This window comes from Cryomorpha ignava (assembly GCF_010686655.1).
GTDB classification, from domain to species: domain Bacteria; phylum Bacteroidota; class Bacteroidia; order Flavobacteriales_D; family Cryomorphaceae; genus Cryomorpha; species Cryomorpha ignava.
In genome coordinates this window covers 1-57,671 of record NZ_JAAGVY010000012.1, presented here as the reverse complement: position 1 = coordinate 57,671, position 57,671 = coordinate 1, and the positions used below count along the sequence as shown (strand labels likewise).

The 57,671-nt window shown below is 40.3% G+C and carries 47 protein-coding genes (1 of these 47 running past the window's edge); 37 read left to right on the top strand and 10 right to left on the bottom strand.

Features of this window, described 5'->3' with window-relative positions; all coding sequences use genetic code 11:
• The 3 genes in view from G3O08_RS08570 to G3O08_RS08560 are tightly spaced (at most 39 nt apart) and all read left to right on the top strand, a layout consistent with a single transcriptional unit that may run on beyond the window.
• Positions 1-674, top strand: the end of a protein-coding gene (locus tag G3O08_RS08570; protein ID WP_163284896.1) for a hypothetical protein. 862 nt of this gene lie to the left of the window's left edge; 674 of the gene's 1,536 nt are visible here — the last part of the coding sequence; its start codon lies beyond the left edge, outside the window; the stop codon is at positions 672-674.
• A gap of 22 nt (positions 675-696) precedes the next feature.
• On the top strand, positions 697-1,533 hold the full coding sequence (locus G3O08_RS08565) for a hypothetical protein (RefSeq protein WP_163284894.1): 837 nt from the start codon (positions 697-699) through the stop codon (positions 1,531-1,533).
• Positions 1,534-1,572: 39 nt separating this feature from the next.
• On the top strand, positions 1,573-4,533 hold the full coding sequence (locus G3O08_RS08560; RefSeq protein WP_163284892.1) for a tetratricopeptide repeat protein: 2,961 nt from the start codon (positions 1,573-1,575) through the stop codon (positions 4,531-4,533).
• Positions 4,534-4,575: 42 nt separating this feature from the next.
• Here G3O08_RS08560 and G3O08_RS08555 read toward each other — a convergent pair whose 3' ends face one another.
• The 3 genes from G3O08_RS08555 to tssD all read right to left on the bottom strand — a co-directional run bounded on the left by G3O08_RS08555 (position 4,576) and on the right by tssD (position 6,112).
• On the bottom strand, positions 4,576-5,292 hold the full coding sequence (locus G3O08_RS08555; RefSeq protein ID WP_163284890.1) for a hypothetical protein: 717 nt from the start codon (positions 5,290-5,292) through the stop codon (positions 4,576-4,578).
• Between the two features lie 45 nt (positions 5,293-5,337).
• Entirely contained in the window at positions 5,338-5,652 is a 315-nt protein-coding gene (locus G3O08_RS08550) for a hypothetical protein (RefSeq protein WP_163284888.1), read from the bottom strand.
• Between the two features lie 70 nt (positions 5,653-5,722).
• The gene (gene tssD / locus G3O08_RS08545; protein ID WP_163284886.1) at positions 5,723-6,112 is read right to left on the bottom strand and encodes a type VI secretion system tube protein TssD; all 390 of its coding nucleotides are present in this window, start codon (positions 6,110-6,112) and stop codon (positions 5,723-5,725) included.
• Between the two features lie 363 nt (positions 6,113-6,475).
• On the opposite strand from tssD, the gene G3O08_RS08540 reads away from it, so the two are divergent.
• Positions 6,476-6,637: a hypothetical protein gene (locus G3O08_RS08540; RefSeq protein WP_163284884.1), complete on the top strand. Its 162-nt coding sequence runs from the start codon at positions 6,476-6,478 to the stop codon at positions 6,635-6,637.
• 697 nt (positions 6,638-7,334) lie between these two features.
• Here G3O08_RS08540 and G3O08_RS08535 read toward each other — a convergent pair.
• Positions 7,335-8,879 carry a glycine--tRNA ligase gene (locus tag G3O08_RS08535; protein WP_163284980.1) on the bottom strand — a complete coding sequence of 515 codons (1,545 nt, stop codon included), beginning with the start codon at positions 8,877-8,879 and terminating at the stop codon, positions 7,335-7,337.
• A 148-nt stretch (positions 8,880-9,027) separates the two neighbouring features.
• Here G3O08_RS08535 and G3O08_RS08530 point away from each other — a divergent pair, with 148 nt between their 5' ends.
• The 22 genes from G3O08_RS08530 (at position 9,028) to G3O08_RS08430 (ending at position 32,418) form a co-directional block, all read left to right on the top strand.
• Positions 9,028-9,603, top strand: a complete 576-nt coding sequence (locus G3O08_RS08530; protein ID WP_163284978.1) for a DUF3109 family protein — start codon at positions 9,028-9,030, stop codon at positions 9,601-9,603.
• A 212-nt stretch (positions 9,604-9,815) separates the two neighbouring features.
• Entirely contained in the window at positions 9,816-10,526 is a 711-nt protein-coding gene (locus G3O08_RS08525; RefSeq protein WP_163284882.1) for a TIGR04282 family arsenosugar biosynthesis glycosyltransferase, read from the top strand.
• Positions 10,527-10,584: 58 nt separating this feature from the next.
• Positions 10,585-11,808 (top strand): ABC transporter substrate-binding protein, encoded by a 1,224-nt coding sequence (locus G3O08_RS08520; RefSeq protein WP_163284880.1) that lies wholly within the window; start codon positions 10,585-10,587, stop codon positions 11,806-11,808.
• Positions 11,798-12,652, top strand: coding sequence for an ABC transporter permease (locus G3O08_RS08515; RefSeq protein WP_163284878.1), 855 nt, complete (start codon positions 11,798-11,800; stop codon positions 12,650-12,652). The genes G3O08_RS08520 and G3O08_RS08515 overlap by 11 nt, the downstream gene beginning before the upstream one ends.
• A complete protein-coding gene (locus tag G3O08_RS08510) occupies positions 12,642-13,415 on the top strand; it encodes an ABC transporter permease (protein WP_163284876.1) in 774 nt (257 codons plus the stop codon). Before G3O08_RS08515 ends, G3O08_RS08510 begins: the two co-directional genes overlap by 11 nt.
• Positions 13,416-13,438: 23 nt before the next feature.
• Complete coding sequence (locus G3O08_RS08505) at positions 13,439-14,167, top strand: ABC transporter ATP-binding protein (protein ID WP_317164048.1); 729 nt, start codon at positions 13,439-13,441, stop codon at positions 14,165-14,167.
• Between the two features lie 145 nt (positions 14,168-14,312).
• A complete protein-coding gene (locus tag G3O08_RS08500) occupies positions 14,313-15,227 on the top strand; it encodes a nucleoside hydrolase (protein WP_163284872.1) in 915 nt (304 codons plus the stop codon).
• Positions 15,228-15,231: 4 nt separating this feature from the next.
• Entirely contained in the window at positions 15,232-16,227 is a 996-nt protein-coding gene (locus G3O08_RS08495) for a phosphotransferase (RefSeq protein WP_163284869.1), read from the top strand.
• A gap of 97 nt (positions 16,228-16,324) precedes the next feature.
• Positions 16,325-19,546, top strand: a complete 3,222-nt coding sequence (locus G3O08_RS08490) for a SusC/RagA family TonB-linked outer membrane protein (RefSeq protein ID WP_163284867.1) — start codon at positions 16,325-16,327, stop codon at positions 19,544-19,546.
• A 10-nt stretch (positions 19,547-19,556) separates the two neighbouring features.
• Positions 19,557-20,993, top strand: a complete 1,437-nt coding sequence (locus G3O08_RS08485; RefSeq protein ID WP_163284865.1) for a SusD/RagB family nutrient-binding outer membrane lipoprotein — start codon at positions 19,557-19,559, stop codon at positions 20,991-20,993.
• Between the two features lie 563 nt (positions 20,994-21,556).
• Positions 21,557-22,441 (top strand): ribonucleotide-diphosphate reductase subunit beta, encoded by an 885-nt coding sequence (locus G3O08_RS08480; protein ID WP_204336818.1) that lies wholly within the window; start codon positions 21,557-21,559, stop codon positions 22,439-22,441.
• A gap of 470 nt (positions 22,442-22,911) precedes the next feature.
• Complete coding sequence (locus G3O08_RS08475) at positions 22,912-23,283, top strand: hypothetical protein (RefSeq protein WP_163284863.1); 372 nt, start codon at positions 22,912-22,914, stop codon at positions 23,281-23,283.
• A 27-nt stretch (positions 23,284-23,310) separates the two neighbouring features.
• Entirely contained in the window at positions 23,311-23,733 is a 423-nt protein-coding gene (locus G3O08_RS08470; protein WP_163284861.1) for a hypothetical protein, read from the top strand.
• Between the two features lie 191 nt (positions 23,734-23,924).
• Complete coding sequence (locus G3O08_RS08465) at positions 23,925-24,377, top strand: hypothetical protein (protein ID WP_163284859.1); 453 nt, start codon at positions 23,925-23,927, stop codon at positions 24,375-24,377.
• 792 nt (positions 24,378-25,169) lie between these two features.
• Positions 25,170-26,417, top strand: coding sequence for a glutamyl-tRNA reductase (gene hemA / locus G3O08_RS08460; protein ID WP_163284857.1), 1,248 nt, complete (start codon positions 25,170-25,172; stop codon positions 26,415-26,417).
• Positions 26,414-27,322, top strand: a complete 909-nt coding sequence (gene hemC, locus G3O08_RS08455) for a hydroxymethylbilane synthase (RefSeq protein ID WP_163284855.1) — start codon at positions 26,414-26,416, stop codon at positions 27,320-27,322. Before hemA ends, hemC begins: the two co-directional genes overlap by 4 nt.
• Before the next feature lie 110 nt (positions 27,323-27,432).
• A complete protein-coding gene (locus tag G3O08_RS08450) occupies positions 27,433-27,978 on the top strand; it encodes a uroporphyrinogen-III synthase (RefSeq protein WP_163284853.1) in 546 nt (181 codons plus the stop codon).
• 127 nt (positions 27,979-28,105) lie between these two features.
• A complete protein-coding gene (locus G3O08_RS08445; protein WP_163284851.1) occupies positions 28,106-28,330 on the top strand; it encodes a hypothetical protein in 225 nt (74 codons plus the stop codon).
• Positions 28,315-28,614 (top strand): DUF6922 domain-containing protein, encoded by a 300-nt coding sequence (locus G3O08_RS21850; RefSeq protein WP_394352323.1) that lies wholly within the window; start codon positions 28,315-28,317, stop codon positions 28,612-28,614. The genes G3O08_RS08445 and G3O08_RS21850 overlap by 16 nt, the downstream gene beginning before the upstream one ends.
• Complete coding sequence (locus G3O08_RS08440) at positions 28,569-29,183, top strand: nucleotidyl transferase AbiEii/AbiGii toxin family protein (protein ID WP_163284849.1); 615 nt, start codon at positions 28,569-28,571, stop codon at positions 29,181-29,183. The genes G3O08_RS21850 and G3O08_RS08440 overlap by 46 nt, the downstream gene beginning before the upstream one ends.
• A 217-nt stretch (positions 29,184-29,400) precedes the next feature.
• The gene (locus tag G3O08_RS08435; protein ID WP_163284847.1) at positions 29,401-29,943 is read left to right on the top strand and encodes an RNA polymerase sigma factor; all 543 of its coding nucleotides are present in this window, start codon (positions 29,401-29,403) and stop codon (positions 29,941-29,943) included.
• A 3-nt stretch (positions 29,944-29,946) separates the two neighbouring features.
• The gene (locus tag G3O08_RS08430; protein WP_163284845.1) at positions 29,947-32,418 is read left to right on the top strand and encodes a TonB family protein; all 2,472 of its coding nucleotides are present in this window, start codon (positions 29,947-29,949) and stop codon (positions 32,416-32,418) included.
• Positions 32,419-32,519: 101 nt separating this feature from the next.
• Here the strand turns inward: G3O08_RS08430 and G3O08_RS08425 are convergent, their stop codons facing one another.
• The 3 genes from G3O08_RS08425 to G3O08_RS08415 form a co-directional block, all read right to left on the bottom strand.
• Positions 32,520-33,998: a S1C family serine protease gene (locus G3O08_RS08425; RefSeq protein ID WP_163284843.1), complete on the bottom strand. Its 1,479-nt coding sequence runs from the start codon at positions 33,996-33,998 to the stop codon at positions 32,520-32,522.
• 352 nt (positions 33,999-34,350) lie between these two features.
• Positions 34,351-35,118 (bottom strand): hypothetical protein, encoded by a 768-nt coding sequence (locus tag G3O08_RS08420; RefSeq protein ID WP_204336817.1) that lies wholly within the window; start codon positions 35,116-35,118, stop codon positions 34,351-34,353.
• 473 nt (positions 35,119-35,591) lie between these two features.
• A complete protein-coding gene (locus tag G3O08_RS08415; RefSeq protein WP_163284839.1) occupies positions 35,592-36,770 on the bottom strand; it encodes an acyl-CoA dehydrogenase family protein in 1,179 nt (392 codons plus the stop codon).
• Positions 36,771-37,024: 254 nt separating this feature from the next.
• Here G3O08_RS08415 and G3O08_RS08410 point away from each other — a divergent pair, with 254 nt between their 5' ends.
• The 5 genes from G3O08_RS08410 (at position 37,025) to G3O08_RS08390 (ending at position 42,329) form a co-directional block, all read left to right on the top strand.
• Positions 37,025-37,729 carry a DUF4271 domain-containing protein gene (locus G3O08_RS08410; protein WP_163284837.1) on the top strand — a complete coding sequence of 235 codons (705 nt, stop codon included), beginning with the start codon at positions 37,025-37,027 and terminating at the stop codon, positions 37,727-37,729.
• A 33-nt stretch (positions 37,730-37,762) separates the two neighbouring features.
• On the top strand, positions 37,763-38,509 hold the full coding sequence (locus G3O08_RS08405) for a uroporphyrinogen-III synthase (RefSeq protein ID WP_163284835.1): 747 nt from the start codon (positions 37,763-37,765) through the stop codon (positions 38,507-38,509).
• A 61-nt stretch (positions 38,510-38,570) separates the two neighbouring features.
• Positions 38,571-38,966, top strand: coding sequence for a ribonuclease P protein component (gene rnpA / locus G3O08_RS08400; RefSeq protein ID WP_163284833.1), 396 nt, complete (start codon positions 38,571-38,573; stop codon positions 38,964-38,966).
• 94 nt (positions 38,967-39,060) lie between these two features.
• Entirely contained in the window at positions 39,061-40,716 is a 1,656-nt protein-coding gene (locus tag G3O08_RS08395; protein WP_163284831.1) for a S41 family peptidase, read from the top strand.
• A gap of 23 nt (positions 40,717-40,739) precedes the next feature.
• Complete coding sequence (locus tag G3O08_RS08390; RefSeq protein WP_163284829.1) at positions 40,740-42,329, top strand: O-antigen ligase family protein; 1,590 nt, start codon at positions 40,740-40,742, stop codon at positions 42,327-42,329.
• On the opposite strand, the gene G3O08_RS08385 is transcribed toward G3O08_RS08390, so the two are convergent.
• The 3 genes from G3O08_RS08385 to G3O08_RS08375 form a co-directional block, all read right to left on the bottom strand.
• Positions 42,322-44,991, bottom strand: a complete 2,670-nt coding sequence (locus G3O08_RS08385) for a GEVED domain-containing protein (protein ID WP_163284827.1) — start codon at positions 44,989-44,991, stop codon at positions 42,322-42,324. The two genes, G3O08_RS08390 and G3O08_RS08385, sit on opposite strands and share 8 nt — an antisense overlap.
• Before the next feature lie 115 nt (positions 44,992-45,106).
• Positions 45,107-47,584: a bifunctional UDP-N-acetylmuramoyl-tripeptide:D-alanyl-D-alanine ligase/alanine racemase gene (locus tag G3O08_RS08380; RefSeq protein ID WP_163284825.1), complete on the bottom strand. Its 2,478-nt coding sequence runs from the start codon at positions 47,582-47,584 to the stop codon at positions 45,107-45,109.
• Positions 47,577-48,182 carry a thymidine kinase gene (locus G3O08_RS08375; protein ID WP_163284823.1) on the bottom strand — a complete coding sequence of 202 codons (606 nt, stop codon included), beginning with the start codon at positions 48,180-48,182 and terminating at the stop codon, positions 47,577-47,579. Before G3O08_RS08375 ends, G3O08_RS08380 begins: the two co-directional genes overlap by 8 nt.
• 135 nt (positions 48,183-48,317) lie before the next feature.
• On the opposite strand from G3O08_RS08375, the gene G3O08_RS08370 reads away from it, so the two are divergent.
• The 6 genes from G3O08_RS08370 to G3O08_RS21695 all read left to right on the top strand — a co-directional run.
• A complete protein-coding gene (locus G3O08_RS08370) occupies positions 48,318-49,070 on the top strand; it encodes a hypothetical protein (protein ID WP_163284821.1) in 753 nt (250 codons plus the stop codon).
• A gap of 41 nt (positions 49,071-49,111) precedes the next feature.
• The gene (locus tag G3O08_RS21700; RefSeq protein ID WP_163284819.1) at positions 49,112-50,359 is read left to right on the top strand and encodes a M28 family metallopeptidase; all 1,248 of its coding nucleotides are present in this window, start codon (positions 49,112-49,114) and stop codon (positions 50,357-50,359) included.
• 3 nt (positions 50,360-50,362) lie between these two features.
• A complete protein-coding gene (gene rsmI, locus G3O08_RS08360; RefSeq protein ID WP_163284817.1) occupies positions 50,363-51,034 on the top strand; it encodes a 16S rRNA (cytidine(1402)-2'-O)-methyltransferase in 672 nt (223 codons plus the stop codon).
• Between the two features lie 120 nt (positions 51,035-51,154).
• The gene (locus G3O08_RS08355) at positions 51,155-52,177 is read left to right on the top strand and encodes a quinone oxidoreductase family protein (RefSeq protein WP_163284815.1); all 1,023 of its coding nucleotides are present in this window, start codon (positions 51,155-51,157) and stop codon (positions 52,175-52,177) included.
• Between the two features lie 275 nt (positions 52,178-52,452).
• Positions 52,453-52,842, top strand: coding sequence for a type II toxin-antitoxin system HicB family antitoxin (locus G3O08_RS08350; RefSeq protein ID WP_317164047.1), 390 nt, complete (start codon positions 52,453-52,455; stop codon positions 52,840-52,842).
• Between the two features lie 386 nt (positions 52,843-53,228).
• The coding region (locus tag G3O08_RS21695; protein WP_163284813.1) for a T9SS type A sorting domain-containing protein at positions 53,229-57,671 on the top strand (4,443 nt) is incomplete at its 3' end.

Here is a 57,671-nt window from a genome sequence, read left to right as displayed (position 1 = left end):
GTGTTCAAGAAGCTATTGACGAGTCAGAGTCTGAAAGTGAACCTGAAATAAGTGTAGCCGTTCCGGTAATTGAAGAAACCACCAGCAACGAGGAAAATAACAGGAACCTGGGTGCCCGAAATGTGCCTAAACTCGATGACACGATCACTCCCGAAGAAAAAGAAGCCATTCAGCGTGAAGCTGAAGATAAGCTATACCGCTTGCAAGACTGCTTTGTAATGCTCGTGAACAGAAACTTTACGGCTCAGCAAAAACAAAGAGAAAGAGAGACAACCGTGCAAGATTTATTTATCAATGAGCGTGCAAATGTAGGTGTGTCATCTGTAAATTCTGATGTGATAGCAAACTATTTAATTGGTGACTATCTTCTACGGCTTGAACGCATGATTACCGGAGCATATCAGAAAGTTGAAATCGTGTTTTCTGAAATTCACAAGGTTTCTAATTTCAAACGCAACCCTGATGGAACGTGGTCTGCAACTGTAACATTTAGCCAGCAATTTAAAGGCTTTGGCGACCTAGATGGTAAGCAATTGAGCTACAGCGATATTACTCAAAAGAATGTAACAGTTATAATAAGAAGAGTAGAACTTTTTACCGGCGACTCAACTCCTGAGGTTTATTGGGAGGTTCTGCTTTCAGATATAGGTGTGAACCAAACACAACCCTTTTAACCAAAAAATGACGTTACACAAAATGAAAAAGATCATTATCTATATTGGTATTGTTTTGATCGCATCTGGATTTATCCCGAAAAATCTTTATGCCCAAGATAATTTTACTGAGGCAGTTCAAACTCATGTAAATCATATAGAGGAGTTTATTGATCGGTTTAATTTTGATGAAGAGTCACAATTCTATAAATATGTTCAAATTACTTATCCAAGAGAAAAGGTGGATAGGAAGAGAGTGCTAAATGCGCTGTTTAATAAACGCAAAACTACTTTATCTCTCGACTCGGTCAGGGAAAATTTTGTGGAAGACGTTTCAGATTCAGAAAGGCCAGTGCATATTGATATCTACGATGCCCTCTGGTATGCAACTGTTCCTGCACAAGTTACTGTTGATAGCATACCAATTGATATGACGATTACACTCGAAATTCAGATGAATAGCGATTACTCCATAGAATGGTCAATTGTGGGAATCAAATCAAAATCGCTTGAAAAGATGGAATCTCATGACAAATTTTACATTTCGGCGAGCAGCCACGCCACGTATTTCCCAGAGCTTTATTCAGCATTGTCATCTTCAACCCTTTTTCAGAGCGTAGTGTCCGATAGTCAAAAAGAATCTAATACAGACAAATACCTCAATTTAATTGCCGGGAAAACTGTTACGGATGTGATAATAAAGACAGGAATAACGTACCATTTCCTTCAAATTTCCGGGTGGATTATGAAAGTGGAATATGTTCCGCAAGATTATAGCTTAAACACAGGATGGTTAATCTCTGAAGTAAAAGCTGTGGATTCATTTCTTGAAAAAAGACTTTACCAAAAGCAAGTATTGGGGATCAATAATACGAATTAGGAAAAAAAGCTATAGAATAATCACATAAAACCTCAAGATATGAACCGTCTTTCAAATAAATTGTGGATATCACTGAGTACTGCCCTCTTTGCTTTTCAGCTTTGCTCATCTGAACTACTGGCTCAGCCAAATGCTAAAAAAGATACCATTGCTGACTACGAGATTCCGTATATTGTAGGTGAGGCACAGGAATTAACCGTAAGATTAATAGGCGATTTAAATAGCCTGCACGCCAATATACCTGAAGACGCGAAAAGCACTGTTTACAATTACATTTACGACGCTTTTGAAGAAAAAGAAAATGCACGTGTTATATCAGATATGGATTATTCGCGACCATTAAGCTATCTCCAAAATAGAAATCCGATATCTATTAGTAAGTATGCTTTAAACTACGAAGTCGATCCGTCTATTAATCAAATTCTGATTCCGGTCGAATCGTTTAAATTCACTTTTCCTGAGAACACCGGATATCATCAGTATGAGCTTTATGGCGCCTATGAGCAGTACTTTGTAAATGTAGAAGGCGATACGCTTAAAACGGAGCCATTCATAAAACTGGCAAGTTTTGTCGCTACCCGCGATTCCATTACTCAACGGTTTGATTTAAAGATGCGCTCTGTCGTTTTTTTAGATACTGAAAGGCAGCCTGATTTTATGCTGAAAGAAGAGCTTGCAGTATTGAGCCAGAAATACTTTGAATGGAAAAAAAGCGGTAGCTCAATGGATAATATGGAAATGATGAGCGATGAGGCATTTCAAGAAACGCTGCGAAGAGCCAAAGAAAAACGTGATAGTAAAGAAGCTCTGTTATTTTCTATTTTGGAAAAATACGATATGGCAAAAATGCGCCACGACGTTGTTGGGTCGGCTGAAGAATTTGCTAAAGCGGAAAAACTACAGCGGAACAATCCGATTCTTCTAGAATATAAGGCTAGTTTAAGTGAAGATCTGACCAAAAAAATTGAAGAAAACTATGAGCGTGCTGCAAATGCTTTCATCACGTGGAACTATGATGAAGCTTCAAAAATAGCTGCAGAAAACGAGAAAGCAATTGGCTTTTGGACAGATCTCAATAGTCGGAAATATGATAATTCGAGACAAATAAAAGATCAGCAGACTGAAATAATTGAAGCGCAAAACAGCTGGAATGACAGTCAGAGAAAGGTGGATAATGAGCTTTTCAGACAGCATTTTAAAGATGAGCTTTTGCGCGATGTGAATTCTGTAACATGCACAAGTTCAGATAAAAACGAAGATTTGGCTAAGAAATATTATTTTCTGGGACAAATAGCCTTGGTGCAAAACGAGCCGGGACTTAACTATTTTCAGAAGGCAATAGATTGCCGATCAGAATTTGCCTTGCCTAAATTAAAGTTGATTGAATCTGGCACAGGTGGCGGCGATGTAGTGCTGGGCTACCTGGCCGATTTGATTTATTTTGAACCAAAAAACCCAAACTACTTTGTGATGCGCAGTGGGCAGTACTTGAAAAATAACGAAGCTGACAAGGCTGAAAAAGATATTCTTGAGGCACTGAGCTATGATCCAAATAATCAAAAAGCACTTCTAAGGCTGGCCGAGATACAAATCAGAAATCAGGCTTATACGCTTGCCTTACGGAACTTAGATAATCTACTGTATTTGGATAGTCTTCCGCAAGCATCAATCCTGGCTGCTTATGCAAGTCTTGAAAGAAATGGAGAGAACAATCCCGATGCCCGAAAGTATGTAAAGAATTACTCCAATAAATCATTAGATAATACCTCGAAAAATATGTTAGATAGCCTTATAACCCTCTATCAGGGCAGGGCCATTCATAATAGAAATACGACAATGCTAGATTATGAAGCTGCCAAAAGCTATGAAAAAATGTTTGTCATGGCCGGCCATATTCCAGAGTACTATGCTGAATGGGGCATGGCTGCCAGATGTTATTATGATATGGGCAATGAAAAAAATAATTTTGATCGGGCTCTTGTTTTTGCTAACGCGGCCATAAACCAGTCTGGAGAGAAAAGCACGAATGGATATTTGGTAAAAGGACTGGTAAGCAGAGCGCAGCATAATTATGGAGAATCGAAAGAAAGCCTTTATAGCTTGCTCAAAATTCAGGATAATTATAACGCAAACTATGAACTGGGAGAAACCTTTTATGCCGAAGATCGAGAAATTGTGTCTGCCAGAATTTATTATGAGAATGCGCTTGAGAGGCTGGGGAAAAGAAAGGATAAGGAAATGATTTATTCTGTAAATAAACGCATTGGACAGTGTTTCAGAAAAGAAGGCAAGTACAAATTATCAGAAGACCAACTAAAAAAGGCTATAAGGGTGTATCCGAAAAAGGGAGAAGGATACTATGAGATGGGTCTTACTTATTTGGCAAATCCTAAAAAAGTTAAGCAATCTTTTAAGTATTTTGACGAAGCCCTTTCTAAGGGGTATGATGACTATGCAGTATTTAGCTCAACTGCGCTTGCATACTATAAACTTGAGGATTATAAAAAAGCAAAGAAGGAATTTCAACAACTGAGATTTAAATATGAAAAATCAATATCGGAAGAAGATTTATTGAACGAAGCGAGAACATTTATTGCCTTAAATGAATTAAAGGAGGCGTCTTCAAATTTGAACTTGGTCGTTTCGCGAAACAATGAGTTTGTGGGCACCTCAGAACACAATTATCTTCAGGGTTTAATAAATCTTAAAAAAGCACGTGAAACGGGAATGAGCTCGGGGGTGATAGAAAGTACCTTAACCAATGCAAAATCTAATTTTGAGGAGGCCGTTAAACTTGATATTACCAATCCAGATCCTTACTTCGGTTTGAGCATGGCAGAGTTCAATTTGAATCACAAGGAGTCGTCTTTAGCAAATCTGACGAAAGCAATCTCTTTGAGAGTAGATTATGAGCAATTTGAAAATGAACCTAGATTTAAAAATTACTTCAAGTCAAAAGACGTTCAAAAGAAACTGAAAGCATACAAAAAGCAGAAATAATTAATCTCACTCGGCACTGCGATGTAATACGGGTGTTTCTGTTTACTCAAATTTCGCCAGATTATCTAAAAACCCTGCGGTGATTAGAACATAAGGCAGCACATCTAAGCCGCCACCGATAACTTTCACCCCCAGAGTGGGTTGTTTTACCATTTTGATAGATTGGTCCCAAGCCAGAAGGTGAGGAGCTGCAAGCGAGCCGCTGAAACTCCAGAAGTCTGCTTTGTCAGCCTCGGCGATGGTTGTTGCTAATTCAGAAGCCAATCCGTACATGTAAGATATGGCCATGCCTGCCGAGCCAACCCGAGTGGAAAGAAGTTCTATACCAACATCTGCCGACAGTTTTATTGTAGAATAAAGTTTACCGAATAAACTTGCCCACTTAGATTGATTGTGGTTGTATTGGATAACTCCTTTACGAACTATGTCCAGCTCCTTTTTAATATTGGTGGTTCTCACAGATACTATGGTGAGGTATTTGTGATAGTTAGGCAAGCAGTTTCTGCCTTGTTTAGAAATTCTAGTCAGGTCGTCTTTAACTTCCTGAGTAATTGTTTTCTTGGCTTCTCTGAATATTTGCATATCCATGTCAATATTTTTTAATCCATCGCAATTTCCAAGACTAAACACCTGGGTAAACAATCCGGCTTTTTCTAGCGTAACTTTTGTAGCGAGATAGATTGCTTTTGACGTAATATATTTTGACAGAATGCCTTGATGCTGCTGAGTGTTAATGTTGGCTATGGTTATTGATTTCATTGCGGTAGTGGTTTGGTTAGAGTAACTTGAGAAAAAGGCGGAGAGCTATAAATTTTCCCAGTTAGTACTTTGAATATTTCTTAAAGCTATGGGTTTTAAGTTTCCTCTGCGATGCTCATATTGTGAACCACCTCCCAAATATCGATTAGAATCAGCAACCAAACCTCGATTGATGAAATAGCCGTCATCCGCAAACTTGAGAACAGCTTCTACACTTTCTATAGGAATTCCTAAGTACATACTTGCGTTTCTGGCATTATAATATTCATCTTTCGTATAATTTGAATCTGATTTGAATACACCATTTTTAAAAATTTTATCTATATTCTTTCTAGCTGTGTAGTGATAATAGTAAATCATTTTTGTAAGTTTTTGGTTAGAAAAAGGAAAGGTCGCGCTCCTTCGCGCGCGAACTTATGTAAATGGTTGCTTACACCGGCCACTCATTTTCATGAACTTCAGCACCGAGTTGTATTTCTTTTGCCGAAAGGGTAAACCTTGTGGTCATTGGGTTTCCTCCTACTGAGTCAAAGCTCTCGGCATAGTCAATTACATACGCTGTTTTGAAAGTCATTTCTTTCATTTTGGCGTCTTCATCGCGCTTCTTAAAAATGATGTTTCCATCTACGTTTTTGAATTGTGCGATCATTAAATCCCACAGTGAGGTATCTTCTGTAGATTCAATTTCAAAATTAATCGTTCCACCTTTTACTTCTGATGAAGGACGGCCGGTAGGATCTACATCTCTGTGTAGTGAATAGCTGCAGTGTAGCAGTCTGTAAGTTTTTCCGTCAATGGTAAGGTCAGCTCTAAATGCCATAATAATTTGATTTTAGTTAGTAATTTATTTGTATTAATTTTTTGATGAAACAAATATACGGTGTAGTGCTAGCTCAATAGTGTTCAAATACAGCAGATTGGGGTTTTAGGGGATTAACGACAGTTTTGAAGTCATGAAGTGCGTTTATATTCTAAATGATAATTAAGTAGGTCTTTTTATAATAACGAGATCTCTAGTTTTGGTGCAATACGAATCCATAAGTTGAATAGGTCCCGTGGTAAAAAAACACAGCTATCATTCAAGAAAAAAATGCCACTCATACTTTAGCTGGATACCTCGGTTCAATTGGTGCGACCGCATACAGTATCGAAAGGACTTTCTGCATCATAATTTACTACAAACATGCTACACCTTACCGGGTCGGAGTTTGTGCTAAATATCATTCGATTTGCAGCAGCTAAGCTACAGCGGCAAATTATCGACAAATTTTCTAAGGTGTTTTCGACAATCGCAGAAACATCTATTTCGCAAGAATCAATAAATGAGGTGGTTACGGGTTGCTGATTTTAAGCCGGGTGTCCCAGGACACCCAAATCAGGTATCCAGTCGGTCGTTTCGCTCCTCGGGGTATCGACCCCGAGGGAATCTGGTTGCGGTTGTTTAAAGGGTTGTTTAAATGGTTGTTTAAAGGCCACGAATGCACGAATGATTTTTGATCTAAATTCTTTTTACCGCTCCTCGGGGTATCGACCCCGAGGGAGAATCTGGTTGCGGTTGTTTAAAGGGTTGTTTAAAGGCCACGAATGCACGAATGATTTTTGATCTAAATCCTTTATACCGCTCCTCGGGGTATCGACCCCGAGGGAGAATCTGGTTGCGGTTGTTTAAAGGATTGTTTAAATGGTTGTTTAAAGGCCACGAATGCACGAATGATTTTTGATCTAAATCCTTTTTACCGCTCCTCGGGGTATCGACCTCGAGGGTGTTTGTTTTGTTCAAATTCGATAACCGGAACGTTGCAATTGAAATTCCGAATGACTCCTCACATCTGCATCTTGCACCATAACCGCACGAAGTCGTTGCAATAAAGCGAAGTGGTTCCAAAACATTATTGGCTTGGTGACTTGTGCGACCGCTTACAGGGTCGAGAGGACTTTCTGTTTCATAATTTACTACAAACATGCGACACCGAACCGGGTCGGAGTTTGTGCTTCGATCCGTTAGTGCTAAGTTCTCACTTTGAGAAAGTTTATGGTAAATACTATACCAGCTTCCGCAAAAGCGTATTCATAGAAACTTTCTCGCCTATGATTCTTGTAAGATCTGAAATTGCTACGCGCTCTTGGGTCATCGTATCGCGTTCGCGAATGGTTACCATATTATCTTCGAGTGTTTCATGATCTACAGTAATGCAATACGGCGTTCCGATTGCATCCTGACGGCGGTACCGCTTCCCAATACTGTCTTTCTCATCGTATTGACAATTGAAATCAAACTTTAGCATGTCCATTATCTCATGCGCCTTTTCGGGAAGACCGTCGCGCTTGATAAGCGGAAGTACTGTAGCCTTAACTGGCGCAAGCGCATGTGGAATTTTCAGAACAAGTCTGTTCGATCCATCTTCCAGCTCTTCTTCTACATAAGCTGCTGTTAGCGTAGCCAGAAACAAACGATCGAGCCCGATGGAGGTTTCTACAACGTAAGGTACGTAGCTCTCCTTATCTTCAGGATCAAAATACTGCAATTTTTTGCCGCTGTGCTTTTCGTGCGCTTTCAAGTCAAAATCGGTACGCGAGTGAATCCCTTCAAGCTCCTTAAAGCCCATAGGGAAATCGAATTCAATATCGCAGGCAGCATTGGCATAGTGAGCCAACTTTACGTGATCGTGAAAACGGTAATTTTCATCGCCGAGTCCAAGCGCCTTGTGCCATTTGATACGCGCTTCTTTCCATTTTTCATACCACTCAAGTTCGGTACCGGGTTTTACGAAAAACTGCATTTCCATTTGTTCAAATTCGCGCATTCGGAAAATAAACTGGCGTGCAATAATCTCATTTCTAAATGCTTTACCCGTTTGAGCAATTCCAAATGGAATTTTCATACGGCTGCTTTTTTGCACGTTGAGGAAATTCACAAAAATACCTTGGGCTGTTTCCGGGCGAAGGTAGATAATGCTCGATTCGCCAGCGACCGAGCCTAGTTCCGTTTTAAACATCAGGTTGAACTGGCGTACATCGGTCCAGTTTTTCGATCCCGTTTCTGGATCTGCAATACCCAAATCTTCAATAAGTTCTTTTACAGCAGTCAGGTCATCTTTGTCCATGGCAGCTTTGTAGCGGTCATTTATGTCGTCAATCTTTTCCTGGTTGCGCAGCACATTGGGGTTCGTAGCTCTAAACTGAATTTCGTCAAAGTCATCGCCAAAGCGTTTTACTGCTTTATCGATGTCTTTCCTTATTTTTACTTCATACTTTTCTGCATGCTCTTCAATAAGCACATCGGCGCGGTACCTTTTCTTGCTGTCTTTATTGTCGATTAACGGATCATTAAACGCATCAACGTGTCCGGAAGCCTTCCAGGTAGTGGGATGCATAAAAATGGCGGAATCGAGACCAACAATGTTTTCATTTAGCTTTACCATCGCTGCCCACCAGTAGGCGCGTAGGTTGTTTTTGAGCTCTACACCATAAGGAGCATAGTCGTAAGTGGCGCTGAGACCGTCGTAAATATCGCTTGACGGATACACAAATCCGTACTCTTTTGAGTGTCCAATTATCTTTTTAAGCAGGTCGTCCTGTGGCTTCATAATAGTTGTTTTCATTTGCCGAAAGGCTAAACCACAGCATTTAAAACTGAGATAACCTTGCGGGATCGCGGCGGCAAAAATACACTAATTAGGGTTAACTAAAAATGTAGAAATGGAATACGATGCTTATCTTGATTATCTTTGCAGAATGGTAGAAATAGACAATACATTAGTTTCGGACGACGTTTTTTCAAAACGTTTTCTATGCGATCTTTCGGCATGCAAAGGTGCTTGTTGCGTAGAAGGAGATAGCGGGGCTCCGCTTGAGTTTGAAGAGATTGCAATTCTGGAAGAAATTCTGGACGAAGTGAAGCCTTATATGCGCCAGGAAGGAATTGACCGTGTGGAAGAAACGGGTGTTTTTACTATTGACACCGACGGTGAATATGTAACGCCTTTAGTAGATGATGCCGAATGTGCTTTTGTACAATTCGACAACAATGGTATAGCCAAATGCACAATTGAAATGGCGCATCGCGATGGGAAGATTGATTTCCCAAAACCTATTTCCTGTCATTTATATCCTATTCGGATTAATAAGTTGAAAGATTTTACGGCAGTTAATTATAATTATTGGCCAGTTTGCGATCCTGCACGCGTATGTGGAGCCAAGCTGGATGTAAAGGTTTTTAAGTTTTTGAAAGAACCGATTATTAGAAAGTTTGGAGCGGAGTATTTTGAGAAGATGGAAGCGGCGGATGAGCATATCAATAGTATTAAGTAAAGGGTATTGAGTATTGTGTAGACTCGTCGATTTATCGCGAGGCAACATAAATTCAAAGTTTCATCTCGAGGTTAAGGTTTTCGACGCTCCTAAAAACCCCCCTTCTAAAAATCTATTTTTTCGCAGTGAACGTAGTTTTTAAACGAGATTCCTTATCATTGGCGTTGTAAGCTTACAAAGTCTTTGAATTGTAAGCTCTCGCAACCCGATTAATGAGTAGAAATAATAAAATAGCACTACTTTTCTTTAGCAGAAATGCGAAAGAAGAAAGCCGGAAAAAAACCTGGTTTGCATCAGCAAATCGTCAGGGAAATACCGCTGTTGCAAGCGCTCTAATTGATCAGTCGAGCGATTTTCTCAAAAACGCCGGGCTTCCAGTATTTCATTTTCACGAAGGCAACCAACGCGGCAAAAATTTTGGCGAACGCTTTGCTAATGCCTACCAAGATGTTTTTGATCGCGGGTATTCGGGTGTAATTGCCATTGGCAACGACTCCCCCGAAATTGTGAATATCGACTTGCAAAAAGTGAGTCGGGATCTCCTTTCGGGAAAAACGGTGCTTGGCGCTTCTATTCGCGGCGGCACCTATCTGATAGGCCTTACGCGCGAATCATTCGATAAGTCAGAATTTCAGAATCTTCCCTGGCAATCGGGTCGATTATTTTCGGCTTTGCGCGAATTGATCGGGAAAGATCAATCGCCAAACATTCTTGAAACGCTGCGGGATATCAATTCACTCAACGATCTGAAGATTTTACTGAAAGATTGTAGTTTCCAATATGTTTTCAAACATCTTATTTCTTTACTAAAATCGCATTCTAACCGGTTTTATAGAATAATGAATGAATCAACCCCCGATTCATTTTTGCTTACCAATTCCCGTTTTCGCGGTCCGCCCACTGTAGGCCTTGCCTTTGCATAGGCAATTGAGCTAACCAGCCAAAATCAAACATTTTAGTTTACCCCTTTTTTAAATTTAAATGAACAGTATAAAGCTGTGTCTGCAACTTGCATTCATTGGGTTATTGTGGTCTTCATGCGTTAATGAATCCACAGTGCCGGAAACCGACATTCTACACGATTCCTGGTCAGAAATTGAGAAAAAAGCCGAAGGCTCAACAGTTGCATTTATGATGTGGCAGGGCAGCCCCGTGCTAAATGAGTACATCAATAATTATCTGGTTCCTACCTTAAAAGAAAAGTACGATATCCGTTTGGAAATCAGCGGTGGACAAGGTCCTGAAATTGTGAAACTTGTGATGGGCGAAAAGCAGGCTAACGTCGATGATGGACAGGTAGATATGGTTTGGATAAACGGCGAAACGTTTTTCCAACTGCGAAAAATTGACGGACTCTGGGGGCCATTTGTAGAGAAACTACCAAGTTCAGAATATGTCAACTTCGATAATAAATTTATTAGCGTAGATTTTCAGCAGCCCATAGAATACATGGAAGCACCGTGGGGAATGGGGCAGTTTGCGCTGGTGTACGATACGGCGAGAACGGCTGTGCCACCGCGAAATCTTACTGAACTCGAAACTTACATCAAGGCGAATCCCGGCTCTTTTACCATTTCAAACGATTTTTCTGGAATGACTTTGCTCAAGGTTTTTATGGCCGAGCTTGGTGGTTCGCCAGGGAGTTTAGATGGTCCTTTCGATCAGGTTAAATACGACAAGCTTTCAAAACAACTTTGGGATTTCATCAATAGTAATAAGCGGTATTTCTGGAAAAAAGGAACCAATTTCCCGAAAGAGCATACCAAAATGGATCAGATGTTTGCAACAGGTGAGCTCGGTCTTATCTACGGATTTAGCGAAGGTGGGGTAGAAAGCAAAGTTGAGCAGGGATTGTATCCAAAATCGACTCGCGCTTATGTTTGGGATAACGGAACTGTATTAAACTCCAATTTTCTTGGAATCCCTTATAACTCCGGAAACAAAGCAGGTGCAATGGTCGCCATCAACTTTATGATGTCGCCGGAAGGGCAGTACAACCGAAAAGTTATCAGTGGACGCGAGTCTCGAACGATTTTGGATATGGATCTCTTGCCGGAAGAGTGGAAGCAGAAATTTGAAAATGTGCCCAAGCGAAAATATTCGCCAGACCAGGAAGTGATGGCGCAAAAAGCCATTCAGGAGCCTGCGCCAGAATACATGATTAATCTTTTCGAAGATTTTAGAACCGAAGTGATTGAAAAATAAGTTGGTAAATATTGGTTTGCTCTTTTTTGTGCTGATCGGCGTAGTGCCTTTCTGTGCAGCATTTATTTATGCCCTGCTTTACAGTTTTGGCATGGTTGGCGTTTTGAATACTGGCTTCACCCTTGCCTTTTGGAAATCGGTTTTTGCATCGGGAGAAGTGCTGGGTTCATTTGGTTATAGCGCTGTTGTTGCTGCAATTTCTGTTTTGCTTTCGGTGAGTATTGCTATGTGGGTAGCACTCAAATTTACCCGCGAACTCAATAAGCGATTTCTGTCTTTTATCATCTATTTGCCCCTTGCCATTCCGGGAATTGTGGCGGCATTTTTCACATTTCAGCTCTTTTCAAAAGCGGGTTTTTTCTCGCGAATAGCCTATAGTTTTGGATGGATTACCAAAGTGCGATTCTTTCCTGATCTGGTTAACGACCAATTGTCCATTGGCATTATGCTCACATTTATCACGGTGGTTATGCCGTTTTTTGTGCTGCTTTTTTTGAATGTCTATAAAAACGAACGGGTTGAAGAATTGTCCAAACTTGCCTTTTCGCTTGGCGCGAATAGTTCGCAGGTTACCTGGAAAGTGACAATTCCGATTATCCTTCGCAAAACATGGACGCTGATTGCGCTTTATTTTATTTTTCTACTCGGTGCTTACGAAGTGCCTTTAATTCTCGGACAGGAATCGCCGCAAATGCTTTCGGTGCTCATAATCCGCGAATTGAATCAGTACGATCTCTCCAAAATTTCTGAAGGCTACGTAGTGGCCGTTATTTACACCATTGTGGTTTCGCTTGCCGCCATCGCTCTTTTCTCACGGAAAAAAATGACGCTCAATGAAATTTAGCTGGAAGCCTTTCATATTGACTCTTTTGGTCGTGCTCATCGTATTTCCGTTTGCGTATATGGTTTTGCTCTCGATGGCTTCAGAATGGCGGTTTCCCGATGTGTTGCCAAACTATTTTGGCTTGCGAAATTGGACGCAAATTTTCTCGTCAGAAACGGGTTTGATTTCAAGTTTTGTCTTGTCGATAGTAATCTCTCTTTCAGTCGCATTTACATCAACACTTTCCGGGTTTTTAATTAGCCGCTCGGTTTCTTACCATCCGCGAAAGCGCCTTTTTACACTCCTTACCTACTTTCCATATATTCTGGCTCCGGTTGTTTTTGCTGCTTGTTTAAGCTATTTCTTTCTAATGACTGGTCTTTTTGGAAGTGCTACAGGTGTGATCGTCGCACAGTTTATGATCGCTTTTCCATACGCCTTGATATTCTTTAGCAGTTTTTGGAATGAACGCATTCGTCAGTATGAAGAATTGACGGCGACTTTGGGCGGAAACCGCAGGCAGACTTTCTTAAAAGTGCTGCTACCACTCGCAAAAGGAATGTTGCTCATCTGCTTTTTTCAAACATTTTTGATTTCGTGGTTCGAGTACGGACTTACGTCGATAATTGGTGTGGGAAAGGTGCAAACGCTGACGATCAAAGTGTTCTTATTCATTAAAGAAGCCAATTTTTATTACGGCGCATTGAGCTGCTGCCTGCTGATTTTTCCGCCGGTATTGCTGCTTTACATCAATAAAAGATATGTTTTTAACAAACTGATATAGTGTTTTTAGAAGTCAAAAATATCGTGAAAAGCTTCCATAACGAAGCGGTGGTGAGAGATTTAAATTTCTCGCTCGATGCCCATAAAACGCTAAGCATTTTGGGAAAATCGGGATGTGGAAAAACCACCATGCTCAAGATTGTTGCCGGTCTTGAAAATGCCGATGCGGGAACGATTAGCCTTGGCGGCAAAAATATTGACAATGTAAAACCAGGCAAGCGAAATGTGGTGTATCTCTATCAGGAAGATTTGCTTTTTCCGCATCTCAATATTTTTGAGAATATCGCTTTTGGCTTGCGCATCAAGAAATTTCCTGAAAAGGAAATCGTGGAAAAAGTAAATGCGATGGTTGAAAGCCTAGAGCTAAATGGCCAGGAAACCAAGATGCCGCACCAACTCTCTGGCGGACAGCGGCAGCGGGTTTCGTTTGGTCGAGCGATCATTACCAGCCCTTCGCTACTACTTCTCGACGAGCCATTTGGGAGTTTAGATGCGGGAACGCGGCAGCGCATGCAGGAGTTTTTTAAGAGCCTTACGGCGAAATATCAAATCACTTCACTTTTTGTAACCCACGATTTGAAAGAAGCCATTTTGATGGGCGACGAGATTGCCTTTATGCAGAGTGGAAGACTAAAGGTGTATAAGGACAAAACTGATTTTATCAATGATCCGGTGACGGGCGTACAAAATGAAATTGGGTTTTGGGAGAATTTGATTCCGGGGAAAGTGGAACGTGAAACACTGCGAAAGTGATGGAAAAATTGAATATAGAAACCGGGCGAGACGCCCGACGACCTTTTGGGGGTGCGTATGTAAAAGATAGTCCCTCGCGAGACGTCACGCTGAAGGGCGTGATAAACTCTCACGACGGCGTAACGGATTTAAAACAACAAGCAAAATGACAAAAAAACACGTTTGGATTGACAGCGATTTATCGGTAGGCATGGAGCGCGAAAATCGCCCCGGATATTCTGATGTAGATGATGGCTACGCGATTTTGCAATTGTTCAGAGCAGAAAATGTGAAAATCCATGGAATTTCGGCGGTATTTGGAAATACGTCGATCAAGAATGCATTTCCGCTTTGCCAAAAAATGGCGAGTGAATTTGCCTACGAAAAAATTCCTGTTTACAAAGGAGCTGGCGAGAAAATAGAACTTGGAAAGATCAAAACAAACGAAGCCGTTGAAGCATTGGCGGAAGCCTTAAAAAATCAAAAGCTGATTATTATGGCTATTGGCCCGGCGACAAATGTGGGTCTGCTGCTCTTGAAATATCCCGAATTAAGTTCGAAAATCGAAGAAGTGGTTTTGGTAGCGGGTCGGCGGAAGCCAACTGATAATTTTGCTATTGGCAACAAAGGCCGCAATGCCGGAGACGCCAATTTTGATATGGATGTCGAGTCGTTTCGATTGATGTTTCAGCATAAAGTGGCAGTAGTGCTTTGTCCGTTTGAGATTTCGAGCAAGGTATGGATCAAGCAAAATGATTTGGATCAACAAGCTGCGGGAGACGCCGGCAATAAGTGGCTTGCCAGTGAATCTAAGAACTGGCTTCAACAATGGAAAGATCAGGGTGCCGACGGATTTAACCCTTTTGATGTGCTTGCCAGCCACTACATTATCAATCCCAATGACATTATTTCTGAAAAGCTAAATGCCAGAATCGAAATTCACCCGAACGACACGGTGAGTGACGAAAACGATTTTAAAGACTACCTGCTTTGCGATAAAAATCAGGGTTACCCGGTAACGTATTGCTACGACGTGGCAGAAGGATACCACGAGAAATTAATGAAAAGTTTGAACGCATAATCGCATGAAAAAACTATTGAAAGATAAAAACGAACTTGAAGCTTACCTGAAAAATCAGGGCTGGCTGAAGCCGGATGAGCAGATTGCTAAAATCGAAAAACCCGGTGAAGGAAACATGAATTTTACGCTTCGGGTTGATACCGGTGAGCGCAGTTTTATAGTGAAGCAAAGCCGCGATTTTGTTGAGAAATACCCGCAAGTGGCCGCTCCCGTTGAGCGCGTTTTGAGCGAAGCAAGGTTTTACGAAATCCTTTCTGGAAATGCTGCACTCAAAGCGATGACCCCAAATGTAATTGGTCTCGATAAGGAAAATAGCGTGATGATAATGGACGATTTGGGGGCAGGCTCTGACTATTCACGACTTTACCGAGAAGGAGAAAATATCGATCAAGCCGATTTGGAAATACTTGTTGATTTTGCAGCAGATCTCCACGCTTCCTTTCCTGTGAAAAAGGTCAATAACCCTATCAGAAACAGAGAAATGCGCTTCTTGAATTTTGAGCATATTTTTGTGATTCCCTATCTGGAAAACAATGGGATTAATCTGGATGAAATCCTTCCCGGACTTGCCGCTTTCGCCAAAGATTTTAAAGCCGACAAATCCTTACATGTCGCAGTAAAAGAACTTGGTGATCGCTATCTCGCTGACGGCCCAGCAATTCTGCACGGTGACTATTTTCCAGGAAGTTGGCTTAAAACGGCCGATGGCATTAAGATAATCGATCCCGAGTTTTGCTTTTTTGGTGATCCCGAATTTGATATTGGTGTAATGTGTGCCCATTTAAAAATGGCAGATCAATCGGCTGAAATCATTGAATTCGTAATGAATCGCTATTCGGCGAAAGCCAAAATAGACAGCGTGCTTACCGAAAAATACAGCGCCGCAGAAATCTTGCGCAGAATGCTTGGATTGGCACAATTGCCATTGGAAATAAACCTTGAGAAGCGAAAAGATTTAATGGAAGAAGCAAGAAATACACTCAAGGGAGTACAGCCGTAGTGGTCACTGAGCGGAGTCGAAGTGCATGCTACGGCTCAAAATATTGGCAAAATGCCTAAAGATATTTACAAAATAAACCGATAATAATCAATATTATATGAGACTAACTCTCCTCTTACTATTCCAGCTTGTAATCGCATCAGCATTTGCGCAAAGCTCAACCTACAATTCGCGCGTGCTCGATGCGGAAAACCTACCGATAGCTGGTGCGACGGTAAACGTAACTGGCACGGAAGAGTACGCTATATCAGATGCAAATGGTGCATTTTCTATCAAAAGTGCAACGCCAGATTTCACGCTTAGCATTTCATTTATCAGTTTTGAAAACAAGACTTTAACGGTATCTAATGGCGAAATGCCCGCTTCAATTACACTCAATGCCAGCACCTTGCAACTGAATGAGTTTGTGGTTACCGCTTTGGGAATAGACCGTGAAAAGCAATCGCTTACATCGGCAATTACAAAAATTGACAATAGGCAAATAACCCAAGTGCCAATGACAAATGTGGTAAATAGCCTTGCCGGACAAGTGGCTGGGGTGCAAACTACAAATGGCTCTTCTGGCGTAGGATCTTCTTCGCGGATTATTATTCGCGGAGAGAATTCATTGAGCGGCCGCAATCAACCGCTATTTGTTGTTGATGGGGTGCCAATAAGCAATGAGCTTATTACCAGCAACTTGTTTAACGATGGTGGCAACATTCACGAAGTTGATTTTGGAAATGGTGCTTCTGAATTAAGTCCCGACGATATGGAATCTATCACGATTTTGAAAGGCCCGGGATCTGCCGCGCTTTACGGTACGCGCGCGTCAAATGGTGTTGTGCTTATTTCTACCAAACGCGGGAAAGAACAACGCGGAATTGGCGTCACCACCAGCAGTTCGGTAACCATAGATCGCGTGCTTACACTCCCCGATCATCAGAATAAATACGGTGGTGGATCGAATGGACAATACGCTTTCCAAAACGGAACAGGTGGCGGCACAAACGATGGTGGCTTGAGCAGCTACGGGCCATTGCTCGATCAAGGTTTAAATATTGCGCAATTTGATAGTCCATCAATTGATATAAATGGAAATATTGTTCGTGGTGGCGATGTAATTGCGCGTACCCGGGCTGACGGATCTTATACCGACATTACGCCAACACCCTGGATTTCGCGACCTGATAATATTCGCAATTTCTTTGAAACCGGGGTAACATTTAATAACAATATTGCCGTTACGTCAAATGGCGATAATGGAAGCGCGCGGTTGTCTTACACCAATTTTCGCAATAAGGGAGTTATCCCAAATACCGATCTCGATCGCGATGGAATTGCCTTGAGCCTGACTCAAAACTTGACGGATAAGTTGACTGTCGATGTTTTTGCAGATTATATCTACACACGCAGCGATAACCGCCCTGCCGTTGGTTTTGGATACGAAAATGTGATGTATGGATTTAACTGGACGGGTCGCCAAACCAATATTGAAGCACTTAAGGATTACTGGCAAGCCGGTCAGGAAGGGGTTCAGCATTTCGATTTAAATTATCTCTGGCTCACAAATCCCTATCTCACCCTTTTTGAAAACACAAATAGCTTTAAGAAAAATAGGATTTTGGGTAATGCTTCCGCGAATTATGAATTCACTGAAAAGTTGAGCTTACGTGTAAGAACAGGGATTGACAACTATACCGATAACCGTGTTTTTAAACGCGCATACAGCACGAATCGAAGGCCTTTTGGCGCCTACCGCGAAGATAATGTCTCGTTTAGTGAAATAAATTCTGATCTCTTGTTGACATGGAAAGACCAGATAAATAAGGATGTAAAATACTCTGTTTCGGCAGGTGGAAACCGGATGGATCAAGACATTCACTATCAATACACAGAAGCAGGCCAACTCGCCGTGCCAGGGGTTTATACCCTTGCAAATTCGCGGGTTCCGCTTACGGGAGCCAGCCAAACTTTTGAGAAACGCATAAATAGCCTTTACGGAATTGGAAATGTGTCGTATCAAGATGTTTACTATCTCGATTTAACCTTACGAAACGATTGGAGCAGCACCTTGCCTGATAATAATAACTCTTTTGCTTATTATTCTGCCGGTTTGGGATATGTTATTTCCAATGCATACGAGCTTCCAAAGCCGATGTCTTACGCAAAAGTTCGATTTAGTGCATCGAGTGTTGGTAACGATACCGATCCATATCAGTTGAATAATACCTTTCGGTTCAACCAAAATTATGGGTCTTCTTTTCGCTTGACGAATGAGAATATTTTGAAAAATTCGAACTTGAAACCAGAGCGTCTTAACGCTTACGAAGCTGGTGCAGAAATTTGGTTTTTGAATAATCGCATTCAAACAGATTTCTCTTACTATCAAAATACGAGTGTAAATCAAATTATTGGGCGCCCGGTTTCCGATGCTTCAGGATATACCAACATTGTAGAAAATGGTGGCGAAGTGCGCACCCGTGGATTTGAAGCCATGGTAAGTGCCAGAATTATTGACAAGGAAAAATTCCAATGGGTTTCGTCGCTTAACTATTCCACTTTTGAGAGTGTCGTTACGAAACTCCCCGAAGGCGTAGATCAATACGTTACTGGCCAGGCGAGTGTTTTTGCCGGAGCGGGGGGTTCAAACACTGTATTTTATATAGCCAAAGAAGGAGGTAGAGTAGGCGATATGTACGGAACCGGTTTTGTAGAAATAGATGGAAAAACGCTCTACAATGACAATGGATTGCCTGTGCAAGATGCAACGCTCCGCTTGCTGGGCAATTACAATCCGGACTTCGCACTTGGTTTCAATAATCAATTTACTTACCGAGGCATCACTCTTGGAGTGCTATTCGACTGGAGAAAGGGTGGTACCATTGTTTCGCGAAGCAAAGCTTTAGGAAGTAATTCTGGCGTACTAAAAGAAACACTCGAAGGTCGCGAAACTGGAATTGTGGGTGACGGTGTGGTTAATATTGGCGACGATGAAAGCCCTGTTTATGTTCCAAACACAACGGTAGTTCCCGCAAGTCAGTATTACAATAATTACTACGACCGTGGCAACGAAGCCAGCTCACTTTACAGTGCTTCGTACTTGAAATTGAGACAAGTAAGCATTTATTACTCGCTTCCCGAGAAGGTTTGTAAGTCGATAGGATTTCAAAAAATAGAAGTTGGTTTAATTGGAAGCAACCTACTTTTATTTACAGAAAATCCGCATTTCGATCCAGAGTTGAGCTCCATTCAGGGACGCAATTTTACGTATGGTGTAGAAGATGCATCCTATCCATCTGCACGAAGCTTTGGCTTTAGCCTTAAAACCCAATTTTAAATCAACGATTATGAAAAAGATATTTTTAGCACTCTTCACCATCGGGTTATTTACCACGGGCTGTACCGATAAGTTTGACGAAATAAACGAAAACCCAAATGCGCCCGAAGACGTGCGCCCGCAATTTTTATTGGCAAATGTGATTTCTGTCGCTGCCGATAAAAACACGTTTGATCAAGGCTTTAGGCTTGCTAATTATTTGGAGCATTTTGCTGCCAGTGTAGAGTTTGAGCGAATTGATCGGTATGAAATGGGTTCTAACAGCACCTATTGGAATACGCTTTACCATTTGCAAACAGATATTCGTTCTATAAAAGAAAACGAAAACAGCAATGAGGCTTATGTAGCTGTTTGCGATATTATGAGCAGCTTTATGTACTCACAGCTTACAGATATGTGGGGCAATGTGCCTTACAGTGAAGCAATTGGTGCTATTGACGGCAACATTACGCCAAAATACGATACCCAGCAGTTTATCTATACCGACCCGGATTTGGGCATTTTAGCTGTTTTGCAGAATGCTGCTATGACACTCAATGAAACTTCTGCTACAATAGATGGGGATGTGATGTTTGGAAATGACCTTGATCAATGGATTCGATTTGCAAATTCGCTTCGCGTGCGCTATTTGTTGAGGATAAGCGGCAGGGTAGATGTATCGGGTCAGTTGCAGACGCTCGTGAGTGAAGATAGATTGATGCGTGGAAATATGGACAATGCAGTGGTGCCTTATTTGAGCTCTGCACCAAACCAATGGCCGATGTTTAACAGTAGCCTTGGTTTATATCAGGAACACAGAATGACGACTACAGTAGATTCTATTTTATCGGCTTGGGAAGATCCGAGAGTTGATGTGCTTTATAAACCAACATCGAATAGTGTTTTGGAAGGCAATCCCGTATTTAATGGCATTCTAAACGGCCAGAGTCGTGAAACAATTGCTGCTTCAGGAATTGACCTTTCCGATGTGAGTTTATTTGGCGCTATATTTAGGGATGTACCCGGTGGAGTTGATGGCCAGTTTATGCAATACGCTGAGTTACAATTTGCTTTAGCGGAAGCTTGCGAGCGTGGAATTTTGGGTGGAGATGCCCTAACCTATTACCAAAACGGTATCAGTGCCAGCTTTGAATATTACAACACCAGTTTGCCCGGTGATTATTTTACGCGTGAAAATGTAGCGCTTGACGGGACGAACAACCTGACTAAAATTATGACTCAAAAATGGTTGAGCTTGATTTCAAACGGCCACGAAGCCTGGTTTAATATTCGCCGCACCGGAATTCCCGCACTTGTTGCTGGGCCAGACAATTTGAATAATGGTATGTATCCCGTTCGCTATCTGTATCCCGAAGGCGAGCAGGCGACCAATGCAGCGAATTATGCCGAAGCTGCGGGAGCTATGGGTGGTGATGATATTAATAGTAAGGGATGGTGGGAGCAATAAGTTTTTATGCGCTTTGAGTAGTGAGTATTGTGTATTGCGTATTGCGTAATGAGTTATAGTGACGATATTAATTTATTGAATTTTTAAGAGAGCTCGACGTTTAGCTTCGGGCTCTTTTGATGTTGTTTATAAGACGCTTCAATACCGAGGCTGTGGATGGTAAAACGGCGTATGACAATCTATTTTTTTTTGCGACCTTGGCGTAAAATCTTAGTGTTTTTGCGGTTAAAACAGGAACCATCAATTCAACGAAAAACTCGCTCGTATGCCAACTTAGATAGAATTCCAAGGCTGCTTCAAGGCTAGCGTCCCGCGAGGCTTTTTTCTTCTGGCGGCCCGCCAGGTGCGTGCTAAACCGGATTCATTTTGTTTTGAGTATTAGTTATTGTGAAAATCAGCAACGTATTTTGAATATTTCAGTTCTTTATGGATCACTGAAGTAGCGAAAACCACACTCGGTAAGGATAAATCAGTTACTTTTGATTGAAACCCAGCATTAGTAGCTGGAAAATATTAGAAATTTTCAATTTTCTAACGAAAAGGTAAAAATTAAGAATTTAATCATGACGGAAGTGACAAATGAAATCAGTGAGATAGAGCCCATTTTGGCTGAAAACAAAGATCGTTTTGTTCTTTTTCCAATCGTTCACCACGATATTTGGAAATTCTATAAGCAAGCAGTGGCTTCTTTTTGGACTGTAGAGGAAATTGATATGGAGCCGGATTTAGACCACTGGGAGAATAAGCTAAACGATGATGAGCGTCACTTTATTAAATATGTTCTGGCATTTTTTGCGGCAAGCGATGGTATTGTAAATGAGAATCTTGCCGAGAATTTTCTTTCGGAGGTGCAATATACCGAAGCCAAGTTTTATTACGGGTTTCAGGTAATGATGGAGAATATGCATTCTGAAACCTACTCGCTTCTGATTGACACGTATATCAAAGATGCCGCTGAGAAGAAAATGCTATTCAATGCCATTGAAACACTTGATTGCGTAAAGAAAAAAGCAGATTGGGCGCTGAACTGGATAGACAATGGAAGCTTTGCGGAACGATTGGTTGCATTTGCAGCAGTTGAGGGTATTTTCTTCTCGGGTTCTTTTTGTGCGCTATTCTGGCTTAAAAACCGCGGCTTGATGCCCGGGTTGAGCTTTTCAAATCAGCTTATTTCTCGCGACGAAGGTCTGCATTGTGGCTTTGCCTGTCTTCTTTACAATGATCACTTGCAGCATAAACTCCCTAAAGAACGGGTGAAAAAAATCATAACTGACGCAGTTGAAATCGAAAAAGAATTTGTTACTGATTCCATACCGGTCAAACTTATTGGAATGAACGCTGAATTGATGCAACAATACATTGAATTTGTAGCCGACAGACTACTCGTTGAGCTTGGAAATGATAAGGTTTATAATGCTAAGAACCCATTCGACTTTATGGTAAAGTAATATACTAGTTAATTGAGATATTCATTAAGGTAAAAAGAATTTAAATCTAATCTTAAAACAATGTTAACTCCTTTATACATAGTGTGTGACGCACATTTCATAGTTTTGTTAATATATTTTAGGCATATAATGGCAATGACAAAATTTGAAAGTTGACAGTATAATCTCGAAAGGGGTTTTTATTTGTTAAATTCGGAACAGCTCAATTTTAATTTAAAATTTTGTAGTAAATTTTAGGTGTGGGTTGACCGAAATTATAAGCTCCGGAATATGTTAAAATAATATAAATAATAAGAAGAAGATGAAACCTTGAAGTTGGATGACTACGAATTTTTTTTTTTATGTTTGAGTTTCTGAAAGATACTTGATTAATCTGAAAGATACTTGAGGAATAAGTATAGATGGGGATGCCGAAAACCTAGAGTAGGCTTATTTTAAAATAGTTCGATATATTAATTAAAACGTTTATTTTGCTTTGTGCAATGCCTCTTTTAATGGGGAGTAATGAGAATGATGAGGATTTGTCCTTAACAAAATCTGAGGTGCTCCACGCTAATACCATTGCGCCTAATAGTAATAAAATTCTGCCTGTTGGGATTCAGATAATTGGTGGGATTTTTGAAGGCGAAAGTAATGGTTGGGTAAGTTGTCTCTCAGTATCTGGATATTGTATGATTATTGTAACTGATAAGGTTCTGCCACAATATGATATACCAGAAAAAGATCTACCTGCAGTAATATTTAATGAGAATGGTGTTGAGAGAATAGTACCAAATAAAAGAGTAGGAAATGCCATTGATGATGGCAATTCGAAGAAATATGAATTATTTGATGCTTACTAGTCAATGCTGAAATCTTGTTTTAACATTTTGTTAATCTATATCCTCTTTTCCTGTACAAATTCAGGAAAAGAGGATAAATTTTTAGGTGAAAACTATATCCAAGAGCAGGTTCATTCTGTTAACCTCACCGTGCGACCAAGTACTCAAGTTGTTGACGATAAATTATTTTTTTTGAGTGATCTTTCAGATATATTCGAACTAACGAAAGGGGAAGATCCCAACTTGTTTTTCAGCTTAGATGAAGCTGACATCGTAGATGAATTGATAGATTTTCATTTTGAGAACGATACAACTTACCCGTTTATGAGTAGGGAATACGCTGAGCCATTAAATTATTACGTTGAGAATTTCTATGTCTCAGAAAATAGTTTGCATCTGGTTGTTGTAGTAGTTCTTCCCTATCATGTTATATACCAAGAGCAAGATGCTCAATTTATGAGACAATTTTGACATATCTAAAATTCAGTTTAGCAGATAAATCATTGGAAATGCTGCGCTCACTCTCCGTTTCGTTGACCGATTTCAACTCCCATGAAACAAATATTCCGAGTGCTATTTTAGCCTTTAAAGTTCTGAAAGATGAAAGCCTGATAATATGAAACTTAACTTTTACTGCCAACAAGGAAAGAATACCCGAGTTAATGAAAATTGATTCTTTTAATAACTTCAGACTAAAAGCAGAACCACTTACTTATTATCATGACATTCCTGATAAGGAATTAACAACCAGTTATGGCTCCTTCTATGGAGTTGATCTGGAGCGATATTGTAACGAGTATGAAACTATAGTTTTTTCTGAATCTGGCGAAATGACTCGCCTAATTAATGATCATCCCGAAATCGACGAGGTCGTTATTGCAAATTCTGACACTTTTGATAAAGGTCAATACCATTATCGTTGTATTCGAAATAAGAATTCTGATGAACTAAGCTTAGAAATAACGCTTGAAGATTCTGTTTTGGCGCGTCAGGATGTCGGTAAATTCAAATCAGAAGTTATTACATTTAATTTTAGAAATGATGAGGCATGGTTTCTAAATACCGATACGACTTCAAATGGTTTTATTTTGCGGCAATTTTCATTGCCCTACTAACTAGCGGTTGCAATAATAAAGTTGATAAAGATTATAGTTCTGACAAATGTCAATTACTCATTTTTTTAGGGAAATCAAGTTGTCCCTCCTGCGAGATTGGTTTGCTACAAGTGTTAGATGATAAATGCGTTAAGTCCAATGTATCAGTCACTTTCATTACGTATCACAAGGGTAAAATTATCTCACCTATAATTCGTGATTTAGATGACAAATATAAATTTAAGGGATATTTTGATATTGATTTTTCAAAGATTCCCATCGAAAAGTTAGATCTTGATAGTGTATGAAAGGGGAGATTATTTTTCATTGCTGACGGTGTTCTGACGTATGAATATGATTTTATCGAAACGTTAACGTTATCAGAATTTCTTGATAATTGCTCGTTATACTCTGATAATTAAGTCCGTGCCTACAATTATTTACGATAAATTTTTTGTCTGTTAGTAGTTTTCAACTTTGAGTAAACATAATTCCTTAATAGGGAGATCATTAATGACGGCTGGTTTCTAAGAAAACCTAAAATTTGCATTTATGTAAAAGACTTATTGAGTGATTAGTTCTACAGATATGACCGGTTTAAAAAGTAAATCTAATTTACTGAAAAGATTCTGATTGATTATGGGTGCTTGCGTATCGGACTAATTCTCTAATTCATTTTGTAACTTCTCACCCAAGTTCCCATCTAAAGATAACATTGTCTCTATTTGAAATCCGTCTAAATAAGCGTCGCTAATGCGCTCTGACAATTCCATGACACAAGATCATTACTCTATATAGAAATTTGTGGTCAATATGATTACACAGGCTTTAAGAAGATTTTCGGTTTTTGCCTTTACCCACAAGGTTCTCCCTTTGGAGATGGTGGGTAAATTTCATATTGATCCAAATTTTATTCAGGACAAACTTACCGCACTAAAAAAGACCCTTAAGCTTGATGAGCTTATGTACCTTTCTACTTGCAATCGGGTAGAGTTTTTGGTTGTTCAAAGTCCCGGAAATCAGATAGATGCCAAAGATCTTGTGGCGGCAATGGATTTGGATTTATCAGAAACCGACTTCAATCTTATCACAAAAGGAGCCGAAGTTCACCGTGCCGATGATGGTGTGAAGCACCTATTTCGGGTGAGTGCATCGCTCGATTCGATGGTTATTGGCGAGCGCGAAATCATTACTCAAGTGCGTAAATCGTACGAAGATTGTCATAAAATTGGCCTTACTGGCGATTTTATCCGTCTCTTGATTCGCAAAACAATCGAAACAGCTAAGCTGATCTTTACCGAAACGGCCATTTTCAAAAAGCCGGTTTCTGTAGTTTCTCTCGGTTTTCACCGTTTGCGTGATTTGAATATGCCCGCCGACAGTCGGATTGTAATGATCGGTGCCGGAAAAACCAATAGAGCGATGATTCGCTTTTTGGCTAAGCACGGCTACAAGAACATTCATATTTACAATCGTTCGGTTGATAAAGCTGTGGCTCTGGCCAATGAAGTTGGAGCGAAAGCATCTGCCCTTACCGAACTTCCTAACCACACCACCGGATTTGATATTTGTATTACTTGCACATCTTCTGGTGAGCCGGTTCTTACAGAAGCAATTTATGATACGCTAGCTCAAGGCGAAAAAAGCAGAAAAGTAATCATCGACCTTGCCATTCCAGGAGATGTTTCAACTGATGTTTTGGCGAAAGCCGAAACCAGCCTTAAGTATATCGATATTGCTATGCTTAAGGTCATTGCCGATAAGAATCTAGCAGAGCGATCGAGTGAAATTAAAAATTGCGAAGTGATTATAGATACCAAGCTGATGGAGTTTCACGATATGTACAGAGATCGCGAAGTGGAGTTGGCAATGCGTCAAATCCCCCAAAAAGTTAAAGAAATTAGAGATACTGCTTTAGGAACCGTTTATGCCAAAGAGCTAAGCGAGATGAATGCCGAATCGCGCGAAGTGCTCGACAAGGTGATAGCCTATATGGAGAAAAAATATATTTCCGTTCCCATGAAAATGGCCAAGGAAGTCATGTTGAATAAGTCGAAGTGAGAAATTCTGAAATCGTAATTGGTTCGCGTGGGAGCGACCTGGCCTTGTGGCAGGCAAATTATATCAAAGATTTACTTGAGAAAGAAGGACACGCAGTCCGCATTCAAATCATTAAAACACAGGGCGATATTATTCAGCACTTGAGTTTTGACAAGATGGAAGGCAAAGGCTTTTTTACCAAAGAGCTTGAAACAGCTTTGCTCGCAAACCAAGTCGATTTAGCTGTGCATTCTTTTAAAGATTTGGAGACAAATCAGCCTGACGATTTAAGTATTGCAGCCATTTTAAACCGGGCCAATCCCGCTGACATTTTGCTCATTCGCAAAGGTTTTACCGATAGCAATGAACGCTGGACGTTGAAGAAAAACATTAAAGTTGGTACTTCGAGCGCCCGCCGAAAAATGCAGTTGACGCTTCACCGTCCCGATTTGGAAATTGACGACATTCGTGGAAACGTTCCTACTCGCGTACAAAAGTTACGCGACGGACATTTTGATGCAATTGTTTTGGCGAAAGCTGGACTCGACCGACTCAATCTGGATGTTAGCGATTTGGATGCTTTCGAATTTGATCCACGTGAGTTTATTCCGGCTCCTGCACAAGGTGCTTTGGCTTGCCAAATCAGATCTTCAGACACAGAGCTGGCAGAGATTCTAAAAGCCCTTCACAATACCAAAATTGCTAATTTGGTGGCCACAGAACGCAAGGTGCTCAACCTTTTTGATGGCGGTTGCCAATTGCCACTTGGTGCGTATTGCATAGAAACAGCCGAAGGTGTGGAGCTACGCGCCATTATGTCGCCACGCTATGGCGAGATGCCTTCGTCTGTATTCCTTAAAGCTAAAACGACTGACGGTCTGGCTCAAAAAGCTGCGGCTCAACTCAAAAAAAAAGTTCTGGCTTAACACTATTTCTTAGTCGCGATTATCTAGGAGATTTTTTCACCGAACTCGAGCGCAAGCACACTATTACTATCGAAAAGCAATCTTGTATTTCGCTTCGTCTAAAAAGTGATTTGACCCTTCCAAAAGCCGACTGGATTTTCTTTTTGTCACCTTCAGGCGTTGAACTCTTCGCCGAAAAATTTGATGCAAGTACATTTAAAATTGGTGTTATCGGCCCCGGAACAGAACGCGCCGTAGAAGAGCAAGGTTGGCAAGTTTCATTTTTACCAAAAGGAACAGATCCGAAAGAAGGTATTGATGAATTTGCCGAAATGCTACCATCCACTGAAACGGTAATAATGGCTTGTAGCGACAAAAGTTTGAAGCGGATGCATGGAATAGTTCCTGAAAATCAGTTGATAGAGTGGGAATTTTATGAAAATGTATCTGCACCAGAAATTTCAAAAAGCACTGCTGATTATTTGATTTTCACATCGCCGAGCAATGCTGATGCTTATCTTGATTTGTATGAATTGGGTGAAAATCAGGTTGTTGTAGCTATTGGTAAAACGACAGATACGGCTTTGGAAAAGCGCGGAGTTTTGAATAAAATTCGCGCTGAGCATCCTTTAGAAGAGTGGATTTGGGGAGCGATATTGAAAAGTATGTATATTTGACTTTTGGCAAAATCAATCACAGTTATTTTCGTTTTGGTGATAATTCTGTTTGCATAGATTGGGTGATTATTAAAATATTTATGCTAAGCATCGAGGAGTATCTGTGGTATTTCACTAACTTTAAATTATGGAAAATACAATTACCATACAGTTGACAAATAAAAAGACGCTAAAGCTCATACAAGAGCTAGAAGCGCTAGAAGCGCTGCAGCTGATTAAGATTCTCAAAGAAAACTTAAGTGCTTCAAAAGCGAAATTATCCGATAAATACAAAGGTGTATTTACGAAAGAGGATGCGATGAGCTTTAAAGAGCACACTAAATCGATGCGTGGAGAATGGGACAGGATTTAAAATCTTTACCGGATAATTTATTTTGGGATATTGACCCAGAGACGCTCGACTATGAAAAGAATGCTCGTTTTATTATCCAGCGTGTTATTCAAAGGGGTTCGCTTAAAGATTGGGCTACAATTAAGGCATATTACGGTCTAGAGTTTATTAAAGGCGAAATTCTTCAGATGCGGCATTTAGACCCCTTGACACTCAATTTTTTTAGTACCTATTTCGGTATCGATAAGAAAAACTTCAGATGTTACATTATACAACAATCCATCCCGAAACACTACAATTATTAAAGCGACTTCAGGAAATTGATTATCTGAGTAATTTTCGCCTTGTTGGAGGAACTGCTCTGGCTCTTCAAATTGGTCATAGACTTTCTGTAGATTTAGATCTATTTGCTTTTTCAGAGTTGGAAGTTGCGCCTATCTTGGACCAAATTGACTCATTAGGTAAAATAAAAATTATCAATCATTCCCCTAAAGTATTAAATATTTTGATTGATGATATCAAGGTTGATTTTGTTACATATCAATATGATTTTTTGAGACCGGTTGAAGTGGTTGACAATATACGTTTAGCTTCAATTGAAGATATTGCTGCAATGAAATTATCGGCGATAACAAGTAGAGGAGCCAAAAAAGATTTTATCGACCTGTTCTTTCTACTCAAAACTTTGTCGTTGGCTCAAATGTTTGAGTATTATTATTCAAAATTTCCTGATGGGTCTGATTTTTTAGTCGCCAAGAGCCTTACCTACTTCAATGATGCAGATATTGAGCCAATGCCTAAAATGCTTAAACCTGTTACTTGGAACGATGTTAAAAATAGAATAATTCAAGAAGTTGACGGGTACTTCTCATAGTTTTAGCCATCTTTTTGCTGTGCACCTAAACGGTATAAACCGATTGTATTCGCCTAGCATTCAATTTGAAAATGATCACATCAGGCCTTGAATCTTTAGCTTACAGCTAAACAAGATGATGGCTCTATTTTCGGTATTACATTTCTGGCTCAACCTTTGTTCCAAAAAAACAAAGGTTACCTTTTCACTTTCTCGACATTAAAGTGAAAAGAAAAGCATGAACGACCGAGAAATAATAGGATCAATACGCTCTGGTAAGACAGATGAGCCAATCAGGTACTTGTATCGTGAATTCCCGAAAATCAAATCCTTGATAGCCGCATCTGGCGGAAGCAAAAGCGAGGCGCGAGAAACATTTCACGATTCATTGATATTGCTGATTGAAAAGGTGAGCGAACCATCTTTTGAGCTATCATCAAAACTAACGACCTATCTATATGGCATAAACCGCTTACTATGGAAAAACAAGCTGCGTAAAAAACAATCTAATAAGGAATTGGAGTGGAAAGACACTTTGATTTTGAGCAATGAAGAATTAGGAATTCATGAAGAAAAAGAGGAAAAATCAAAGGCATTGGAGAAGGTGCTGGATGAAATTTCAAAGCGTTGCCGCGAGATTTTCAACCGGTTTTATTCCCGAAAGGAATCAATGAAGGATATCGCTGTGGCGATGGGTTTTTCGAGTGTGAACTCTGCTAAAACTCAAAAGTACAAATGTATGGAGCAGGCCATAAAACTTGCTTCTATAAAAAACTCCTGAGCCATGAGACTAGCACTAAATAATATTGAACGCGTTGAAATTTATTTGAATAATGAATTGAATGCGCAAGACCGGAAAGAGTTTGAAAATGAACTCACTACAAACGGCGAACTGGCTGAAACTTTGGCTGAGGTAAGATTATTGCGTAAAGCGATAAACCGAAAAGAATTGCGTTCCAAGATTGATATTATTCGTCGGAAAGGTGGGATGAATTCCACTCTAATTATTGGATTAATTGGGCTGGCTGTAATCTTGACCACATGGGCACTTTGGCCAAACCAAAGTTTGGAGGAATCGAATAACACATCAGCGACTAAGACCGAAGTTTCAACTGAAATCTCAACAAGTGGCGAAAACATTTTAGGGGTAGATTCCTTTTCTCAAGAACTGATGGATCAAAATGGGAATAAAATATCTGAATTGGGTGGAAAGAAATTGTACGTCACTCCTGATATTCAAAAGTTTAGTTTCAAAAGCGATGATGGCGCCACGATAGTTGGCAAAGACGGCATGCTAATAATCGTTCCTAAGAATGCTTTTATCGATGAAACCGGAAAAGAGCTTCGCGGCGAAGTAGAATTATTATTGGTTGAAGCATTTGGTGTTTCAGAAATGGTACTCTACAACTTGCATACTGTTAGCAATGGGTCTGTGCTTGAATCGGGCGGAATGTTTTATACGGAAACCACCATCGACGGAAGGCCGGTAAAAATAAATCCCAAAAGACCATTATATATTGAAATTCCAACTCCTGAAAGTGACACAGAAATGAGGTTGTTTCAGGGTGAAGTAAAACCCGATGGCAGCATTAACTGGGTAGATCCAAAACCACTTGAGCAGTTCTTAGTTACAGTTCCGCTTTCTGAATTAGATTTTTTACCGGAAGGCTTTGCCAATGAAGTTTCTGCGAACATGCCTTTTTTGAGTTATGAAAAAACAACCAATACCGTTGTTGACAGTTTGTACTATTCCTTAAATTGGGGCCTTAATGAAATACCGAAAGCGGACGAATTGCTTGGAGTAGATGAAACAGCTTCGGGTGTATTGCAAGATTGCGGCATTGATCCGGCATCGATCGAAACTATTAAAAAGGCTAAATTTCAGAATTCGTTCATAGCTACAAAAGCATTTGAAGAACGGATTAAAGTAATCCATAAAGCGCAAAACGGAGATGCCTTGCTTCAGATTTACATTCGGGATTTGGATAAAGACCTTTATGTATGCGATGCGCTGGTGGCGCAAGCAGCGGGCGGAAATCTGAAAAAGGTTTTTGAAGAATTTGCAAAACAGAATCTGGGAAACATTAAAGATGCGGCTTTGTATTCAGATCGGCTTCAAGCTTATTATGTAAAAAGGCGAAAGGAGTTGCGCGATATCCACAACCGAATTTCGGCAGATTACAATGAGAAGAACCAAACGAAATTAGAATTGCTGGCTGCAAAACGAGATGGGCTTTCATCAAGTTTACCGGCTAGCCTGAATCCATCAACCGTAAGGCAATCTTCGTCTAATGTATTCGCCACGCAATGGGCTTCTGCCGGATGGGGTAATATTGACAAATACATGATGCCACAATTGACGAACAATAGCAGAGAAGTTGCAATTGAGATAGAAAACGAATCGGAAAATGCAGATGTGAACGTATGGTTGGGCGAAATCAACACCTACACAGGTCTGGTTAAAAATGCTGGAAAGTATCGTGCGCGCTTTCCAAAGCGAACGAAAAATTCTGTTTCCCATGTTTTTGCAATAGAGCAAACTCCCGACGGCTACAACTGGGGTTATAAAAATTTTGATTCCAAGCTTGAAAACGAAATTCACTTTGCAATGGCTTCTGCCGATATTGATGAAATAAAAACTGCTCTTTTGGGTGTAGAAATGAATTTTGGAAGATTGAAGAATCGGTTAGGCCAAATCAATGCGAATAAAGCAAGGCAGGAAAGAGAGCAACGCGAAATAGTGAAAAAGCGCGAAGCAAGAAGGATTGAAATGAGAAAATTGACCGAGGCTTATAATGCCGAAGTTGCAAGACAAAAGGAAATTACTGATGTTATTTCTAAACTTCGCGAGGTAGCTTTTCCTTGTAATCAGAGCACGGCAGTAGAAGTTGAAGAACGATTGCCGGTTGATACTACCAGTATAAAATTGATTGAACAGCAGGTATTTACCATAGTAGAACAAATGCCTTCATTCCCTGGCGGCGATAAGGCTATGATGAAGTTTCTACAAGAGAATATTGCATATCCTGCGGAAGCAAAGAACAACGGCATTAGCGGTACAGTATATGTCACTTTTGTTATAGATGCAGATGGATCTCTCGGAAATCCACGGATTCTAAGGAGCGTGAGTCCTGACATCGATGCAGAAGCACTTCGGGTGATAGGCGAGATGCCGAACTGGACTCCAGGGCGCCAAAGAGGAAGTGCCGTTCCCGTTCAATACAATCTTCCTATAATCTTTACGCTGAGAAAATGATGAAGAACAAAAAATAAAAATCAACCATAAAAAATAGCGCGGATTTTGATTTGAAAATCCGCGCTTATTATTCTCATTCAGACTGACTTTGTGTCCAGACCCTACTCCACCTTCACCCTTAAATTCAACATCTCCAAAGCTTTTTCCATTGGCAATGCAAACCCAATTCCTTCCACACCTTCCGTCACAATTTTGCTTTGCACAATGCCTATTATTTCGCCTTGAGCGTTCAGCAATGGCCCGCCGCTATTTCCAGGGCTTACTGCAATATCAGCTTGCAAATAAACGCGATCTTCTATCAATCTCTTTCCACTTATAAGTCCTTTGGCAATGCTTTGACCAAGGTCTATGCTTGCCGGTGTGCCAATGGTAATTACTTCTTCGCCCAAAGGAACTTCTGTGCCAATAGAAACAGGCAAAGCTGGAAAACCTGAACCATTAATGTCGAGCAGCACAATGTCATTTGCATAATCGTAGGCTATAATGTCTGCATTAAGCGTAAGCCCATTTGAGAATTTGACATCTATCTGATTTACAGACTCTACAACATGATAAGCAGAAAGAACGTAGCCCTCACTATTTATTACAACACCGCTTCCGAAACCACCATCTGTTATAATGGTAACGCACGCAGGGTTGGCATATTTAATCATATCGCTTAGCTTTTCAAACTCCGGTATTGTAGGAATGGTTATAGCACGTTGTATATTGCTTGCACTATCGCCAATCATTGCGTAATCAATACTTACTTCAGAACTGTTTACTAATTCATAAAATTCGCTGTTGCGTAGAAATTCATATAGCGCTTCTTCAAAAACCAATGAATTATCTGGATATCTATTGTAATGAGACAGCCTATAGTGTAGCATATTTTTATTCGAATAGGTAAGAACTACTTTGTTTGTTTTTTTATCGAGCACTTTCCAGTCTACACCCATAACTGTAAAGCCCTTAATTTGGTGGTCTCCTTCTAAGTCTTTGGTTTTTTCTAGCTGCAACTTAAATTCGGTGATTTTAGCCCCCACTAAATACCGAGGTAAGCGAATTTTATCTTGATCATTCTTAAATAGGACTATTTTCCCATTGAAGGGTGTTTGAAATCCTTGCTCGCTGAGTACATCATAAAATTTTTGGGTAAATGAATCATCGCCAATTTTGTATGAGTTAATCCATTTAAGCGTTTGAATTTCTTTTTTACTTTTCTGGAATGTACCAATTTTGGTTCCTTCTTCAAACTCAGTAATCAACTTGTCAAACCCTATAACCGGGGTGATCGAGTCTAATTTTAATTTAGAAACTTCGTGTTTAAGTATAGCAGTTTTTTGAAAATCGAATCTGAACGGCTTCTCGAATAAAGTATCACTCCAGGTTTCTCGCCCAGGAGCCTTTACTGTAAATATAATTTTACCATCTACATTGTCTTTCCAATAAAATTTTACCCTGCAAGGTGTTGTGCAGGTTTCATCGCCATTTATAAACACAGCAGCACTATCGGGAACTGAATAAAGGTCAAAGTGATATTGTGCTTGGGCTGAAAGAGTAAAGAAGACAGCTATTAAAATGAGGGCTGATTTGTTCATGTTATATATTAAAAGGCATAGTTAAAGCTTTAGCTTTTCCATAGCGTAGACTTAATCTTTAAAGTTTGATCGGTAAAAAAAATATGCGTGCGTCTAAGCGCCAAAATCCGAATAGTGAGTATTTTATATTCGAAAAAATCATAGGAAAAAGATAAGAATTTTAAGCTATTATTCATTCCTTCGAAATTCAATTATAGATTTAGTATAAGGTCTTTAAAAATAAACCTATAAGTAGAGTCTGTTCATTTAAAAGTCTTTTTTTAGAATGGAATAATGAAAGGTTCTGCATTTGAGAACAAAAAAACAAAGCATATTTTCCAATTAGTTTATAACCCATTCTATACTCATGGGTTTAAAAAATATAACCAAGAGAGAATTGGAACACATGAGAATTCTTTTTACCGCTAATTAAATCTTCAAAGGTAACTTCGTACACATCACTATCAGGCCCCGTGTATACAACTTCATCAGATGTAAAACCATCGTTCTTAATATTCATAAAATCGAAATTGACACTTAAATCAATAAAAATATGCTTACCAAGGTGCTCGTGAAGTCCAACTCCAAATCCAGGAAAAAATACTCCTGTTTGTTCTCTCTCATTAATATCAATATCTGGAATATTTACTTGGGCATCCCTTTCAATAATTAAACTCTCTGTCAAGCTCATTATAGAAAACCTGAAGTCGAAATATAAACCGCTATTAATGAAAGCATAGAGACGAGCTTTAAATGTTACAGCCATTGATTGCTCAACTGTATATTCAAATGTTTCTGGTATGTATTCAGAATACTTGTTTGCACCAAAGCCAGACGAGCCAAATCCATTAAAAGGATTTCCAGAATTTGTTTCTGCTTCCTCAAATGAGAAGTTTGTAGCTTCATTAACGGGAATGCTAATGTTAGCTCCTATTGCAAAAAACCTTAGGGGTCTGTACATTCCATTTATCTCAAAGGTTGTTGCCCTGGTTTTGGTTTTATCTAAACCTTTAAGCTGAGGTTTATTAATAATTGTAGTTCGCAAAGCTACTCCGGCGCCAATATAGGAGAATTGAGAATTACCCAAAAATGGTATTGTCAAAAAATAAATTAACAATAAGATTTTGTAAATTAAGTTCACTCTAAGTTTTTACTGTTTGATTCTAATATTCTGATTTAAAAAGAATTACCCTTTATTTGGGAAGCAGGTGATACGCCTTCCTAAATTGAAATCGCTTTTACAGGCAACGAAAATACTAAAAAAAGCCAATTTACAATGATTAGCAGATGAATGAAAGCAATGTGACGCCGACGCATGCAAAAAAAGTGTGAAGGCTAGCTAAATTCTAGATCACCAAGAAGCTCGTTCAGGCCTATAGCAAAGTAACCCGGCCGTTTCCTCTATTCAACTTAATAAATAGAGTGCTGTTTGTCAAGAAAATAACCCTAATACGCACCAAGAAAGTAAACACATAAGAAAGCTCGGATTTTCTTTTGAAAATCCGCGCTTAAATGTTTATCAAAAATGGATTTGGTATCTTAATCTTATCTCCATACTCGCAATGGACGGCCTCGCGATAAATCGACGAGGCTACACAATACCCAATACTCAAATCAAGTAAAAGCACTCTCACCAGTAATATCCAACCCGGTAATCAAAAGGTGAATATCGTGCGTTCCTTCATAGGTGATAACCGACTCGAGATTCATCATGTGGCGCATAATCGGATACTCATTTGTAATACCCATTGCACCGTGAATTTGACGGGCTTCGCGGGCAATGTCAAGAGCCATAGCAACGTTATTTCGCTTCGCCATTGAGATTTGGGCGCTTGTGGCACGACCTTCATTTCGCAATTGGCCAAGGCGGAAAGTAAGCAACTGTGCTTTTGTGATTTCGGTAATCATCTCTGCAAGTTTCTTTTGCTGTAGCTGGAATCCGGCAATAGGTCGCCCAAACTGAATGCGTTCTTTTGAGTAACGCAATGCTGAGTCGTAGCAGTCAAGTGCTGCACCAATTGCTCCCCAAGCTATTCCGTAGCGGGCGCTATCAAGGCAACCAAGTGGTGCGCCAAGACCAGATTTATTAGGAAGGAGATTTTCTTTAGGCACTTTTACATTATCAAAAACAAGCTCGCCGGTATTGCTGGCGCGAAGGCTCCATTTTCCATGTGTTTCGGGTGTGGTAAAACCTTCCATGCCACGTTCCACAATCAATCCGTGAATTCTGCCTTCTTCGTTCTTTGCCCAAACTACAGCGATATCGCAAAACGGAGAATTCGAAATCCACATTTTTGCGCCGTTAAGAACGTAATGATCGCCGGCATCTTTAAAATTTGTTACCATTCCACCCGGATTCGAACCATGATCTGGCTCGGTAAGGCCGAATGATCCAATATGCTCACCGGTAGCGAGTTTTGGAAGATATTTTTTGCGTTGCTCTTCGTTTCCGTATTTCCAGATGGGATACATTACAAGCGAGCTTTGAACAGAAGATGTAGAGCGTAAGCCGCTGTCGCAACGCTCTAATTCCTGCATAATTATTCCGTAAGAAATCTGGTCGAGGCCTGCGCCGCCATATTCTTCGGGGATATAGGGCCCAAAGGCGCCAATATCGGCCATACCCGGTATTACCTGACGTGGAAAAGTTCCTTTTTCAAAATATTCTTCAATAATAGGCGACATTTCTTTCTTTACCCATGCACGGGCAGTCTCTCTCACCAGCTTATGCTCATCGCTAAGCAAGTCATCCATGTCAAAATAGTCGTGTCCTTGATATTGGTCTGTACGCATAGTGTTAATTTTTCGGGTGCAAAGTTACGAACCAGAGTTTGATTATTCTTTGGTAATTTAAAAAGTTGGTTTGTTCCCTAATCCAAATTGCTGTTTTCTCATATTCCAAACACACGAGGAGCTAAGAAGTTCTTTTAATCTTGGGTTAGAACGATTGAGTAACCTTTTGGATCCGAAATAATAATTGAAATCGGCTTCTTAATATGTAGCATAGAAAACCGATTCATTTATACGATATTCGCACCGTGCATATTTTGCTTCAAATAAATAACACCGGCCAGTTGATTCCAGAGCTGCGTCATACTCCAAATCTTTATGAATATTGGATGCTTGCCGCATTTTTCGTTATACTCGTTGTGCTTGCTTATGTGCGCGCTGCCTACACCAGGAGGCTTTTTCGGCTGTTTAGTAGTTTGGTGCGAATTCAGATTTTGCGCCAGGTAATGCGCGAAGAGTTGGTTTTTTCACACCGTGTTTCTGTGCTTTTATTTATCAATTTCGCACTCGTAATCGGTCTTATTCTATTTGGTGCTTCGAAATTTTATGGATGGAATTTTACGCAGGCCGAGGGGTGGGAGCTTTACCTTATATATGTGGCATTGGTGGCGGGAGTGTATTTGCTAAAGCTTGTCTTAAATTTTATTTTACGAAAAGTGCTGCATGATCCGGGTATTGTAAAGGAATATCTTTTTGAGGTCTTTTTGGTTAATAAGGCTCTGGGAGTCATATTCTTGCCTTTAGCAATTGCGATATGTTTTATTAACGTAGGCTCTCTTAATATTCTTTTCAATGTTATTGGTGTTCTCTTTCTGCTTTTTATCCTCTTTCGCCTTTTTCAGGGCCTATTGATGAGTTTTAGTTACACTGTTTCACGGGTATATATTATTTTGTACCTTTGCACCCTTGAAATTCTACCTTTTATGGTTGTCTGGAAACTGTTCAACACAGAAATAGCGTAGATAGGAAAAACCTTTAAAACAGAACAACACCCTATGGCTGATAAGGTCAAATCTATTTTGATTTCACAACCTAAACCAACTACGGAAAAGTCACCTTATTTTGACCTTGCTGCAAAGTACAAGGTAAAGATTGATTTCCGTTCATTTATTCACGTTGAGGGAATTCCCGCCAAAGAATTCAGGCAAGAACGCGTGAGTATTCTGGAACATACGGCAGTAATATTAACCAGTAGAAATGCTGTAGACCATTTTTTCAGAATGTGTGAAGAGATGCGCATCATTGTGCCCGATTCGTTGAAATATTTTTGTTTATCGGAATCTACTGCTTATTATTTGCAAAAGTACGTTGTGTACCGCAAGCGGAAAATATTTCACGGTAAGCAGAGCTTTCAGGACTTGCTTGATGTAATCAAAAAGCATAAAAATGAGCGCTATCTTTTGCCGTGTAGCGATATTCACAAACGAAATATTACTGACTTGCTAGACAAGCATAATATCCGCTACTCCAAATCGGTTTTTTACCAAACGGTATGTAGCGATCTTTCAGATTTAGCAGATGTAAATTACGATATGCTCGTATTCTTCAGCCCGTCTGGTATAGAGTCTCTGTTTAAAAACTTCCCTGATTTTAAGCAGAATAATACTCGCATTGCCGCTTTTGGGGCAACGACAGCCGACGCCGTTAAGAAAGCGGGTCTCAATATTGATGTGCATGCTCCTACTCCCGGCCTGCCCTCTATGTCAATGGCAATTGAGAGCTATATTAAGAAAATTAAGTAATAATTTTTTCCCATATTTGAAGAGGCGACTTTAAAGGTCGCCTTTTTTAATATGTTGCCCTATGTCAGCCTTTAGCTTCCCAAAATCAGAACGAATATGCAATAAGCACGATATCGACTTGCTTTTTGAAAACGGAGCATCTGTGCGCGATGGAAGTATAGTGTTGCGCTTTGCATTTCGCGAAAGCGTAGAGAATGAACTGACTCAAAAAGTGCTGGTGGTAGTGCCAAAAAAGCGTGTGCGACGAGCCGTGGACAGGAATAAGCTGAAAAGGCAAATCAGAGAAATATATAGGCTCAATAAAATCAATCAGAAAATTGAAGCGGCACCTGGAAAAACCATTCTTATTGCCATAATTTATACCGGGAAACCTGAAGCTGAATACGCACAAATAGAGAAGAACTACCTTCAGGCAGGGGCGAAAATTAAGAAAGAATTGACCAGAGGCACTGGTTAACAAGAATTAACCGCGAAAGAAGTACAGAAAAATGAATTAATGCGTTTTCAATTCTACGATAAGTGTACTTTTAACTTCTCTCAAAATAAGAAACATGAAGACAGGGTTTAAAAAATTGCTAGTCATAGGCGGATTAGCGGCAACCGGAGCAATAGGGATATTCGCTACATCAGCAAAAGATAATTTTTTCGAAATATCTAAAAACCTCGAAATATTTGCAACGCTTTACCGCGAGCTAAACGTCTTTTATGTGGACGATGTGCAGCCCGGTGATATGATGAAAACCGGTATTGACGCCATGCTCGAGTCGCTCGATCCTTATACCACTTACATTACTGAAAGCAATATAGAAGATTATCGGTTTATGACCACCGGGCAGTACGGAGGAATAGGCAGTTTGATCAGGTCGGTTGACGGCGATGTTTATATATCAGAGCCTTATGAAGGATTTCCGGCATTTAAATCTGGCCTTAAAGCGGGCGATAAGCTGCTGATGATAGATGGAGTTACTATAGAAGGAAAAGATCAGGAAGAAATCAGCAAAATGCTTAAAGGTCAATCAGGCACTCAGCTTGAAGTTACTTTTGAGCGTTTTGGAGAGATTCAAAAAGTAATGCTCAAACGCGAGGAAATAAAAATTCCGGATGTGCCGTATTATGGGATGATAGATGAGAACATTGGATATATACGGTTAACGAGCTTTACCCAAACGGCAAGCCAGGAAGTGAAAGAGGCTTTTCTTGATTTGAGAGACAAGCAGGGAATGAAGGAATTGATATTCGATCTGCGCGGAAACGGTGGTGGGCTGTTGAGAGAGGCAGTAAATATTGTAAACCTGTTTGTGCCCCGCGGTCAGGAAGTAGTAAGTACCAAAGGAAAAATTGAAGAGTGGGATCGCAAGCATATAACCCTTAGCGAACCTGTAGATCTCAATATACCGCTCGTTATTCTCGTAGATGGTGGAAGTGCCTCGGCTTCAGAAATTGTGTCTGGTACGATTCAAGATTTAGACAGGGGAGTAGTAATTGGAAACAGAACCTACGGGAAAGGACTTGTACAGCAAACGCGTGATTTGCAGTATAATAATAAGCTTAAGCTCACTGTCGCAAAATATTATATTCCCAGTGGAAGATGTATTCAAAAACTGGATTATTCGCATAAGAATGATGATGGTATTGCCGAGGAGGTACCTGATTCATTACTTAAAGTTTTCTATACCGAAAATGGACGTAAAGTAATGGATGGCAGGGGTATTGAGCCTGACTTATTGATTCAGAAAACAGAGTTTCCGCATATTCTTGCAAGCTTGTTATCAGAGAGTCTCTTTTTCAAGTATAGCAACAAGTACGCTGCCGAACACAGTGAAATTGCAGCGGCAACTGAATTCAGACTGTCTGATGAAGAATATGAAGCATTTATGGCTTACCTTGAAGATAAAAACTATAGCTATACCACTGATACTGAAAGGGAACTGGAGGAATTGGTGAAAATTGCCAAAAAAGAAAAATACTGGGGTCTGGCTGAAAGCGAATTTAGTACGCTCGAAACGGTGTTGAAGTCGAAGAAGAAGAAGGATCTCATCATTTTCAAAGACGAAATAGAGGATATTTTGGTTAATGAAATTGTATCTCGCTATTACTATCAGCGTGGTAGAATTGAGTCATCGCTCGCATCTGACATAGCCGTAGCTGAAGCAAAAAGAGTTTTAAAAGAACCTTCAGAATACCAAGCTATTCTAAAACCCGTTTAAAAGACAACTAAGGTCTTATAAAATTGCTAAAACTCTCCGGAACTACCCATAGGGTTTATACGTTTTTGCTCTGCTTTTTGGCGTTTGGAATGCCAAACCTCAATCTATTGATGAGTCTTGGAGTTATTCTCCTTTTCATTACTTGGCTCATCTCCCCCGGACTAAAAAAGGGTTTTTCGAAGTTCAAGGAAAATAAAGTCGCATTGCTGATCGCCGGCCTCTTTGTGCTGCATATAATCTGGCTTATCAACACTTCTGACTTTGATTATGCAACAAAGGATCTACGCGTAAAACTACCATTGCCCATTCTGGCTTTGGTTTTGGGAAGTATTCCAATATCTAAAAAACAGGTAAAGCTGATTTTTCTGGCGCTTTCACTGGGGGTGTGGCTGGCTGCAATTTCTGCATATATTCGGTATTTTCAGTTGCCTGATGGGTTCACAGACTACCGCGAAATCGTGCAGGGAGTGTCGCATATTAGGCTTAGTCTGCTTATGGTAATGCTCATAATGGCCATTATCTATCTTTGGAAAGAGCTATCGGTATTGTGGAAGATATACGGAGTGATTGTATTAATAAATACGCTCGTGTTTTTTAACGTCTTACAATCTGCTACCGGAATAATTATTCTCATTTTACTGCTTTGCGCTTATGCAGTATATTTTGTCATAGGAATAGCAAAGCCGCGAGCCGTCATAATTACAGTTTCCCTTCTGATTATTGGTTTAGCCGCCTCCGTATTTTATTCTGTAAACTATTATCACGATTATTTTGTGGCTAAGCCAAAGGAGAAATCTTTCGATAAAAAAACAGCAAGAGGAAATGATTATGCAGACTTGGCTGAAACAGGACTGATTGAAAATGGGAATAGCACGTTTGCATATTTCGCCAATGATGAAATGATTGAGGCGTGGAATGAGCGTAGCGATGTAAAAATGCTGGCCGATACAAATGATGCCAGCCTGAATTTTACGCTGATGCGTTATCTCACTTCCAAAGGCTTGCGAAAAGATTATGCCGGCGTTATGGGTTTGACGGAAGGGGATATTCACAATATTGAAAACGGTTTTCCAAATGAAATTTACGCCAATGAATCGGGTTTAAAACTCCGGTTTCACTCTTTTATGTTTGGGCTTCACGTTTACAAGGTTACCGGCGATGTTACAGGTTCTTCTTTTTTCCAGCGCATTCTATTCTGGAAAGTAGCGTGGAACGTTATAAAGCCAAATTGGGCTTTTGGGGTAGGTACCGGCGATGTTAAAAATGAGATGAAAGCAATGCACCAAGAAATGCATCCCCATCTCGACGAGCGCTATTGGCTGAGAGCACACAATCAGTTTCTTACCTTTTTTGTCGCCTTTGGTATTCTCGGTATTAGCTATTTTTTCTTCCTTTTTGGCTATACGTTTAAAGTGCGGCGGAAGAACGCCCTCGCTCTGGCTTTTTTACTTATCGCTTTTATCTCGTGTCTTACTGAAGATACAGTTGAAACACAGGCGGGAGTTACTTTTTTTGCGTTCTTCTTTAGTTTATTTTCAAAACCATTTAATGAAAATGAAACAGAACCAAATCTGAAGTACGAATCAGATATTCACGGCGGCAGTCTTACTTAATTACCACCAGCTTTTCCGATTTTAGTAATTCTCCCTTCGCATTATAGAGCTGAACCATATATGCTCCGTCGTTTAGATCCGGTGATACGCTATTCATTCCTGCGCTCACCTGGCCGCGATAAACCGTTCTGCCTGCAAGATCAACTATATCGAGTCTATAACCAGCATAGTTATTTCCCGAAAGGGGTTCAAAATTTAAATGAAAGGAATTCTTTGAAGGATTTGGATAAAGCTCAAAAACAGAGAGTGCAGTATTTTCTTCAATACCGGTGGTATTAACGATGGTAACGCAATAGTCTTCTGTTTCTCCATATTGAAAATTACCACAGGCAGTAGGAGCATTTGAGCCACCACCGGCGTATTTCATGGCCACTCTCATGCGCGTTGCTCCTTCCAGAGCGCTTTGGGGTATAGTAATTGTTCCTGTTATAGCTAAATTTGACGCGCTTTCAGATTCTAATAGAATCTCATCATCCGAAAATTCGCCATCCTGATTTGAATCTAACCACAGCTTAAATCTTTCTGAAAATGGAAAAGATCCAAACCCGGGAGTTAGTGTTGCACCATACTCAAAACCAAGTTCCAGTTCAAGGCCTGAATCTTCAAAGATAGCGTAGCCTCCATTATTAGCTGATACGTTTAAATAATCGCCTATCTCAACAGATTCAATAAATTCATCACTGCTGTTTTCTCCCAACGAAGGGCAGTAATCTAAATCAATACAAGTTCCGCAACCAATAGTGCGCTGATTTACAAATGCCCCTACTTCAAAACCTGTAATGCACTCTGGTCTGATTAAAATTTCGTAGTTGGTGCAAGAATCCAGACCATTAATCAAATGATTCCCTTCTGGTGACGATCCGGAAAGAATCCACTCTGTAGAATCTGCCTCACGATAAAATATATCGTATCCGGTAATGTTAAAACCCGTTATCCAGTCCAGGCCAATTGTGGTTTCTGTGGTCAGATTTACTTCTGCGGTTTCAGGAGCAACACAGCAGCCGGGCGTTTGCAGAATAATACTGGATTCATAATTCAAATCGTCTATATTCCCGGTGCAGTTGGTGGCAATTTCAAATTCATAATCGGCACAAATAGATAGCGTGTCAATTGCATAATAAGTGGTATCGAGAATTTCTGAATAAGTCCAATCTTCTGTGCCCAAAAGTCTGAACCGGATAGACGCTGTTTGATCTTCAGTCATTGTCCAGCTAAAGCTAAAACTTGTATCGTTGGCTACAGAAGAAGCGAATGAAAATGGCGGTACACAAAAATTATTGGCACAATTATTCAAAATCATTGTCAGGCTGTTGTAAGCATTTAACCGACCTCCTGTAACTGTTTCAATCTCCAGATTTTCAATGGGATCCACCCCGCCAAAAAGCACGTAGCGGATATAATCGGCTCCCAATTGCGGATTGTCGCGGGCTACCTGAGCAAATTCTGCACATGGCGCAGAATACAATAAACCGATAACCCCGGCAGTAAGTGGCGAGGCAAATGAAGTGCCCGATGTAGTCGTTGTACCGCTTTGCCCGGCTGTTGTAACAACGCCCTCACCCGGCGCGCCGAGATCAATGGTAGTGGCTCCAAAGCCCGAGAAAGTTCTGAAATCGCTTGAGTTTGTCGCCGTAACACTTATCATATAGTCGCTTTCCACAGCAGTAGGAATATCACCCACAACATCGATATTCACGTTGTTATTTGCTGTGGCGCCACAGCTGAGAATTCCGTGCAAGCCAAGGGTGTCGTAAAATGCCGACCAAATTGGCACCTCGGCCGGATTTCCATTATCTATTCCCCATGATGCATTCGTGGCAACTACAAAAGCACCATTGGCTCCGGCAGTTTCATTGTACAGCTTGCGCTGAATAAGCGGATAGGTATACGCCTGTACAACAGATGCTTCATCATTAATATTCTCACCTGCCACCGACATGATTTTAACATCCCAGTTGGCACCTACAGTTCCGTATTCATTATTTCCTTTGGCGCCAATCATTCCCATTACACTGGTTCCGTGGTTTCCTGTATAAACTCCGGCATCGGTTTGGCTGGCCACATTCCAGCCATTAAAATCATCAATGTATCCATTTCCATCATCGTCTATTTCGTTTCCGGGAATTTCATTGTAATTAAAATACGCATTGCCAATCAAATCCGGGTGCAATAAGTTTCCACCTTCTATTACGCATACTACAATGGTATCGCCCAGAGCGGTGAGTCCACCCGTGGTAATATCCCATGCCAGATCACTGTCAATATCAGCATCGGCAAGGCCATTATTTCCATTGTTTACATGGTGCCATTGCGAGTTAAGATTCGGGTCGTTTGGAACGGTCTCTCGCGGATAAACATAGTGGTTAAACTGCACATTGTTTACTTGCTTGTCTGCTTTAAGCTTTTCCAAAAGAACAGTTTCATCAATCATTTCAGGATTGAATTCCAACCGGTAAATATTCATGGGTGGGGAGAGTAGGTCGCCAAGGGCAATACTCGTCGGTATATTGCGATTATAGGCATATTTGGCAATTACCTCTCTCGGAGAAGAATCGGCTGAAAATTGGATTAGAATTTCGCCCGGTTTGTGGTCCATTTGGCTGTAAGCCAATGAAGAGGCAAGAAGAAATAAACTGGTAATGAGGGTGTAAAGTTTCAACATAGAGTGCGGTTCTTTGCAAGTAGGGGTCAATTTACCAAATCAATCAGGCTAAATGCAAACTGATATGGATCAATACGTTGCTTTTGGGGAATATTCGCTTAAAACAATTGGAAGGCTAATCTTGAATAAAAACCCGTTTTACCCTTTGAGAAATATTGGTAAGTACTTCGTAAGGGATGGTTTGAAGATGATCAGCCATTTCGTAAATATCCAGATGTTCGCCAAAAACCTCCACTTCATCGCCTTCTTCGCAATCTATTCCGGTTACATTTACCATCGACATGTCCATACAAATATTTCCAATAAACGGAACGGCAGTGTTGGAAATCAAAACATTACCGCCACCGTTTCCGAGAAGTCGAGGCAATCCATCGGCATAGCCAACTGGAATAACGGCAATTTTGGTTTTTTCGGACACTGGCATTTTTGGCGTATAGCCCACACCTTCACCGGGTTCAATTTCGCGAATTTGGGAAATGACAGTTCTAAGGGTACTCACCGGTTTTAGTTTTCCTTGGAAATCTAGGCTTGTTGTAATTCCATACAATGCAAGGCCCAACCGCACCATGTCCATTTGCGCTTCGGGATACCGCAAGATCCCGCTCGAATTGAGAATGTGTCGCATAAAAGGATTCGGTAGTTTGTCGGAAAGGAAATCAGCGGCTTTTGTAAAGTCGGCAATTTGCTGTTGGGTGAATGCTTCAAATTTTTGATCGTCGCTTCCTGCCAAATGTGAAAAGACAGATTTCACCTCCAATACATCTATTTCAAGTATTCTTTCGGCGAGTTTTGGTAAATCTGCAAAATCAAAACCGAGCCTGTTCATTCCCGTATTGATCTTTATGTGAATGGGATACCTGCGCGCTTCGGTAGAAGTTTGTAAGGCTTCGGTAAAATATTCGAGCGTGCGAAAACTAAAAAGCTGCGGCTCGAGGTGGTACCGTATCATGGCGTCGTAACTCGAAAGCTCCGGATTGAGAACCATTATTGGTAGCGTAATTCCATCTTCACGCAGCGAGATACCTTCATCGGCGTAAGCCACAGCCAAATAATCTACACGGTTATATTCCAAAATCTGGGCTACATCATAACTTCCGGCACCGTAGGCAAAGGCTTTTACCATGGCCATAATTTTTGTGTCGGATTGCAATCTGGTTCTTATATAATTCAGATTTTCAACCATTTTGGTCAGGTCAATTTCCAAAACAGTTTCGTGCGATTTTTCTTGTAAAAAGTCAGCAATGCGCTCAAATTTAAAGGCTCGTGATCCTTTAAGCAGAATATTTTCTTTTGCAAAATCACGCTTATTCGCATTTTGCAAAAACGCACCAGTACTTTCGTAAAAAGTAGCTTTTAGATCTGAAAACAGGTGGGCGTGCGATTTCAATTGTTTTCCAATACCGATAAATCGCGTAATTCCGCGCGATTTTAAAAGCTCGGCAACACGGCGATACAAGTTTTCTTCCTCTTCGCCAGATTGTAAAATGTCGCTTACAATAGCCGTGTATTTCTTGTTCTTACTAAGGTATTTCAGATAATCGAGCGCAATAGTAAGTGTGTTAATATCAGAATTGTACACATCGTTTATCAGCACACAGCCGTTTATTCCATCCAGCTGTTCGAGCCTCATTGCCACGGGAGTAAGCGTTGTAAAATGGCTGGCAATTATCTCATCAGACATATCCAAATGAAGAAGCAAAAGCCAGAGGTGACAGGAATTTTCTACGGAAGTCGGTGAGTTGAAGGGAATTTCAATGACTCTTTCCTTACCCTCAAATTGGCCTGTAATGCGTGTTTTTTTACCGGTTACTTTGGTGCTTATAATTTTAAGATTGGCCTCGTGGTTTTTCGACCAGGTAAGAAGTGTATGTTTGCTTAATTGCGACTGGATCCTTTCGTGAATATTCTCTTGGTCTCTGCAATAAATCAGCGTTTTGCAGTCCATAAAAAGCTGGAGCTTTTCATCGATTTTTTCATTTAGGCTTTCAAAATTCTCCTGATGCGCAGGACCGATGTTGGTAAAAATACCAATCGTCGGTTTGATGATTTTTTCGAGCTTTCGCATTTCGCCCTTTCGGGAAATGCCTGCTTCAAACACTGCCAGATCGTGCGATTCGTCCATGAGCAATACAGAGAGCGGCACTCCTATTTGCGAGTTATAACTTTTTGGACTTCTAATTACATGAAAGTCGGTATAAAGCAACTGATAGATCCATTCTTTAACGATGGTTTTTCCATTGCTGCCGGTAATGCCCACCACAGGAATATGGAATAGACTGCGGTGGTGAGCGGCGAATTGTTGAAGAGCCATAACCGAATTTTGGACCGTAATAATGGTGGAATTTTTGAGAACCGGAATACCAAGTTCTGATGAAACCACAAAAATGCGCACCCCTTTTCCATGCATTTCCTGCAAATAGGAATGCCCATCTCGCCGCGATCCCGAGAGTGCAAAAAAGACAGATCCTTCCCGAAATTCAAATTTCCGGCTGTCGGTTACAATATGTTTTATGCCGGCTTGGTTGGCTCTATGCAAGAAGCTGCCGCCAATAATATTTTTGAAATCTTCAATCTCGTATCCGCCTTTAAGCATCGTCTTTTTTCTTTTTTTCTGCTTCGCGTGCTTGAATGTATGCCTGCCGGCTTAGTGGTTCGTAGCGATCTAATTCACCAAGCTCCACTGTGTCTTCTCCTCCTAAAATGCGATGTGAATATTGCGCCAGAGTTCCGGTTTTTACGCAGATAGCATGTACTTTGGTAATGTATTCGGCTATGGCCAAAAGATGTGGAATAGGGCCAAAAGGTCGTCCTTGAAAATCCATATCAAGTCCGGCAACAATCACTCTAATTCCTTGATTGGCAAGCTCATTGCAAACTCTTGGGAGGTTGTCGTCAAAAAATTGAGCCTCATCAATTCCCACCACATCCGCATCGGCGGTAAGCAAGAGAATTTTTTCAGATGATGAAACCGGTGTACTTCTTATCGCATTTTTATCATGGCTCACCACATCTTCATCGTCGTAGCGGGTGTCTATTTCGGGTTTAAAAATTTCGATGCGCTGTTTGGCAATTTTCGCTCTGTTTAAGCGGCGCAGCAACTCCTCAGTTTTGCCCGAAAACATGGAGCCGCATACCACTTCTATCCAGCCTTCGCCGCGTTTTTTTACCTTTCGTGTATCTTCGAGAAACATATTTTACCTTAAGTGGGTGGGGCTTTTGGCCAGAATCAAGTAGATTTGCCAAACGGCTAAAATAATCATTTAATAAACCCTGAAAATACGCTTCGGGGATTTTCGCCGTTTTTAATAGATAAAGAACAGATTAACATGACTATAAATAGTATTTCAAAGCAAATTTTGGAGCTGGCTGAAAAATTGGAAAAGGGAGAGCTTCACGCCGATGAAATTATTGAAATGACTGAACTTTCGCGGCAGCTGCATGAGCGCATGATTGTGCTACAGTACAAAACGTTTGAAGAACGGTACGATCAGGCTTATGAGGGTGATGTATCCGGAAAAATTGAGCGAGAGAAAGTGATTGAAAAATCAGAGTCTACAATCGAACCGGCTATTCAAGAGACAGCGGAGGATAAACCTGTTGAGCCCCAACCACAAATGGAAGAAGAGCCGGAAAGCGAACCGGCTAAAACTGAAATAACTCCAGAGCCTGTAGCAAATGAAGTGAACGAGGAGCGGGCTGCTTTTAGAATAGAAAATTCCATTATTCCTTCCAACCAAATATCACTGATTGACTCGATAGAAGAAATAAGGGAAATGGAAAAAAGCCTCAATGATGCTTTTGGTGAAAAGGGTCCTTCTTTAGCGCAAAAGCTTCACCAAAAGCCTATTGCTAACTTGAAAACCGCAATTACGATTAACCAGAAGTTTAAATTTATTTCTACGCTCTTTCAGAACGATACCGGTGCTTTTGAAATGGCATTGGATAGGATTAATGCGTGCGCCACCTATTTAGAGGCTGATGAATACATTCAAAATGGGCCCGGCGATAGGTTTGAATGGGAAATGAAAAGCCCCACAGTGAAGGAGATGATGGAATTGGTAGAGAGACGGTTTCTGTGATGCAGATGAGGGCTCATAGCGTAAAAAATTATTTTCCACTTGTGAAAACGTGTTTCGTCTTTGCCGGAGCATTTTGGATTTGGCTAATTCCTGTTTCTGTTTTCTCTCAAGATCTAGATTACGTTAACAGCCAGGTTGATACATTATCCAGTCCTGCTTTTTTTGGAAGAGGATATATAAACGATGGATCTAATCTGGCGGCGGATTATTTGGCCGCTCAATTTGAAAAATTAAGAGCTAAACCTGTTAGCGAAAGCTATTTTCAGCCATTCATTTTTAAAGTAAATACTTTTCCGAAAAAATCTATAGTCTCCTGCAATGGCAATACGCTGGTCGAAGGGTACGATTATTTGATTAATCCCGGTTCGGGTAGTTCGCATGGGAAATACAAAACGGTTTTTCTCGATTCCACGAGCTTTCAGAATTCATCGCCAACTCCAAAAAAAAGAAAGGCTATTCCGGTAATTGATCTTACGGGAATTGATACCCCCGACGAGGTGAGTCTTCTTCATGATTTCAAGATTGCCACGTTGCGAAAGTCTCCGATAATTGTGCTTAATCCCAAAAAGATAATGTGGTCGGTTAGTCCGCAGCGCTACAAAAACTCACTTATAGAAATTGAAAAAGGGAAATTTTGCACCGATTCGAGAAAAGTGGGAATTGATGTTCAAAATGCTGAAATTGAGTATGAAGCCAGAAATATTATTGGAAAAATTTCGGGGGAATCGAGTGATAGCTGCCTGGTAATTACTGCCCATTACGATCACTTGGGTATGATGGGCAATGCCATGTTTCCGGGTGCTAGCGACAATGCCAGTGGTACGGCCATGCTGCTCGATTTAATGCGGTTTTACGCCGAAAATAAACCCCAACAAGATATTTATTTCATTTCGTTTGCAGCCGAAGAGGCCGGATTAATCGGGTCTAAATACTTTGTTGACAATCCGCTTTTTGATCTGTCTAAAATTAAGTTTTTGGTCAATCTCGACCTGATGGGATCTGCTGCTGAAGGAATTACATTAGTTAATGGAAGCCTTTTTCCCGAAAGGATGCGTAGCCTTGCAGCTATCAATACTCAAAATGAATTTTTACCCAAAATAAAATTGCGCGGAAAAGCGGCTAATAGCGATCATTATTGGTTTTCGGAGGCGGGAGTGCCGGCGGTTTTTATCTATACACTAGGAAATGCCAAAGCGTATCACGATGTGTACGATGTTCCATCGGGGCTTGATTGGGCAAATTACAACGAACTCTTTACCTTGCTGGTGACTTATCTGGATACTCTATAACTTATGGGCAAACTCATTTTAGTACCGACGCCAATTGGAAATCTGGGAGATATAACCCTTAGGGCCTTGGAGGTTTTGAAAACCGTAGATGCAGTGTTGGCCGAAGATACCAGAACGTCGGGAAGGCTGATGAAACATTTTGAAATTGATCAAAAGCTCATCCCTTTTCACGCGCACAACGAGCACCGCATGGTTGAGCGGATTGTAGAGCGTATTGCTGGTGGCGATACGCTGGCAATCATAACAGATGCGGGCTCGCCGGGAATTTCCGATCCGGGTTTTTTGCTGGTGCGCGCCTGTGTGGAAGCAGATATCGAAGTGGAATCCCTTCCCGGAGCAACAGCATTTATACCAGCGCTCACCAACTCCGGATTTCCGACCGATCGGTTTATTTTTGAAGGATTTCTTCCGCCCAAAAAGGGAAGAAACAAGCGGTTAGAAGGGCTCGCTGACGAATCGCGAACGATAGTGTTTTACGAATCGCCGCATCGTATTGTCAAAACACTTGTACTCATGGCCGAATTTTTTGGCGAAGATCGCCCGGCAACTGTTTCGCGTGAATTAACCAAACTTTACGAAGAAACCCTTCGTGGAACACTTGCCGAATTGGCACAGCATTTTGAAACTACTCCGCCAAAAGGTGAGATGGTTATCGTGATAAAAGGAAAGGAATAATTAATTTCGAATTACGAATGACGCATGAAGAATTTCGAATAATGAAATAGGAGTGTTGTGATAGAATGACTAAACTGTTACGAATACAATATTGATGTTTGCAATCCAAAAGAAAAAATTATGAAGGCAGTTTTTCTTAAAAAGTTTGGAGCACCCGAACAGGCGTTTGAAATTCGGGACGCAGCAATTCCCACCTGCGCCCCAGATCAGGTATTGATAAAAGTAGAAGCTTTTGGATTAAATTTTGCCGATGTGCTCGCGCGAACCGGTATGTATCCCGAGACGCCTGACAGACCTTGCATAATTGGTTATGAGGTTGTTGGTAGAGTTGAAGCTCAAGGTGATAAAGTGACGGGCGATTTTGTGGGAACCAGAGTTGTGGCGCTTACTCGTTTTGGAGGTTACGCCGAATATGCAGTTACAGATTACCGGGCAATCGGTTCTTTTTCAGGTCAATACCCAGCCGAAAAGGCTCTGGCAGTTGCGACCCAATTCACAACTGCTTACGTGTGTTTCCATGAAAGCATGAATCTCTATCGCGGAGATCGTGTGCTCATACACGCCGCTGCTGGCGGTGTAGGAATAGCGCTCTGCCAAATGGCTCTTAACGCCGGCTGCGAGATTTTTGCAACAGCGGGCTCTGAAAAAAAACTCGAATTTTTGCGAAATATGGGTGTTCACCACACCATTAATTACCGTGAAAATGATTATTTTAAAGAGATTAATTCGCTGCTTAAAGGTCAAAGAATAGATGCTACTTTTAATTCACTTGCCGGAAAATCGATAAAAAAAGATTTGAGACTTCTGGGGGCCGGAGGGAAGCTCGTTCTCTTTGGAGCAGCCTCACGCGTAGGAGGCGGGAAAGGAATTTTTTCCGGTTTAAAGCTCCTTTTTCAAACCGGATTTTATACCCCGCTCGCGTTCATTATGCGGTCTAAATCATTAATCGGCATCAATATTCTAAAACTTGGCGATTACAAACCCGAACTAATAGCTAAATGCCTCAAAGCTGTAATTGCCCAAGCCGAAGATGGAAAGTTAGATCCGGTTGTTCAAAAAACCTATAAAATTGGCGATTTGAATACAGCGCATTTAGCTCTTGAAAAACGGGGTACAATTGGGAAGACTGTTGTTTTTTGGTGAAAGCATCTGATTGATCTGTTCCTTTAGCTTGTTGTAAATTCAATAAAGAATATTTGTATTTGCAACTAAATGCAGTTACATTCGTTTTGTGTACAAAAGATAAGCTAGTTGAACATTTTTTGAAAATGCCTCGGGATTTTCATCATAATGAAGCAGTTAAGCTATTAGGCTATTTTGGCTTCACTGAAGTAAAAAAAGGTAAATCATCTGGATCTCGGGTGAAATTTCAAAATGAACAATGGGGGTACCGATAAGTCGTCATAAGCCTCATCCGAGTGGTATATGAAGCAATATCAATTAAAACAATTAAAGGAGATTTTCGAGTTATGAAATATCTGGATTATAAGGGATATAATGGCACTATCGAGTACAGTGAGGAAGATAGTCTACTGTTCGGTAAAATTTTGGGAATTAGAGGTTTAATATCTTACGAAGGGAATACCGGAAAGGATTTAGAAATAGATTTTAAAGAAGCTATTGATGCGTATTTAGCAGATTGCAAATCAGATGGAATCAAGCCTGAAAAATCATTTAAAGGAAGTTTTAATGTGCGAATTTCTTCTGCACTTCATCAAAAAGCTGCGTTATTAGCAATGGAGTCAAAAGTTTCTTTGAATACTTTTGTGGCAGAATCAATTCGCTCAAGATTGATGAAAGAGATTTAGGAAGGAACACTGAAATATAAATTGAGGTTGTTTTCAAACCTAGATCTCTTTGTTCAAAAAACCTATAAAATTGAAGATTTGAATGCTGCGCATCTGGCTTTTGAAAAACGTTTACGCCAACTGATTTTTTGACTTTAATTTCATTTTTGATATATTCAGCTCCATCCTTGATCACAAGGTATTTAGAACAATAGAGATTGCATGAAAAAATGCAATTAACAAATTTTCAATTATTTTTAGTAGATTTGAGAAAACCTTAATCCAGATCTGTTATGAATATAATCACCAAGAAACTTTGCAATTCTCATTCTTTCACTCAAGAATGTAAAAACACGAATCCAGCTTTCAGTACATTTTGGTCTAGTAAAAAAACAGAAATTCTAAGAGTGCTCTCTCTACTAATTATTCTTATTGGCTTTATTAGCCAAGATTTAAAAGCACAAGCCCCTGCTGTGCTTAGTGCACCACTCTCGCCCCAAATTGAATGGAAAGATATTTTTTGGCCTGAAACGAATATGGCGGGCAACCCTATGAGTCAAGATGATTCAAGTCAGGATTGGTTTTTTGATGTAATTGAATACAAGAAAAATGGAAATGTAGCCGGATACGTTGCCGTGGGTTTTTCTCATGATCAAGATTTTGCAACCTTCACATTAGAAGGCTCGGGGTCTACTGTTTTAGATTGTTACACTGCAACTGCAGCCGCAGATGGGTGCGCTTTCTTTTTAGATATAGGTGAAATCTTTGGGCATGTAAGGCAAGTTGTTGTTTTTTACGATTTGGATGGGAATGTTACCGATTTTTATAGGTACAACTTAGGTGAAATTTGGGGCGTAACACAAGATGAGAATGAAGACATTTACCTTTTTGGTTTTGGAGGCAATGCTAGAAATCTGACTGAAGGAATTGAAGTAAATGCTAATAATGAAACACAACTGGGCACAGGCCCGATATATTACAATCCAACAACTGCATCACAGCCTGTTTTTCCTTTAACCTGCACCTCTACAGAAGGATTTGCACGCAAAGCAAATATCATTAAAATCGGTACCAACGGCGATGTTATCTGGAATAATTACTATGGATTGCCAAATACGCTTGCAGCTGCACATCCATTGCAAGGGCATCTACATTCCGGCGTCTTCAATGGGAATAATTTACTTGCAGGTGGATTCTCTGCTGCGGGTCCCGTGGGTAAAAATAAATTTCTTTTGTCGGTAAATAAAACTACAGGCCACGTAAACTGGAGAAACGAATTTGAACCAGGTTCTGACGGAGAAATTTACGAAATTACAAAGAAGAACAATCAATATTTAATTTCTGGGGCTGATTTACCCTCGCCACATATTCCCGGTGGAATTTATAATCAAGGTTTCGTATCATTGGTTACCGATACCCTTGGAAATTTGACCAGCCTTTCTTTTGACTCTCCCGACTTTTATTATACCCCTGATGATATTCCTCTAGCAATTAATAGCAATAATGAAATAGACCCAGATTTAAATGGAAGAACTACATCAGCTATTTTTACCGACAATTACCTGTATTGGTTCATTGTAGCGAATAATGAATTTGCCATAAGTGCCAATGGCATAGCTGAAGGTGTAGTAGTTCAGATGGAATTAGATGGCACATTTGAAGCAATTGAAAATTTTGGTGAAATACGAGCTTATGACCTGTGGGTGAGCGGTATCCCCACAGATGATGGTGGCTTCGCATTGGTTACTTCACGGCAATCGCCTGCCCATTACGACACAGGCACCCTACCGGGCATGAATACCCTTATGGATTTAAACAATCCATCCGGTCAAACTATCGGCGATTGTCTCACACCCCTATTTCCTAATTGTGCATACATTACTAACCCCTCAGATATTTTCTGGAAGCTTATGAGCACCTGCTCATATGTGCGTAAATATGATTCTAATTTTAATTTGCAATGGGATAAAATATGGGATAGTTCTGACAATGCTCCTCGCGAATGCGTGCCTGGGAATTTAAAACAGCAAGAATGTGTCTATCGTATCATACAATCTTCTACAGATGGTGGCCTCTTAATATGTGGCAACACATCTGATAATCTGGATGATTCATATCTGGTAAAATTAGCTAGCGATTGTGGCTTAGCTGATTTCTACGGCAAGCCAGAAGACCCTAGTCTGATTGTAGATTATGTAGATGGTATAGTAGATATTGATGTTAACACCACCTGGAGCACTCCAAAAAAGGTACTCGGAACTGTACGTGTAAAGCCCGGAATAACCTTAACTATACTCAATACCACTGTTGAATTTGCAACGGATAATAGTATAAGCTCAAGAATTGATGTTGAGCCAAATGGTTTTCTTCTTGTAGATAACTCCACCTTAACTTCCGGTGGCGATTGCGATAATTTCTGGGCCGGCATTCATGTTTGGGGCGATTCTGATGAAAATCAGTACTACGACTATTCCGCAGGGCAATATTATCAGGGACGACTAAAAGTAAAAAATAATTCCATTATCGAAAATTCGGCAACAGCTATTACCAATTGGAATCGGAATCATTGGGATGAAAGAGGCGGTATAGTTCAAGTGGAGAACAGTACTTTTAAAAACTGTAGCCGTGCCATTGAGTTTTACTCTTATCAAAATTTTTCTTCTTCCGGGGGACCATTCCCTATTAAAATGCCAGACAAAAGTTATGTTCACAACACTGATTTCAATGTGGATAATGATATATTCTTAGATTTAACAACTTATGCTCCACAGGCTCAAATTACATTGTATAGAACTGACCGACTTCGTATAGAAGGCTGTAATTTTACAAATTCATCAACTGTAGCTTTCGCCGAATATAGAGGCAAGGCTATCAATAGCAGTAGCGCCAACTATATTGTAAAAGCGCACTGCAATGATAATTTTCCGCCCGTTGGTGGATGTCAAAATGAAAGAGGAAATACATTTACCGGATGGCACAAAGCTATTGAAGCACTTGGCGGTTCAGCTAAGAGAGCCATATCTGTGAGTAGTTCTGATTTTTATGAAAATATGATTGGGGTTGAAATCGCCGGCGCAGAAAATAGTGAAATTTATGATAATAACTTTTATCTAGGTGATCATCCTTATAATTATTTCGATGTGACTTTCGTTCAAACCAATTTAGGTGTTTATTTTAATCAAACCTTGGTATTTTCTCTGGAAGACAATGATTTTGAAGCATCGCCTACAGCGGCAAATGATGGGTATGGCGTATTGGTTTACAATAGCGAAGGTGCTGAAAATGCCATTTATAAAAACAGTTTTACAAACTTGAAAGTAGCTGCAAATGGATTGCAGGTTAATAAAAACACAAGCTCTGAAGGTGGTGTAGCGGCAGGACAAGCCGGACTACAATTTATTTGCAATACCAATGAAGACAATGAAATAGATTTTGAGGTTAGTAGATTTCCTACTCAGAATGACGATTTTAGTAACGCCGGCATTCGCCAAAACCAAGGAAGTGGTAACCCTGCGCGGCCGGCCGGAAATATATTTTCAGATCCAACGGCTGATCCAACTGTGTTTACCCACTTTACGGTTAATTCTACAGATATATATGGTTATTTCTATAATACAGATCCACCTCTTTATGCTGAAATGACACCGGGAAGGGTTTCCATACAGCCGCAACTAACTGTAAGTAAAAATTGTCCTTCAAACTTTACAACCGGACCTATAGTAGTTGTTGGTTATCCACAGCTTTATGAAAAAATAAATGAATTTGGTGGTTTGCATTATACATATAGTCAGATTATTGACAATGGAAATACGCAGGGAATAATTACTGAAATTGAGCAAACGTGGCCACAGAATGCATGGGAATTGCGCGATGAATTAATTGCACGCTCACCCTATAACTCTGCAGAAGTATTAATTATAGCTGCCTTAAGAGAAATTATGCCCCACGCTATGCTTTTAGAAGTGCTATTGTCAAATCCCGATGCATTGCGTTCCGGTGAAGTCATATTAAAACTTGAAAATGATTTAGTGAACCCCTTGCCTCAATATATGATTGATCTACTTTGGGCATCTCGAGATCAAACAACTTTGCGCACAAGTATGGAGAGTGCATTAAGTGAACTTCATTTTGAAGTTAGCCGCATTCAAAAGCGAATTATTAGTCAAAAAGCTTTTGCTGACAGCACCAGTTCAGAACCTGATAGTATGATATATTATATGAGTAAAGTAAAAACTGTTGAAGCCAATTATAATCGCGCGAGTGCTTTAGCTGATCGCAACCAATATTCAGCTTCAATCAATTTACTGGATTCAATGCTTAACTTTTATAAGTTGGATGCTTCTAGACAAAATGAGTGTGTTGCATTAAAATCATTCTATTCTCTGCTGGAAAGTGCAAACGCAGCCAATAGAACGGAGGCAAATTTAAGTACAGCAGAGATTGCAATGGTAAAAGGAATCGTTGAAAACCCGGATGCGGGGTTAGCTGGATTTAGAGCACAAAATCTATTGTGTTTTCATTACAATATCTGTTACGATGCTATTGGAAGTCCAAAAAGCATTGCAACACCACAAAAACCGAAAGCGACTTACAATGAGTTAATTGCTGAAGTAAATACAACATCAGCCTATCCAAACCCTGCGAGTTCTTATGTGACCATTCAATTCAATTTCTTAAGGGCAGAGGAAAAATCTATACTTCTGGTATATGATAACCTTGGGAGACAAGTACTTTCTCGGAATATTGGGAAAATATATGATGGACAAGAATTGATTGATACCCGTAAACTGACCGATGGACTGTATTTATATCAATTGCTTCAAAATGGTAAAAAAGTGAGTCATGGCAAA

Bases quoted from the DNA above. Each gene is read 5' to 3' on its own strand.
- G3O08_RS08565 (WP_163284894.1), top strand. From the start codon at position 697: ATGAAAAAGATCATTATCTATATTGGTATTGTTTTGATCGCATCTGGA.
- G3O08_RS08560 (WP_163284892.1), top strand. From the start codon at position 1,573: ATGAACCGTCTTTCAAATAAATTGTGGATATCACTGAGTACTGCCCTC.
- G3O08_RS08555 (WP_163284890.1), bottom strand. From the start codon at position 5,292: ATGAAATCAATAACCATAGCCAACATTAACACTCAGCAGCATCAAGGC.
- G3O08_RS08550 (WP_163284888.1), bottom strand. From the start codon at position 5,652: ATGATTTACTATTATCACTACACAGCTAGAAAGAATATAGATAAAATT.
- tssD (WP_163284886.1), bottom strand. From the start codon at position 6,112: ATGGCATTTAGAGCTGACCTTACCATTGACGGAAAAACTTACAGACTG.
- G3O08_RS08540 (WP_163284884.1), top strand. From the start codon at position 6,476: ATGCTACACCTTACCGGGTCGGAGTTTGTGCTAAATATCATTCGATTT.
- G3O08_RS08535 (WP_163284980.1), bottom strand. From the start codon at position 8,879: ATGAAGCCACAGGACGACCTGCTTAAAAAGATAATTGGACACTCAAAA.
- G3O08_RS08530 (WP_163284978.1), top strand. From the start codon at position 9,028: ATGGTAGAAATAGACAATACATTAGTTTCGGACGACGTTTTTTCAAAA.
- G3O08_RS08525 (WP_163284882.1), top strand. From the start codon at position 9,816: ATGAGTAGAAATAATAAAATAGCACTACTTTTCTTTAGCAGAAATGCG.
- G3O08_RS08520 (WP_163284880.1), top strand. From the start codon at position 10,585: ATGAACAGTATAAAGCTGTGTCTGCAACTTGCATTCATTGGGTTATTG.
- G3O08_RS08510 (WP_163284876.1), top strand. From the start codon at position 12,642: ATGAAATTTAGCTGGAAGCCTTTCATATTGACTCTTTTGGTCGTGCTC.
- G3O08_RS08500 (WP_163284872.1), top strand. From the start codon at position 14,313: ATGACAAAAAAACACGTTTGGATTGACAGCGATTTATCGGTAGGCATG.
- G3O08_RS08495 (WP_163284869.1), top strand. From the start codon at position 15,232: ATGAAAAAACTATTGAAAGATAAAAACGAACTTGAAGCTTACCTGAAA.
- G3O08_RS08490 (WP_163284867.1), top strand. From the start codon at position 16,325: ATGAGACTAACTCTCCTCTTACTATTCCAGCTTGTAATCGCATCAGCA.
- G3O08_RS08485 (WP_163284865.1), top strand. From the start codon at position 19,557: ATGAAAAAGATATTTTTAGCACTCTTCACCATCGGGTTATTTACCACG.
- G3O08_RS08480 (WP_204336818.1), top strand. From the start codon at position 21,557: ATGACGGAAGTGACAAATGAAATCAGTGAGATAGAGCCCATTTTGGCT.
- G3O08_RS08465 (WP_163284859.1), top strand. From the start codon at position 23,925: ATGAAAATTGATTCTTTTAATAACTTCAGACTAAAAGCAGAACCACTT.
- hemA (WP_163284857.1), top strand. From the start codon at position 25,170: ATGATTACACAGGCTTTAAGAAGATTTTCGGTTTTTGCCTTTACCCAC.
- G3O08_RS08445 (WP_163284851.1), top strand. From the start codon at position 28,106: ATGGAAAATACAATTACCATACAGTTGACAAATAAAAAGACGCTAAAG.
- G3O08_RS21850 (WP_394352323.1), top strand. From the start codon at position 28,315: ATGGGACAGGATTTAAAATCTTTACCGGATAATTTATTTTGGGATATT.
- G3O08_RS08440 (WP_163284849.1), top strand. From the start codon at position 28,569: ATGTTACATTATACAACAATCCATCCCGAAACACTACAATTATTAAAG.
- G3O08_RS08435 (WP_163284847.1), top strand. From the start codon at position 29,401: ATGAACGACCGAGAAATAATAGGATCAATACGCTCTGGTAAGACAGAT.
- G3O08_RS08430 (WP_163284845.1), top strand. From the start codon at position 29,947: ATGAGACTAGCACTAAATAATATTGAACGCGTTGAAATTTATTTGAAT.
- G3O08_RS08425 (WP_163284843.1), bottom strand. From the start codon at position 33,998: ATGAACAAATCAGCCCTCATTTTAATAGCTGTCTTCTTTACTCTTTCA.
- G3O08_RS08415 (WP_163284839.1), bottom strand. From the start codon at position 36,770: ATGCGTACAGACCAATATCAAGGACACGACTATTTTGACATGGATGAC.
- G3O08_RS08405 (WP_163284835.1), top strand. From the start codon at position 37,763: ATGGCTGATAAGGTCAAATCTATTTTGATTTCACAACCTAAACCAACT.
- rnpA (WP_163284833.1), top strand. From the start codon at position 38,571: ATGTCAGCCTTTAGCTTCCCAAAATCAGAACGAATATGCAATAAGCAC.
- G3O08_RS08395 (WP_163284831.1), top strand. From the start codon at position 39,061: ATGAAGACAGGGTTTAAAAAATTGCTAGTCATAGGCGGATTAGCGGCA.
- G3O08_RS08385 (WP_163284827.1), bottom strand. From the start codon at position 44,991: ATGTTGAAACTTTACACCCTCATTACCAGTTTATTTCTTCTTGCCTCT.
- G3O08_RS08380 (WP_163284825.1), bottom strand. From the start codon at position 47,584: ATGCTTAAAGGCGGATACGAGATTGAAGATTTCAAAAATATTATTGGC.
- G3O08_RS08375 (WP_163284823.1), bottom strand. From the start codon at position 48,182: ATGTTTCTCGAAGATACACGAAAGGTAAAAAAACGCGGCGAAGGCTGG.
- G3O08_RS08370 (WP_163284821.1), top strand. From the start codon at position 48,318: ATGACTATAAATAGTATTTCAAAGCAAATTTTGGAGCTGGCTGAAAAA.
- rsmI (WP_163284817.1), top strand. From the start codon at position 50,363: ATGGGCAAACTCATTTTAGTACCGACGCCAATTGGAAATCTGGGAGAT.
- G3O08_RS08355 (WP_163284815.1), top strand. From the start codon at position 51,155: ATGAAGGCAGTTTTTCTTAAAAAGTTTGGAGCACCCGAACAGGCGTTT.